Raw genomic sequence first — 55,840 nt, 5'->3', positions numbered from 1 at the left:
CCGACGTAGGTGCCGGCGTAGGGAAAACCTGCCGCTTCGGTCCAGCGCGCATCCGCAGCCAGGGCGGCGGCGGTGTTTTTCGCGTTCTCCTGGGAGTTGGCGCCTTCGTAGGTGCTTTTGATCAGTGCCAGGTTATCCATGGGCGACTCCGCAAATTAAGTGGGGGTTCAAAGGGCGCAACCGTTCAGGCCACAGGCCTGCAGGCTAGGTGAAAGCTCGACCTCTGGCGAACCGAAGGCTTCGCTCAGCCAGGCGGCGAACGCTTGCGGCTTGCCCAGCCAGGGGCTGATATCGAGCAGCCTGAACTGACCGTCCTGCTCCAGCACCAGGGTCGGAAAACCCTGGCCACCGACCCGGGCCAACAAGGCACGGCTGGCCTTGATGTGCTCGTTCAGGCTGTTCGCCGCGGCGTACTCGAAGGCTTCCTCGAACTCGCCGCGCTCAAAGCCCAGGCCTTCGGCGAGTTCCAACAGAACATCGACATCGGCGATGCGGCGCCCTTCAACGTAGTGGGCCGTCTGCAAGCGCCCGAGCAACTCCAGGCCGCGCCCGGCGAGCGCCTGCGCCGCCAGTACCGCGGCAATCGGCGGGGCCGAATCGAACAGCGCCGAATAGTCGCGCAGCAAACCTTCGAAGTAAGCCTCGCCGAACGGCTGCCCGGTGTATTCGGCAATGCGCCGGTCATGGGGCATGACGTAGTCGCGCAGTTGCGGCGAAACCTGCTGGCAGTTGCGCCCGGTCATCATGCCGCCGCCATGGGCCACCACCGGCAGCACTGCCTGGGCCGCCTGCACCAGCGGTTTGGCGCCGTAGCACCAGCCGCACAAAGGATCGTAGATGTAATGAAGGGTCGCTGCCGACATGCAAGGCTCCGGGACAAAGGCCGATAAATTCGATGGCGGCAGACTATGCCTGTGGCCCACGGCGAAAAACGCTGGAATGGCTTTTAGTCTGTTTCGGGAATCGGTCGAATCGGCCGTGTATCCACTGCATTTCAATCAAGACACAAATTGAAACAATCCACCCAGGGAACTTTTCAAGAATAATTAACGAAAGTAAATAGCAAGCATTACCATTCGCGCCGACTGTTTCTTTCCCCTTCTGGATGCGTTTTTCCATGCCTGCCCCCTTCCGCCTGACTCCCCTCACCCTTGGCTTTTGCGCCTCGCTGACGGCCGGCTTCACCTGCGCCGCCCCGACCACCCTGCCGGCTACCGCCATCAGCGCGCAAGTCGATGCCGACGACCCACGGGTCAAGGAAGTCAGCACCGCGACCCGCACCGCCACGCCGGTGCGCTACGTGCCGCAAGCCATCGACTCGGTGAAGACCAGCAACCTGCTGGACTACGGCATCAACGACCTGGGCACGGCCTTGAGCGGCATTCCCAACGTCAGCAGCGGCGCCGACACCCGCTTCGACAGCCTGCGTATTCGCGGTTTCGACGCCAGCAACGACTTCTACCTCGACGGCGTCCGTGACGACAGCCAGTACGTGCGCGACCTGCACAACATCGAGCGCATCGAGGTGCTCAAGGGCCCGGCGGCGGTGCTTTACGGCCGTGGCAGCCAGGGCGGGATCGTCAACCGGGTGAGCAAGCTGCCGCAGTTCGGCCGCCACTCCAGCGTCGAAGTCAAAGGCGGCAGCGAAGACCTGCGCAGCCTGTATGCCGACCTCAGCGCCGACCCCAGCGAGAACATCAGCCTGCGCCTGAACATGGGCAACCAGGACAACAACAGCTTCCGCGACGGCGTCAGTGGCAGTCGCCAGCTGTTCGCGCCGTCCATGAGCTGGCAGCTGACGCCGGACCTGAACTGGCTGGTGCAGTACGAGTACAGCCGCTACAACCGCACGCCGGACCGCGGCATCCCGGGGATCGACGGGCGCCCGGCGGACGTGAGTCGCGACACCACGTACGGCGACCCGCGCGACTACATCGACGACAAGTCCCAGTCGCTGCGCTCCAAGCTCAGCTACGAGCTGAACGACAACTGGCAACTGCGCCATACCCTGAGCCTGTTCAAGCTCAACAGCGATTTCGACAACACCTACCAGACCGGCTACGACAGCCGCACCAAGCGGGTGAACCGCCAGCGCTGGCAGCAGGACCTGAACACCCGCAACCTCTACAACAACCTCGAAGTCGAAGGCACCTTCGATACCTTCGGCCTCGAGCACCGGGTGCTGACGGGTGTCGAGCTGGGCAGCCAGCGACGCGATCCTAAGCTCTATACCGCAGCGGCGGTCAGCGCCGGTGGCCAGGCCGTGCCGTCCCTGGACCCGTTCAACCCGGATAAAAACATGCGGCATACCGGGAAAATGGTGGCGTCCAGCTACAACCACAGCGAGGTGGAAAGCCGCGCCGTGTATGTCCAGGACCAGTTGCGCCTGAACGATCAGTGGCAAGTGCTCGCGGGCCTGCGCTACGACAACTTCAACGTCGAGACCCACAACAAACTGCTGGATATCAAGGACGACCGCGACAGCCACAGCACCAGCCCGCGCCTGGGCGTGGTCTGGACCCCGCTGGAGAACCACTCCTTCTACGCCTCCTGGAGCAAGAGCTTCTCGCCGGTCGGCGGTGGCCTGATCGGCATCACCCCCAATGCCAACGGCAACAGCAACGACCTGAGCCCCGAGCGCACCCGGCAGAAGGAAATCGGGGTCAAGAGCGACTGGCTCGACGACCGCTTCAGCACCACGCTCGCGGTCTATGAGCTGGAACTCTACAACCGTCGCAGCCGCAGCGTGGAAGACCCGAACGTGATCCTGCTGACCGGCCTGCAGCGCTCCCGCGGCGTGGAACTGACCGCCGCCGGCAAGATCGTCGGCAACTGGTCGATCCGCGGCGGCATCGGCCTGCAGGACGCGACGGTGGTCAAGAGCAACAACGGTGACGAGGGCAACCGGGTGAACAACGTGGCCAAGCGCAATGGCAGCCTGTTCGTGACCTGGAAGCCGGAAATGGGCTGGTACGCCGAGACCGGCCTGACCCTGGTGGGCGATCGTTATGCCGATAACGCCAACACCGTGATGCTTCCGGGTTATGGCCGCTGGGACGCCCTGGCCGGCTTCCGGCAGAAGGACTGGGACCTGCGGGCCGCGCTGAACAACATCAGCGACCGCACGTATTACTCCTCGGCCACCAGCGCCGGGCAGATCCAGTTCGGCGATCCACGCAGCCTGGTGGTAACCGGCACCTACAGCTTCTAAAAAGCAGCCATGGATACGGCCGCCATCGCCTGAGCGCGGTGGCCGGCTTTGCGTCCGCTGCGCGGCCGATCGCAGCCTTCGGCAGCGGCTACAAAAACCTCGACCTTGTACCCTGCTCACTCCCTGTAGCCGCTGGCGCAGCCTGCGATCGACGGCGCAGCCGGCGCAAAACCCGGCTACACCCTTCCTGCTGACGGATCGCGGTGGCAGATTCGCGTCCGCTGCGCGGCCGATCGCAGCCTTCGGCAGCGGCTACATTCGCGCAAAAAAAAGCGCTGCCATCCGGGCAGCGCTTTTATCAATCCGTTGTTTGCCTATCCTTCCAACACATCCCACAACGCTTCGAGTTCCGCCTCGCTGAACAAACCAGCCGGGTAACGATCGAGGATCATCCGGCGCGGGTCGGTTTCCCGGACCTGTCGCGTTCCATTGCACTTCAACCATTGCGCCAGAACCTGAAGCGACTCGCTATTTATTGCGGAAGTCCGCTCGCTGACCCTATTCATTTCCAGCGTTCTCTCCCGGTTTGTGAGCGGCTAACTTATCCAAGGTTTATGACAGAACATCGCAGTTCCACCCGCCTCGGATTGACCTCGCGAGAGATACAAGAGCTATGCCAAGGTCTCGCAATTGCCAGCTTCCGGATCCAAAAAAACCCGCAGTCCATCAGGGCTGCGGGCTTGCCGGGCGACGCCGGATTGGATCCATATAACCGCCCGTCAATCAGGCGTCATGGGCTGTTACAACAACACTCAAACCTTGTGCGGCGCCGGTTGCTGTTGGGTAAGGCAATGGATATTTCCGCCCCCCAGTAACAACTCGCGACCCGGCACCATCACCACTTCGTGTTGCGGGAACAGGTTCTGCAGGATTTCCTTGGCCTGGGCATCCAGGGGATCGTCGAAACTCGGGGCAATGATGCCGCCGTTGACGATCAGGAAGTTCACATAGGAACCGGCCAGGCGCACCGACGGATTACGCTCCTGGGTGCCATCCACCGGGTCGACGCCCGCGCACTCTTCTTCGGTGGCGTACAGCGGTCCGGGAATCGGCATCTTGTGCACCGTGAACGGTCGACCCTTGGCGTCGGTGCTGTCTTGCAGCACTTTCAGCGCCGCCTGGCAGCGCGGGTAGTTCGGGTCCTGCGGGTCGTCGGTCCAGGCCAGCAGTACTTCGCCCGGACGCACGTAGCAGCAGAAGTTATCCACATGGCCATCGGTTTCGTCGTTGTACAGGCCATCCGGCAGCCAGATGACTTTATCCACAGCCAGGTTGGCGCTGAGCACCGCTTCGATCTCGGCACGGTTCATGTGCGGGTTGCGATTGCGGTTGAGCAGGCATTCCTCGGTGGTGATCACCGTGCCTTCGCCGTCGACGTGAATCGAGCCGCCTTCGAGCACGAAGCCCTCGGTACGGTAACGCGGACTGCGCTCGATCTCGAGGATCTTGCCGCCGACCTGCGAGTCACGGTTCCACGGCGAATACAGGCCGCCGTCGAAACCGCCCCAGGCGTTGAAATCCCAGTTCACGCCACGGACTTCGCCCTGGTCGTTGATGACGAAGGTCGGGCCGGTATCGCGGACCCAGGCGTCGTCGCTGGACATCTCCACCAGGCGGATATTCGGCACGTCCAGGCGGGCCCGGGCGTTTTCATACTGGCCCGCGGACACTGCCACGGTTACCGGTTCGAAGCGGGCGATGGCCTTGGCCACCGCTACGTGCGCGGCTTGCGCCGGCTTGCCGCCCAGGCGCCAGTTATCCGGGCGCTCGGGCCAGATCATCCAGGTCTGGGTCTGCGTCGCCCACTCGGCGGGCATGTAGAAGCCGTCGGCGCGAGGGGTGCTGTGCAAAGTGGTCATGGGTTCAGGACTCCAGGGAACCGTCGAGGGTTTTGATCGCGCTGTACAGGTTCGGCCGACGGTCGCGGAACGAACCCCAGGCGCTGCGAATGTGTTCCAGCTCGTCGAGGTCGAAACTGTGGACAAGAATACCTTCTTCAGTCTCGTTCAGTTCTTCAACCTTCTCGCCGAACTGGTTGGCGATGAACGACGAGCCGTAGAAGGTGATGTCGTAGCCGTCCTGCTCTTCGTTGCCGATGCGGTTGCTGGCGATCAGCGGCATCAGGTTGGCGCCGGCGTGGCCTTGTTGCACGCGCTGCCAGTGGTCGCGGGACGAGATGCTCTTGTCGTGGGGCTCGCTGCCGATGGCGGTCGGGTAGAACAGAATCTGTGCGCCTTGCAGCGCCATGCTGCGGGCGCACTCGGGGAACCACTGGTCCCAGCAGATGCCCACGCCGATTTTCGCGTAGCGGGTGTTCCACACCTTGAAGCCGGTGTCGCCCGGATTGAAGTAGTACTTTTCGTGATAGCCGGGGCCGTCCGGGATGTGGCTTTTACGATAAATCCCGAGGTTGCTGCCGTCGGCGTCGATGATCGCGATGCTGTTGAAACGCGCCCGCCCGGCCAGTTCATAGAAGCTGATCGGCAGCACCACCTGCAGCTCCTTGGCGACTTTCTGGAAATGTGCGATGGCCGCATTGCTTTCCACCGGAGTCGCCAGCTGCAGGTAGTCCGGGTTCGGCTTCTGGCAGAAGTACGGGGCCTCGAACAGTTCCTGGATCAGGATGATCTGCGCGCCTTTGGCGGCGGCCTCGCGGACCAGCTTTTCCGCGGTCTCGATATTGGCTTCGAGGTCCCAGGAACAGGCCATCTGGGTTGCGGCGACGGTAACGATACGGCTCATGGATCATCTCCTGGGCAGCAGCAAAGGACCGAGGGTGGCATCGGTCGATGACAGAAAAAGGGCAAGGCCGAGGCGGTTTGATCATGACCTGGGCTGAGGCAGTTTATATCCGATAAAAATCGACTTTAAAAGCGTAAAAATAAATTAGCCAAAAATAAACCCCTATAAACATCGATTATTATCGATATTTATAGGGGTTTAGGGGTATCAGTACCGACGCTATCGCGAGCAAGCTCGCTCCTGCAGGGCACACCTTTCTAGGTAGGAGCGGGCTTGCTCGCGATCCGAATGCTGGGCATTCGAGTGGGGCCTAGAGCCCCTCCTCCAGCACCTTGGCCAACATGTCGACAAAGAAGTCGACGCTCTGGCGCGTGGTGACCATCGGTGGCTTGATCTTGAGGATGTTCAGGTCATCGCCGGTGGGCTGCATGAAGATCCCCAGCTCGCGCAGGCGATCGCACAGCAGGGCGGTCTCCTGCGTGGCCGGCTCCAGGGTCTGGCGATCGCGGATCAGCTCAAGGCCTAGGTAGAACCCCGAGCCATGCACCGCGCCCACCAGCGGATAACGCTCGATCAGGGCTTCGAGGCGCTGCTTGAAGTGGCTGCCGACCACCTGGGCGTTTTCCCAGAGTTTTTCTTCCTGCATCACGTCCAGCACCGCCATGCCGATCCGGCAACTCACCGGGCTGCCGCCGGCCGAGGAGAAGAAATAACCCTCGGCCTCCAGCGCTTCGGCGATCTCCCGGCGGGTGATCACCGCCCCCAGCGGCTGGCCGTTGCCCATGCCTTTGGCCATGGTGATGATGTCCGGCACCACGCCCTGCTCTTCGAAGCCCCAGAAGAACGTGCCCATGCGCCCGTAACCGACCTGCACCTCGTCGGCGATGCACACCCCGCCCTGGGCGCGGACCAGCGCATAGACCTGCTTCAGGTAACCCGGCGGCAGGGCGATGCCGCCGGCGTTGCCATACACCGGCTCGCAGATGAAACCGGCCAATTGGCGATTCTGCTCCGCCAGTTTGGCCAGGTTGTGTTCGACGCTGCGCACGTAGTCCGCGGTGCTGTCCTGGCCGCGGAACTCGCCGCGATAGGTATTGGGCGCGGTCACCGGATGCACCCAGTCCGGGCGGCTGCTCAGGGCCTGGGGGTTGTCGGCGATCGAGGTGGACACCGCATCCGCGCCCACCGTCCAGCCGTGATAGGCCTCCAGCACGCTGAGCAGGTCGCGCCCGCCGCTGTAGGCCCAGGCCAGGCGGATCGCCAGGTCGTTGGCCTCGCTGCCGCTGTTGACCAGGAACACCCGGTCCATGGAGTCCGGCGCCAGCTCCAGCAAGCGCTCGGAGAACTCGGCAATCGCCGCGTAGTGGAAACGCGAGTTGGTGTTGAGCAGCGACCATTGGCGCGCGGCCTCGGCGGCCATCCGTGGATGGCCATGGCCGAGCACCGCGACGTTGTTGAGCATGTCCAGGTAGGAACGGCCCTGCATGTCGATCAGGTGGTTGCGCCAGCCGCGCTCGATGCGTGGCGGGTCGACGTAATAGTGCTTCTGCGAACGGGCGAAACTGGCATCGCGGCGCGCCAGCAAAGCGTGCGAGTCGAGCTCCGGCTCGGCGTCGCAGGCCAGGCCCAGCAGCGCCGCCGGCGACGGGCACAGCGCCTGCCATGCCGCGGCCCGCGAGGGCGTGCAGAACAGTGGTGGATCGAGCTGCGCGCCACGGCACAGCTGGACCTTGAGCCCGCCATCCACCGCCCCCAGCACCTGGCCTTTGACCAGCGCCGCGCCGGCATGCACCGAGGGCGTGACGCCCCACAGCCGCACACTCAATTGCGGGCCATCGAGGCGCAACACACCGTCGGTGGCGCGGTGCAGCACCCCGGCAAAAGGCGCTTCGACCGCCGTGCCCGACGGTACCTGCAACTGCACGTGCAATGGGAAGGTGTCCGGCTCGACGGCACTGTCCGGGCAGGTCCGGGACAGGCGGTACTGCCCGTAGCGACTGGCCGCCAATCCATGGGCCGCCGCGGCCTGTTGCAACAGCCGGGTATCGATCTCGGGCTGCTCCCAGTTGCCGGCCTCGAAATGCGGGCTGAGCACGCCCAGGTCGATCAGGGCGAACTCGCGCCCCACCAGGCCCGGCAGCAAGGGGGCGAAACCTTCGCCGGCGATGGCCGGCAGCGTCTGCCCTACCGCTCCGAGGATCGCCGCTTCCATCAATTCGAACGGCACCGAGGTGGCGACGCGGAAGATCTCCCATTCGTGGCTCAGGTTGTCGCGGCTGTACTGGTTGCCCGGGTCGATGCTCACCTGCTGTTCGCCACTGAGCACCAGCACCGCGGCACGGGCCACGATCAGCGGCCACAGCGCCAGCAACTCGGCCTGCTGCAGTGGATTGACCGCGTGATAGGCGCGGACCGCCGGCAGGATGCAGAACGGATCGCCCTCGGCATGGTGCAGCAGCGCCGCGCAGGTCACCGACAGGTCAGTGATGCGCCAGGTGCGAATCAGGTCGCCGAAATCGATCACCCCCTGTACCTGCCAGTGGCGCTGGGCGTCACGTTGCCAGACCACGTTGTCGTCGGTGATGTCCAGGTGGATCGCCTGCACCGGCAACTGCTCGGCCAGGCGCTGCACACGGCGCTCGGCTTGCTCGGCCACTTCGGCGATCAGGCGGCGTTGCTGTTCGTCGGCGATCACCGGCAACAGGTGATTGATCAGGCTATGGGCGTGGCGCGCGTCCCATTGCAGGGTGCGTTCCAGGCCCGGGTGCTGGAAGTCCGCCAGGGCCAGGTCCATCTGCCCGCACAACCGGCCGAAGCCGGCCGCCAGCTCGGGGCCCAGGTGCTTGAGGTGGGTCAGCGGCTGGCCTTCGATGTAGTCGAGCAGGCGCACATGCAGCGCCTGGCCGTCGACTTCCAGGGACAGCAGGTCGGTGCCGTTCTTCGCCGGGATTACCCGGGGTACGTGCAGCTCGGGGTGGCTGCCCAGGTGCTTGAGCGCCGCATGTTGCGCCTGCAGTTCCAGGGCGGCGTAGTCGCCACGGCAGATCTTCAGGACAAAACGCCCCCGGGGACTGTCGAGCCGGTAGTTGAGATCCTGCTGGCTGCCCAACGATTGCAGCGTGCCGCCAAGGCCGTAGTGCACTTCGAGCAGGTCCAGCGCCTGCTGCGGGGTGACTTGCGGACCGGGCAGACTGGCGCGGTGAATCAACGTGGCGAGCAACATGGAACGACCCCTGGAATTATTGTCAGATGCGTATATCGCCACTGCGCCAGGCGTTACGCAACCCCCTGGCCCGAGCAGCCGACAAGGGCTGCACCGCCGCCGGGAAGGCAAACAGGATGCCAATACCCGGGCCAGACATCGGCGGCCCTTGCAGCGGCCGCTGGCTGCCGACAAGCTATGCTCCATTCGCGACTCCATGTCTTAGGGAAGAAGGCCTACCCATATGCGCATTCTCGTTACCGGCGGTGCCGGTTTTATTGGATCGGCGCTGATTCGCCACCTGATCCGCAACACCGAACACGAGGTGCTCAACCTCGACAAGCTGACCTACGCAGGCAACCTGGAGTCGCTTTCGAGTATCGCCGCCGACACCCGCTACGAGTTCGTCCAGGCCGATATCGTCGACCAGGCCAGCGTCAGCGCCCTGCTCGCGCGTTTCCAGCCCCAGGCGATCATGCACCTGGCCGCCGAGTCCCACGTCGACCGCTCCATCGACGGTCCGTCGGACTTCATCCAGACCAACATCGTCGGCACCTACAGCCTGCTGGAAGCCACCCGCGCCTACTGGCAGGCCCTGCCGCCGACGGAAAAAAGCGCCTTGCGTTTCCACCACATTTCCACCGACGAGGTGTACGGCGACCTGCACGGCGTCGACGACCTGTTCACCGAAACCACGCCCTACGCCCCCAGCTCGCCCTACTCCGCCAGCAAGGCCGCGTCCGACCACCTGGTCCGCGCCTGGCAACGCACCTACGGCCTGCCGGTACTGGTCACCAACTGCTCGAACAACTACGGGCCGTTCCACTTCCCGGAAAAACTCATCCCGCTGGTGATCCTCAACGCCCTGGCCGGAAAACCGCTGCCGGTGTACGGCAACGGCCTGCAAGTGCGCGACTGGCTGTTCGTCGAAGACCACGCCCGCGCCCTGCTCAAGGTGGTGACCGAAGGCGTGGTCGGCGAGACCTACAACATCGGCGGCCACAACGAACAGACAAACATCGACGTGGTACGCGGCATCTGCCAACTGCTGGAAGAACTGGCGCCAGGCAAGCCCGAAGGCGTGCAGCACTACGCCGACCTGATCACCTTCGTCCAGGACCGCCCCGGCCACGACCTGCGCTACGCCATCGACGCCGGCAAGATCGAGCGCGAACTGGGCTGGGTACCTCAAGAAACCTTCGCCAGCGGCCTGCGCAAGACCGTGCAGTGGTACCTGGACAACCAGGAATGGTGCCAGCACGTGCAGGACGGCAGCTATCAAGGGCAACGGCTCGGTTTCACTGACTTCAAGGATCTGATCGCATGATGAAAGGTATCGTTCTGGCGGGTGGCTCGGGCACCCGCCTGCACCCGATCACCCTGGGGGTGTCCAAGCAACTGCTGCCGGTCTACGACAAACCGATGATCTATTACCCGATCTCGGTGCTGATGCTGGCCGGCATCAAGGACATCCTGCTGATTTCCACCCCCCAGGACCTGCCGCAGTACCGCAACCTGCTGGGCGACGGCAGCCAGTTCGGGGTGCGCTTCAGCTACGCCGAACAACCGTCGCCGGACGGCCTGGCGCAGGCGTTCCTGATCGGCGAGCAATTCATTGGCGACGACCCTGTGTGCCTGATCCTCGGCGACAACATCTTCCACGGCCAACACTTCACCGAGAAGCTGCAGAACGCCGCGGCGAAACCCTCCGGTGCGACGGTCTTCGGCTACTGGGTCAAGGACCCGCAGCGCTTTGGCGTAATCGACTTCGACGCACAGGGCAACGCTCTTTCGATCGAGGAAAAGCCTCTGCACCCCAAGTCCAGCTACGCCGTGACCGGGCTGTATTTCTACGACAACGCGGTGGTCGAGATCGCCAAGGCGGTCAAGCCTTCGGCGCGCGGTGAACTGGAAATCACCGACGTCAACAATGCCTACCTGCAACGCGGCGACCTCAGCGTCGAACGTTTCGGCCGTGGCTTCGCCTGGCTCGACACCGGCACCCACGACAGCCTGCTGGAAGCCTCGCAGTACGTGCAGACCATCGAGCACCGCCAGGGCCTGAAAGTCGCCTGCCTCGAGGAAATCGCCTACAACCAGGGCTGGATCGACCGCGAGCATCTGCTCGAACACGCCAAGTACTTCGGCAAGACCGGTTACGGCCAATACCTCTATAGCCTGGCGGGGGAAACCCAATGAAGGTCCTGGCCACCGAACTGCCCGGCGTGCTGATCATCGAGCCCAAGGTGTTTGGCGACGAGCGCGGTTTTTTCTACGAGAGCTTCAATGCCAAGGCGTTCGAAGAAGCAACCGGCGTGCGCACCCAGTTCGTCCAGGACAACCATTCGCGCTCGCAAAAGGGCGTGCTGCGTGGCCTGCACTACCAGATCGAAAACACCCAGGGAAAACTGGTGCGGGTGGTCGCCGGCGAAGTACTCGACGTGACGGTGGACATCCGTCGCAGCTCGCCGCACTTCGGTAAGTGGGTCGGGGTGCGGCTGTCCGCGGACAACCATCGCCAGCTGTGGGTACCGGAAGGCTTCGCCCATGGTTTCGTGGTGCTGAGCGAGTACGCCGAGTTCCTCTACAAGACCACCGACTACTACACCCCGGCGTCCGAACGCTGCATTCGCTGGGACGATCCGACCCTGGCCATCGACTGGCAACTCACAGGCCCGGCGCAACTCTCGGCCAAGGATCAGGCCGGCAAATTGCTCAGCGAAGCCGAGCTGTTCCCATGAGCGGCCGGTTGAAGATCCTCATCAGCGGCCAGCACGGCCAGGTCTCCCAGGCCCTGCAACAGCGCCTGGGAAACCAGCATGAATTGATCGTGCCCGGGCGCGGCCTGCTCGACCTGACACGCCCGGACGCCATTCGCCAGCAAATGCGCAGCCTGCGCCCGCAGCTGATCATCAACGCGGCCGCCCACACCGCCGTTGATCAGGCCCAGAGTGAGCCGGAGCTGGCCTTTGCGATCAATGCCAGCGCCCCCGGGGTGTTCGCCGAGGAAGCGCGGGAACTGGGCATCCCGCTGATTCACTACTCCACCGATTATGTCTTCGACGGCAGCAAGCAGGCCCCCTACACCGAAGACGATGAACCCCACCCGCTGAGCGTCTACGGCCAGAGCAAACTCGCCGGCGAACGGGCCATCGCCGCGGCAGGTGGCGAACACCTGATCCTGCGCACCAGCTGGGTGTATTCGAACACCGGCAAGAACTTCCTGCTGACCATGCAACGCCTGCTGCAGGAAAAACCGCACTTGCGCGTGGTCGCCGACCAGATCGGCGCGCCTACCTGGGCCGGTACCATCGCCGCCAGCACCGCCGCCCTGATCGAGCGCTGGCAGGCCGGCCAGCCAGGAGCCTGGGGGACCTACCACCTGACCGCGGCTGGCGAGACCTCCTGGTTCGGCTTCGCCCAGGCCATTGGCGAGCACCTGCTGGCCCAAGGCAAAACCTGCGCGACCCTGGAGGCGATCCCCTCCAGCGCCTATCCGACACCCGCGCCGCGGCCGCTGAACTCACGCCTCGATTGCCGCCGCCTGGAGCGCGAGTGGGACGTGCGCCAGCCTGAGTGGCGCAGCGCATTGCACGAGTGTCTTGCCGAGCAGGGGTAGGCATAATGCGCCTGTACCCACAGGCGCATGTCCCTCATGACCCCACCTCTCCCTCGACGCCCCCGCTGGCGTAGCCTGGCTTTGCTGGCCCTGTGCCTGGCGCCGCTGCTGTGGCCGCTGGAGCACCTGGCCGAGCGTTATTACCGCAGCGAACTGGCGGGCCAGAACCGCCAGACCCTCGACCTCTACGTCGCCAACCTGCTGGGCACCCTGCACCGCTATGAGGTGCTGCCGCAGATTCTCGGCGAGCTGCCGGCGTTGCGTGCGGTCCTCGGTGCGCCGGACGATGGTGTGACCCAGGGCAACGCCAACCGCCTGCTGAAAAACATCAGCGCCCAGACCGGGGCCGAAGTGATGTACCTGATGGACACCTCCGGCAACACCCTGGCGGCGTCCAACTGGGACAAGCACGACAGTTTCGTTGGCCGCAATTTCTCCTTCCGCCCCTATTTCAGCGAAGCCATGGCCGGACGCCTGGGGCGTTTCTTCGGCCTGGGCACCACCTCGGCCAAGCGCGGTTATTTCTTCGCCGCCGCCGTGCGCAACGGCGAGAAAATCATCGGCGTGCTGGTGGTCAAGGTCGACCTGGACCACACCGAAAGCCTCTGGGGCAAAACCCCCGAGCAACTGGTGGTCACCGATCACAATGGCGTGGTGATCCTCACTTCGCGCGCGGAATGGCGTTTCCGCTCGACCCGCCCGCTGACTGAAGACGAAAGCCAGGCCATCGTCGCCATCCAGCCCTACCCGACCCGCGATCCACGGCCGTTGAACCTCGACTCCAATGCCTGGCTGACCCAGACCCGGCAGATCGACGAAACCGGCTGGAGTGTGAGCATCCTCGCTCCGCGTACCCTGATCGATCGCCCGGTGCGCACCGTGGTGGCGGTGGGCGGCGCCACGCTGCTGGTCTTGATGCTGCTGCTCGGCTTGATGATGCAGCGCCGTCGCCACTACCTGGAACGCATCGCCTTCGAAGCCAAGGCCCGGCGCGAGCTGGAAATGCGCGTGGCCGAACGCACCAGCGACCTGGAAGGCCTGAACCGTCGCCTCAAGCAGGAAGTGCTGGAGCGCGAACACGCCCAGCAGGAACTGGTGCGCGCCCAGGACGACCTGGTGCAGGCCGGCAAGCTCTCGGCCCTGGGCACCATGTCGGCGAGCATCAGCCATGAGCTCAACCAGCCGCTGGCGGCGATCCGCAGCTACGCGGAAAACGCCGAGGTGCTGCTGGACCACCAGCGCACCGAGGACGCCCGCGGCAACCTCAAGCTGATCAGCGAACTGACCGGGCGTATGGCCTCGATCATCGCCCACCTGCGCGCCTTTGCCCGCCGCGACCGCCACGCGCCGGAAAGCGTCGCCCTGCAACCGGCGCTGGACGACGCCCTGGCGCTGCTGGCCAAGCGTCGACGGGCGATGGAAGTGGAGCTGATCCGCGACCTGCCGGCGGCCACCCTGTGGGTCGAGGCCGGGGAAACGCGGCTGCGCCAGGTGCTCGGCAACCTGCTGGCCAACGCCCTGGACGCGCTGACCGAAAAAGGCCCGCCGCGCAAACTCTGGCTGAGTGCCGAATCCACCGCCACGGGCGTCAATCTGTACATTCGCGACAACGGCCCGGGCTTCTGCATGGAGGCCCTGGGCCGCGCCGGCGAGCCTTTCTACACCACCAAGACCCGCACCCAGGGCCTTGGCCTGGGCCTGGCGATCTGCGACACCCTGATGCGTGCCTTTGGCGGTGAACTGTCGTTCTCCAACCACCGCGAAGGCGGCGCCCTGATTACCTTGCGACTGCGCGCCGGCGCGCCGGGAGTGAGCCTGCAACCGTCCGAGGACCGCAGCGTATGAGTACACCGATCACCAGTGACGTGCAGGTGGTGTTGATCGACGACGATCCGCACCTGCGCCAGGCCCTGAGCCAGACCCTGGACCTGGCCGGGCTGAAGATCCTGCCGCTGGGCGAAGCCCAGGGCCTGGCCGCGCGGCTGGAGCGCGACTGGCCGGGGGTGGTGGTCAGCGACATCCGCATGCCGGGCATGGACGGCCTCGAACTGCTCGGCGAACTGCACGGCCAGGACCCTGAGCTGCCGGTGCTGCTGATCACCGGCCACGGCGATGTGCCGCTGGCGGTGCAGGCAATGCGCGCCGGGGCCTATGACTTCCTGGAGAAACCCTTCGCCAGCGATGCCCTGCTCGACAGCGTGCGCCGCGCCCTGGCCCTGCGCCGCCTGGTGCTGGACAACCGCAGCCTGCGCCTGGCCCTGAGCGATCGCCAGGAGCTCAGCGCGCGGCTGGTCGGGCTGTCGGCGCCGATCCTGCGTCTGCGTGAACAGATCGGCGCCCTGGCGGCGACCAAGGCCGACGTGCTGATCCTCGGCGAGACCGGCGCCGGCAAGGAAGTGGTGGCGCGGGCGCTGCACGACCTGTCGAGCCGGCGCAACGGCCCGTTCGTGGCGATCAACGCCGGCGCCCTGGCCGAATCGGTGGTGGAAAGCGAACTGTTCGGCCACGAGCCGGGGGCCTTTACCGGCGCGCAGAAACGCCGCATCGGCAAGTTCGAATTCGCCAACGGCGGCACGCTGTTCCTCGATGAAATCGAAAGCATGAGCCTGGACGTGCAGGTCAAGCTGCTGCGCATGCTGCAGGAACGTGTGGTGGAACGCCTGGGCGGCAATCAACTGATCCCGCTGGACATCCGCATCATCGCCGCGACCAAGGAAGACCTGCGCCAGGCGGCCGACCAGGGGCGTTTCCGCGCCGACCTGTATTACCGCCTGAATGTCGCGCCGCTGCGTATTCCACCGTTGCGCGAGCGTGGCGAAGACGCCCTGCTGCTGTTCCAGCATTTCGCCGACGAGGCCAGCGCCCGCCACGGCCTGCCGCCCCACGAACTGCAACCTGGGCAGCGCGCCCTGCTGCTGCGCCACAGTTGGCCGGGCAATGTGCGCGAACTGCAGAACGCCGCCGAACGCTTCGCCCTCGGCCTGGAACTGGCCCTGGACAACAGCGCGGCGGATGGCGGCTCCTCGCAGCCGGCGCCGACGGTGGTCGAGGGCGGCCTGAGCGAACAGGTGGAGAACTTCGAAAAGAGCCTGATCGCCGCCGAGCTGGCCCGCTCCCACAACTCCCTGCGCAGCCTCGCCGAAGCCCTGGGTATTCCGCGCAAGACCCTGCATGACAAACTGCGCAAACACGGCCTGAGCTTCGGCGACAGCGGCGCCAGTTCGGGCGGCGACGATATCGAGTGAGCGATGCCGACTAATCTTGTTAATGCACCATTTCACCACCGAGGCCCTGCATGAACCGCGACAGTCGTCACCTGGAATCCATCCTCCATCACGACATTCCTCTGACGCGGGACATGGGCCTGAAAGTGCTCGACTGGCACGCGCATGAGCTGCGCCTGCAACTGCCGCTGGAAGCCAACGTCAATCACAAGAGCACCATGTTCGGCGGCAGCCTGTATTGCGGCGCGGTGCTGGCCGGCTGGGGCTGGCTGCACCTGCGGCTGAAAGAAGCGGGGATCGACGACGGGCACATCGTGATTCAGGAAGGGCAGATCAATTACCCGCTACCGGTGACCAGCGACGCCACGGCCATCTGCGCCGCGCCGAGCGAAGAGGTGTGGCACAGGTTCGTGACCATGTATGAGCGCTACGGCCGCGCGCGGCTGATCTTGCACACCCGGGTGGTGAATGCCGGCAGCGATGAAGATGCGGTGCGCTTCACCGGGCAGTACGTGTTGCAGCGATGAACCTGTAGCCGCTGGCGCAGCCTGCGATCGGCTGCGCAGCAGTCGTAAACGGCCAGCGCGGTGTGTCAGACGGAATATCGCCAGTCGATCCACGGCCGCTTCGACGGAGTACCGCCCAGCCCGATCATTGGCTAAGCCAGCGGCTACAAGGATCAGCCGCGCGCCAGCTCCAGCAAGCGCCCACGCCATGCGGCCTTGGCCGGCAGCGCCAGGAAGAAGCCATTGAGCAGCGACTCCCGCGCCGGGTAGAAGAACGGCGCGCCACTCAGATCCAGCACCTCGCCTCCGGCGCCCTCCAGCACGCCTTGGGCCGCCGCGGTGTCCCACTGCGAGGTCGGCGCCAGTCGCGGATAACAATCCGCCGCGCCTTCGGCCAGCAGGCAGAACTTCAACGAGCTGCCGATGTTCGCCAGTTGCAACTCGCCCAGGGTCGCGCTCAACCCGGCCAGCAGACGCTCCTGCTCGGGGCTGGTATGCCGACGGCTGGCGACCACGGTGAAGGCTTCGCCCGCCGTCAGGCTATCACGCACCTGGATCGCCACCGGCGCCTGGCCCTTGTCCGCGCGCCAGGCCCCAAGGCCGGCGCCGCCGAAATAGCAGCGACCGCTGGTCGGCATCGATACCACGCCGAACACCACCCGCCCGTCTTCGATCAGGGCGATATTGACGGTGAACTCTTCGCTGCCGGAGATGAACTCCTTGGTGCCGTCCAGCGGGTCCACCAGCCACCAGCGCTGCCAGCCGGCACGCACGTCCTGGGGAATGTCGGCATCTTCTTCGGAGAGCACCGGGATGCTCGGGTCCAGCGCGGTCAGGCCTTGCACGATCAGGTGGTGGGCCGCCAGGTCGGCGGCGGTCACCGGCGACTCGTCGGCCTTGCTGGTGACGGCGACGTTGGCGCGCCAGAACGGCAGGATCGCCTCGCCCGCCTGCAAGGCCAGGTCGATCACCGGCGCCAGCAACGGATGGGGAAAATTCATCGATGGTTCACTCATGCTTGGAAGGCGCCGCGCTGGGCCAGCAGATCGCGGGCCAGGTACAGCGCGGCCAGGGCGCGGCCCTCGGTGAATTGCGGGTTCTGCGCCAGGCTCGACAGCTCGCGCAGGTTGATCTTGTCCACGCGCATCGGCTCGGGCTCGTCGCCCTCCAGCCGTTCCTCGTAGAGGTCGGTGGCCAGCACCACCTGGATCTTCTGGCTCATGTAGCCGGGGGACAACGACAGCTCGGTCAGGTGTTCCAGTTGCCGCGCACCAAAACCGGCCTCCTCCTTGAGCTCACGCTCGGCGGCGGCCAGCACATCCTCGCCAGGCTCGATCAGGCCCTTGGGCAGCGACAGCTCGTAGGCGTCGGTGCCGCCGCAATATTCCTCGACCAGCACCGCGTGATCGGCATCGAGCATCGCCACAATCATCACCGCGCCATAGCCCGCGCCCTTGCCCACCAGGCGCTCGTAGGTGCGCTCCACACCGTTGGAAAAGCGCAACTGCACCGCTTCGACGCAAAACAGACGGCTGGTGGCGACGATCTCGCGGGCGAGTACGGTGGGTTTCTGGCGCATAAAAGGCTCCTTGGCGTGAACGCGCTACTATAACGCGGCTTTCCCGATTGTTTGTGTCGGATATCTTTCTACCGTTCGAGACGTTTTCCATGCCTTCACTGCCCTGGCGCGACATCGATACCGTTCTGCTGGATATGGACGGTACCTTGCTGGACCTGCACTACGACAACCACTTCTGGATGGAGCACCTGCCCCAGCGCTATGCCGAGCTGCATGGCGTCAGCCGCGCCATGGCGGAAATGGAATTGCAGCCGCTGTTCGAGCGTAACGCCGGACAGTTGCAGTGGTATTGCCTGGACTTCTGGAGCGCCGAACTGAAACTGCCGGTGCGCGAACTGAAGCTGGAGACCGCCCACCTGATCGCCCTGCGCCCGGACGCCGACACCTTTCTCACGGCGATCAAGCAGGCTGGCAAACGCGTGGTGCTGATCACCAATGCGCACCGTGATTCGTTGTCATTGAAGTTGGAAAAAGTCGAGCTGGCGCCCTATTTCGAACGTTTGATCAGTTCCCACGATTACGGCTTCGCCAAGGAGAACCCGCAGTTCTGGGATGCGTTGCAAGCGGATATCGGCTTCGATCCGGCACGCAGCCTGTTTATCGACGACACCCTGCCGATCCTGCGCAGCGCGCGGAATTTCGGCGTGGCCCATCTATTGGCGGTGAGTGAACCGGACAGCCGCAAGGGGCCGAAAGACACGGCGGAGTTTGCCGCGGTGGGGGATTATCGAGCATTGATCGAAGGGTTGTAGAGCAATCCTGTAGCCGCTGCCCCAGGCTGCGATCGACCGTGAAAGGGTCGTAGCGATGTTGATCGCCAAAGGTCCTTCGGACCTTATCGCAGCCTTCGGCAGCGGCTACAGACCGAGCATTACTCGGGAATGCGCAGTACCTGGCCCGGATAGATCTTGTCCGGGTGCGACAGCAGCGGCTTGTTGGCCTCGAAGATCTTGTTGTACTTGTTGGCGTCGCCGTACACGGCCTTGGAAATGGCGCTGAGGGTGTCGCCTTTTTTCACGGTGACGAAACGCGCGGCAGCCGCCACAGGACCGGTGACGGTGATCTGGTCGTCGACGCTGCCGACTCCTTCGATGTTGCCCACGGCCAGCAGAATCTTTTCCTTCTCTTCCTGACTGGCCACTTCGCCGGTCACGATGACCTTGTCGCCTTCCACGGTGGCCTGGACGTTGGGGTTACCCAGGCCGACCTTGGCGATGTGATCCTTCAGCTGTTCGCTCGCATTGGCGTTACCCGGCGTCAACAAATCGATAAGCTTTTCGCCCGCTTCTTTCACAAAGCTAAAAATACTCATGGTGCACACTCCTTGGGTTTAATAGGTCCAGACGCGAAAGACTAGACCAGCCTTGAGAGACGAGGTTCAAAATCGACCAATGACTCTCTGCCCGGCAAGCACGCTAGAATCGCCTCCCCCCAGCGCCCAGGAAGCGAAGATGGACATCAAGCAGCTGAAATTCCTCATCGCTCTCGACGAAACCCGCCACTTCGGCCAGGCCGCCGCGCGCTGCCACATCACCCAGCCGACCCTGTCCATGCGCCTGCGCAACCTCGAGGAAGAACTCGAGCTGCCGCTGGTCAACCGCGGCCAGCGTTTCGAGGGCTTCACCGCTCCGGGGGAACGGGTGCTGGCCTGGGCCCGCAGCGTGCTGGCCGCCTACGACGGGTTGCAGGCCGAGGCGGCCGCCTGTCGCGGCAATCTGGTCGGCACCCTGCGCCTGGGGGTGGTACCGCTGTCGAGTTTCGACCCGCTGCCACTGATGCAGCGCCTGCACCAGGCGCACCCGAATGTGCGCTTCGAGTTGTCGGCGCTCAGTTCCGAGCAGATCCTCGAACAGCTGGCGAGCAATCGCCTGGATATCGGCGTTTCCTATCTGGAGCGCCTGGACAGCGAACGCTTCGAATCCCTGGCCCTGGGCGAAACCCGCATGGGCCTGCTCTACGACCAACGCTTCTTCAGCTTCGGCGAACAGCCCCTGAGTTGGGAGGCGGTGATCGAACTGCCGCTGGGCATGCTGACCAGCGGCATGCATTTTCGCCAGTCCATCGACCATAACTTCCACAGTCGCGGCCTCACCCCTCAACCGCTGCTGCAGACCGATGCCGTGCATCAATTGCTGCAAGCCGTACATGGCGGCCTGTGCTGCGCGATCATGCCGCTGGACGGCGGCCTGGAAGCCCTCACCGAGCACCTGCGCCTGCAGCCCATAGCAGACGCCAACACCCTGGCGCACCTGGGCCTGATCATGCGCCGCAGCGCACCGCGCTCGGCCCTGGCCGAGGCGTGCTTCGCCCTGCAGCAGAAATCACCGAGCGAGTCTTGATCGACGGCATCTATCGGCACATCAGTACTAGCAATTAGACGCGACACTTTGACGCGCTTAGTCTTAGGGCTGGATATTCCGCCGGTGATGCCCCATGAAACCCCAGCGCCCGGCTTGCGCGACGCCCACTGCGAAAACACCCGCGCCCGCCGCCAGCCAGAACTACCGCTACAGCAACCTCGACCACACGGAATCGGCCAGCACCGCGCTCGCCGAGGAAGTCGCGCTGGCGATCGCCTATAACGGCATCAGCCAGGCCGTGATGCTGGTCACCCCCAGCGACCTCGAAGACTTCATCGTCGGCTTCAGCCTCGGCAGCGGCATCATCGGCGACGCCTCGGACATCTACGACCTGCAACTGAGCGGCAGCGGTTCGGCCCAGTACGCCCAGGTGCAGATATCCAGCCGCGCCTTCTGGAACCTCAAGCAGCAACGCCGGCAACTGGCCGGCACCAGCGGTTGCGGCCTGTGCGGCGTGGAAGCCGTGGAACAGGCCCTGCCGGACCTCAAGGTGCTGCCCGGCGCGCCATTGCCGCCCGCCCAATGGCTCGATGGCCTGCGCCAGCGCATCAGCGCCTTCCAGCCCCTGGGCCAGCACTCCGGCGCGGTGCATGCGGCGGTGTTCATGAACGCCCAGGGCGAGTTGCTGCTGGGCCGTGAAGATATCGGCCGGCACAACGCCCTGGACAAGCTGATCGGCGCGTTGATCCGCCAGAACATACCTACTGCCGGCGGCGTGGCCATCGTCACCAGCCGTTGCAGCCTGGAACTGATCCAGAAAGTCCTGCGTGCCGGCATCCAGACCCTGGTCAGTCTGTCGGCCCCCACCGGCCTGGCCCTGCAATGGGCACGCCGGCACAACCTCAACCTCATTCACCTGCCGCAAAAAAGTGCGCCACGGGTCTATAGCCCTGCGATGGAGAAACAAGCGTGACCACTCATCACCAAGCCGACCAGACACCCACCCCGCGCTACAAGCCCTACAAGGGCCCGGCCGGCGGCTGGGGCGCGCTCATCAGCGTCGCCCAGGCCTGGCTGACGAGTGACAACGCCCTGAAAAACCTGCGCATGATGCTCAAGACCAACCAGAACGGCGGTTTCGACTGCCCGGGCTGCGCCTGGGGCGACTCGCCGGAAAGCGGCATGGTCAAGTTCTGCGAGAACGGCGCCAAGGCGGTGAACTGGGAGGCCACCAAACGCCGCGTGGATGGCAAGTTCTTCGCCAAGCACAGCGTCAGCTCGCTGCTGGAGCAGAGCGACTACTGGCTCGAATACCAGGGCCGCCTGACCGAGCCCCTGAGCTACGACGCCGAAACCGACCGCTACAAGCCCATCAGTTGGGAAGCGGCCTTCGCCCTGATCGGCAAGCACCTGCGAGCACTGCCCAACCCGGACATGGCCGAGTTCTATACTTCGGGCCGCGCCAGCAACGAAGCGGCGTACCTGTACCAGCTGTTCGTGCGCGCCTATGGCACCAACAACTTCCCCGACTGCTCGAACATGTGCCACGAAGCCAGCGGCGTGGCCCTGGCGCAAAGCGTCGGCGTCGGCAAAGGCACCGTGACCTTCGACGACTTCGAGCATGCCGATGCAATTTTCGTCTGGGGCCAGAACCCCGGCACCAACCACCCACGGATGCTCGAGCCGCTGCGCGAAGCAGTGAAACGCGGGGCCCAGGTGGTGTGCATCAACCCGCTGAAAGAACGCGGCCTGGAACGCTTCCAGCATCCGCAGCACCCGATCGAAATGCTCACCAACGGCAACAAGCCGACCAACACCGCCTACTTCCGCCCGGCCCTGGGCGGCGACATGGCGGTGGTCCGCGGCATGGCCAAGTTCCTCCTGCAATGGGAACGCGACGCCCAGAAGACTGGCGCGCCGGCGGTGTTCGATCACGACTTCCTCAACGAACACACCGCCGCCGTACTGGATTACCTGGGCGTCATCGACGACACCCCATGGGACGACATCGTCGAGCAGTCCGGCCTGACCCTGATGGAGATCGAGCGCGCGGCACGCATGTACGCCAAGGGCAAGAACGTGATCATGTGCTGGGCCATGGGCATCACCCAGCATCGCCACTCGGTGCCGACCATCCAGGAAATCGCCAACCTGATGCTGCTGCGCGGCAATATCGGCCGTCCGGGCGCCGGCCTGTGCCCGGTGCGCGGCCACAGCAACGTGCAGGGCGACCGCACCATGGGCATCAACGAACAGCCGCCGGTGGCCTTCCTCGACGCCCTGGAGCGGCGCTTCCAGTTCAAGGTGCCGCGCGAGAACGGCCATAACGTGGTCGAGGCGATCCACGCCATGCTCGAAGGCCGTTCGACAGTCTTCATCGGCCTGGGCGGCAACTTCGCCCAAGCCACCCCGGACAGCCCGCGGACCTTCCAGGCCCTGCGCAACTGCGATCTGACCGTGCAGATCAGCACCAAGCTCAATCGCAGCCACCTGGCCCATGGCAAGGAAGCGCTGATCCTGCCGTGCCTGGGCCGTACCGACATCGACCTGCAGAGCGAAGGCCCGCAAGCGGTGACCGTGGAAGACTCCTTCAGCATGGTCCACGCCTCCAACGGCCAGTTGCAGCCGCTGTCGCCACAGATGCGCTCAGAACCGTCGATCCTCGCCGGCATCGCCGCCGCTACCCTGGGCAGCCGCCCGGTGGACTGGAACTGGCTGGTGGCCGACTACAGCCGTATCCGCGACCTGATCGCCGACACCATTCCCGGCTTCAAGGACTTCAACCAGCGGGTGAAAAACCCTGGTGGCTTCTACCTCGGCAACTCGGCCGGCGCGCGGCGCTGGAACACTCCATCGGGCCGCGCCAATTTCCGCCCGAACCTGCTGCCAAAGGATCTGGTGCACGAACGCACCCGCGCCACCGGGCAGTTGCCGGACCTGATCATGCAGTCGATGCGTTCCCACGATCAGTACAACACCACCATCTACGGCCTGGACGACCGCTACCGTGGCGTGAAGGGCCAGCGCGACGTGCTGTTCGTCAACGAAGCCGACATCATCCGCCTGGGCTTCAAGCCGGGGCAGAAAGCCGACATCGTGTCGTTGTGGGATGACGGCCGCGAGCGTCGGGTCAAGGGTTTCACCCTGCTGGCCTTCGATATTCCGGCTGGGCAGGCCGCGGCCTATTACCCCGAGGTGAACCCGCTGGTGCCGCTGGAAAGCATCGGGGACGGCAGCTACACCCCGACCTCGAAGTTTGTCGCGATCCGCCTGGAAGCGGCCAGCGACAGCGGCTTGATCATGGCCCGGTCGGCCTGATCGACGAAATCGCTGGCCCTGTAGCTGCTGCCGCAGGCTGCGATAAGGCGCGCAGCGCCTTCCAGGGCCCTCAAGAGCAACGTCTCCTACGGAGCCGATCGCAGCCTGCGGCAGCGGCTACAGTCAGGAGGTTCCAGCGGCGGCGAAATCGCAGGCACAAAAAAGGCCGCTTCCATCCAGAAGCGGCCTTTTCCAAGTAGCTACAGACTCGCAAAAACGGGATAAGTTCCCTACTAAAAACAATAAGTTACGAGATTGTGTACAACTCGTGCTATTCGTCGGATTTCGATTGTAAGCGCCTCAACACAGCCTCAGGATCGCGCCGTCATCCCTTTGAGGCTCCTCTATGAAGTTCTCCTCGATTCTCTTGTTGTCCCTTGGCCTGGTCAGCGGCGTCGCCTCTGCCGGCGGCACCACAGAAGCAGGTGTGGGCGGCGCATTGGGCGGGGTTCTAGGCTCGGTCGTCGGTCAGTCGATTGGTGGCAACACCGGTTCCACCATCGGTGCCGCACTGGGCGGCGCGGGCGGCAGTGCCGTGGGTGCCGACAGACGCAGCCGTGGCGAAGCCGCTATCGGTGGCGCGCTAGGCGCAGCCGGCGGTAACGTGGTCGGTCGCAGCGTGGGGGGCACCACTGGCAGCCTGATCGGCGCAGCCGCGGGCGGTGGCGTCGGCGGCGCACTGGGTAACCACATGGGCAACTCCAGCGATCGTGACGATCGCCGTTACCGCGATCGCGACTACGACGACCGTCGCTACTACCGCGACGGCCATCCGGGTCGTGGCCATGCCTACGGGCATCGCAAGCACAAACGTCACTGGCGCGACTAAGACCTGAAACGGTCGCAACCCGCTGGCACAAAGACCGCAGCCTGACGGCAGCTCCTGCCAGACAGGGTTCATCACCCCCGGGATGAACCCCAAGGAGCCGCCCGAGCTGCGGTCTTTTTTGTGCTTACACCAGCAAGCGCTCCAGCGCTCCACGCAGCCCGGCGGGAATCCCTACCGGCTGATTCGATGCCCGATCGACGAACACATGCACGAAGCGCCCCGCCGCGCAGGCATCGGTTTCCCCCGCCTTGAACACCGCCAGCTCGTACTGCACCGAACTGTTGCCCAGCTTGCCGACGCGCATGCCGATCTCGATGCGCTCGGGGAAAGCGATCGAGGCAAAGTAATCGCAGGCCGAACTCACCACAAAGCCCACCACCTCGCCGTCATGGATATCCAGGCCGCCCTCCTCGATCAGGTAGGTGTTCACCGCCGTGTCGAAGAAGCTGTAGTAGGTGACGTTATTCACATGACCGTACACATCGTTGTCGTGCCAGCGCGTGATGATGGGCTGGAAGTGGCGGTAGTCGGTGCGTTGCGGCATGCGGTCGGTCATTGGCGGGTTCTCGGAGGCAAGGTGTCTGGAAAGCGACCATGGTGTGGTCGATCAGGCGACGCCTATTTCAACCGATGGCCCGATGATCGGCAAACCCTTTGCCAGCCTGCACCAGCTCGTCAATCAACCGCGCCGGCTTCCAGTGCGCGCCCGACTCGGCTTGCAGCCGCAGCAGCCCTTGCTGGATGGACACCAGCCCCTGCTGGTCCGCCCAGCTCATCGGCCCGCCCTTGTCCGCCGCAAAGCCATAACCGTTGAGGTACACCAGGTCGATGTCGTGCGCCGAGCCGGCAATGCCTTCCTCGAGAATCTTCGCGCCTTCGTTGACCAGCGCCAGCAGGCAGCGTTCGAGGATTTCCTCGGGGCCGATGTCGCGACGACGGTAGCCCAGGCCTTCGCTGACCTCCTGAACCAGGGCATCGACCTGCACATCGTGCTCAGCCTGACGACTGCCGGGCTCGTACTGGTAATAACCCTTGCCACTCTTCTGGCCAAAACGACCCGCCTCGCACAGGCGATTATCCACCTGCACTTCGCGCGCCTCCTGGCCTTTGCCGGCCAGTTGCCGGGCACGCCATTCCAGGTCGATGCCGACCACGTCGTACATGCGGAACGGGCCCATGGCAAAACCGAAGCCCTGCAATGCGGCATCCACCTGATAAGGGAAAGCCCCTTCCAGCAACATCTTGCGCGCCTCCAGCACATAGGTGCGCAACATGCGGTTGCCGATGAATCCAGGGCAGTTGCCAGACACGACACTGACCTTGCCCATGCGCTCGCCCAGCGCCAGCGCGGCCTCGAGCACCTGCGGCGCAGTCGCGGCGCCCCGGACGATTTCCAGCAGCTTCATGATGTGGGCCGGGCTGAAGAAGTGCAGGCCCAGCACCTGTCTTGGGCGCCGGGTGACTGCGGCGATGGCGTCGATATCCAGCGCCGAGGTATTGCTGGCGAGGATCGCCCGCGGCTGGAGCAGGCCATCGAGTTCGCGGAAGATTTGCTGCTTCAGCTCGAGGTTCTCGTAGATTGCCTCGATCACCAGGTCCACATCGCGGATCGCCGGATAATCCGCCGCCGCGCTTATCCGGGCCCGGCGCGCATCGGCCTCTGCCTGATCGATCCGCCCCTGACGCACGTTGTGTGCATAAGTCTCGGTCACCGCTGTCAGCGCCTGTTCGAGCATCTGCGGGTTGTTGTCCACCCACTGCACCGCGACCCCGGCATTGGCCAGGCACATCACGATCCCGCGGCCCATGGTCCCGGCACCGATCACCGCGGCGCGCTGAACATCGATCTGGCTCATAGTGGCTCCCCTGTAGGTGGCTCAAAGACGCAAACCACCATAATCAGGCCCAGGACATTTTTGAAATTTATTCCTGTGATGAGCGGCATTCAGCAGATGGATCGGGCAGGTATCAATCCTGGAGATGATGTTCGGCCCAATCGCGCACTTCGGCGTAGGGATAATCCTCGAGCACCGCGAAACCCGGGATCGACCGCGCCTTGAGTTTGGTGAACAGCGGCACGCTGATCCCACAGAGGAAACGCGTCAGCCGTTCCGCCCCTGGAACCGTGCCGCTGTATTGGTGGTGCCTGTGGATAAATTCGCCACACAGCGCTTCGAAGTTTTTATCCACAAGCGCTGGCAAGGCTGGCGGCTCCGGCAGGCGGGCCACCTGGCCATGGCATACCGAGCAATGCCCGCACCGCTGCGGTGCCTGGTCGTCGCCGAAATACTGCGCCAGGCGATACCCCAGGCACTGCTCGGTGGCGAACAGTGCGAGCATCGCGTGGATCCGCGCGATCTCGCTGCTTTCGTGCTGTTTGAAGTAGGCATGCAGTTGCTGGCTCAGGGTCGCGGCATCGAAGCCCGTCTCCAGCAGGTTGTAGACCTCGGTCATCTGCTTGCTTTCCAGCTCGACCCAGCCCTTTTCCTGGAAGTAGTCCAGGGCCTTCACCACCCGGTTACGCTCGGCCTGATGCTGCTGATACAGCGCGTCGAAATTCACCGTGGCCCAGGTCCGGGCACGGCTGGAGGTCTCGATGATCGCCGCCACGAAGTCCCGGCGCTCACCTTCGAAACGCGCCAGCAGCGCCTGGGGTTCCTCAAGGAACTTGAAGCGGTATTCGGCGAAGTAGGCGTAACGCGGCGCGATCAGGCCGCGCAGTTCCAGCTGCACCAACAAGGTCTTGAGCGGCAGCTGGCGGATATTGCTCTGGTCCGCCAGCGGCCCCAACAGGAACTCCCACTGCCCGTCGGGCGCCGCGCCCTGCAGCTCGTCCAGCACACAACGAATGCCTTCCAGCTCCGGCGTGTCGCCGTAGACGAAGTTTTCCAGCACGTTGAGGCTGTCGCGGTTGGCCAGCACCAGGCAGTCCGAAGGCTGGCCATCACGCCCGGCACGACCGATTTCCTGGCTGTAGTTCTCGATGGATTTGGGCAGGTCGAAATGCACCACGTTGCGGATGTCGCTTTTGTCGATGCCCATGCCGAAGGCGATGGTGGCGACGATGCAATTGGACTGACCCGCCATGAACTGACGCTGGATGGCCTCGCGCTGCTCATGGGGCAGGCCGGCGTGATAGGCCTGGGCCTGGATGCCGTTGCGACTCAGATGCTCGGCGATGTGCTCGGCGGTTTTCTGCAAGGTGACATAGACGATGCTCGGCTGCCCGGGACGCTCGCCCATCCACTGCACCAGGCGCCGGCGCTTGTCCTGGCCACGCACCGGCTCCACCAGCAGGTTGAGGTTGGGCCGGTAGAAACCGGTGGTCACCACATCCTGCCCGGCGATGGCGAATTTCGCCTGCATATCGGCGATCACCTTGGGCGTGGCGGTAGCGGTCAACAGCAGTGCCTGGGGAATGTTGAACTGGCGCTGGTAGTCCGGCAGCTTGAGGTAGTCGGGGCGAAAGTTATGGCCCCATTCGGAGATGCAGTGCGCCTCGTCCACCACCAGCAGGGAGATCCGCACCTGCTGCAGGAAGTTGCGAAAACGCTCGTTCTTCAGGCGCTCCACCGAGATCATCAGGATCTTCAACTCACCGGAGCGCGCCCGCGCCATGACCTCGTTGGCGTCATCGCGGCTCTGCGCCGAATCGATGCTCGCCGCGGCGATGCCGTGCCGTTGCAGGAACGCCAGCTGATCCTGCATCAGCGCCAGCAACGGCGAGACCACCAGGGTCAGGTGTGGCAGCAACAAGGCCGGCAGCTGGTAGCACAGGGACTTGCCGGAGCCCGTGGGAAAGATCGCCGCCGCCGAGCGCCCGGCCAGTACCGCGCTGACCGCCGCCTCCTGGCCGGGACGGAACTGTGGATAACCGAAGACCTGTTCGAGGGTGTCGTGCATGAGCTGTCACTCCTTTGACCGCTGACATGCCTTGCAGACTGGCACAGGGTCGGGAAAAGGTCGGGGAAGAAAGGATACGGGATGATACAGGGAGGCGGAGAATACTGTCCGGCTGGGGTTATGCGGAGTTTTTCAGGGTGTATCGCGAACCACCAAGCACCCGATGGCTCGCGATAAAAGTCGTGCTCTTACCGCGTCGCGCGGCAATCCACCCACTTCACACCATTGCTTTTGTTCGCGGCGATCAGCGTCGGCACTGCGGCAGGCGCCTTGTTATGAATATCGTGGAACAAAATGATCCCCCGGCGCCACAGCAGCATCAGCGTCTGCACCCGCTGGCTCGCCGCACTGGCGCTGATGCTCTTGCTCCAGTCCTGGGAGTCGATGCCCCAGAGCATCACCTTGATGCCCTGGGCCTTGAAGAACGCCGGGCTGTCACTCGAACGCTGGCCATAAGGCGGGCGGAACAGCGGCTGGTAGTCATCCGGCAACGTGCCGCGCACCAGAGTCGCGGAACGGGTGATGGACTGCTGCCATTCGCTCCAGGCGCTGTGGGACTTGTGCGCCCAGCCATGCAGGGCAACGCACTGGCCGCTGTACAACTCGCGCATCTGCGCCGGCGACGACTTGCGCAGACGCGCCTGGAACGGCTCGCCCAGGACGAAGAACAATCCGTGCAGGTCGTTGGCCCGCAGCACATTGGCCAGCGTATCGGTGTGGCCGCCCGCGGCTGTCGGGCCGTCGTCGAAGGTCAGCAGAAACTGCCGGTCCGCCAATTCGTCGCCCATCAGCTCGGCGCTGTCGAAACGCTCGATCTCACTGCTGATCTTCGGAAACAACGCCGCCAGGCGCAGCTGTTCGTTCAGATACTGCTCATGAAACTGCCGGCTTGCCTGGGCCCAGGCGTCATAGGCCGGGCTGACCGTCCCGGTGAAACCCTGGGCCAGTTGCCGCAAGTCATCCAGGTTACGCACCGGCGGGCAGAAGGCGGCACCTTCACAGTCCTGGCTGGCGCTGTGGTAACTGCTGAGCAGGCGTATCCAGAAACGATCGCGCACTTGCTCGACCGAATGATGGTCCAGCGCCTTGACGCCCAGGCGCTGCTTGAGGCTGACATCGTCCAGCGCCTCGCTGGCCAGCAGGGCCTTGCCGAACATCAGGATTTCCGCGCGCGAGGCGGTATCGAAACCCGCTTGCGTGGCCAGCGAACCCGACCAGGTGCTGCGGTCGATAGTGGCGAACACCATCGGGCCGGCAGCCTGGGCAACGGCCGTCCACAGGGACAACATCAAAGCAACAACCAGAACCCGCATAACAACCTCCATAAATGCATAACGCGCCGTGGGACGGCGCGTTATGGGGGTCAGATCAACACCCGTGAATCAACGGTTTTGCACACGCTCGATGGCTTTGTCGTACACCGGGTTGGCCTTCTGCTGCTTGGCCAACTGATAGTGACGCAGGGCATCGGCGAACTGGCCGGCCGCTTCGTAGATCCGCGCGATGTTGTAGTAGGAACTGGCGCGCACGGTGGCCGCCGAGTTGCCGCTGGCCAGGGCGATGGCCTTGCGGTTGGCCCAGATCGACTCGGCAGTGTTGCCGGCTTTCTGATAGGCCAGGCCGAGGTTGCTGTAGGCCTGACCGTAGCCGTTGTTCAGCTCGATGGCCTGACGGTAGAAGTCGATGGCTTGCGGCAGGTTACCGGCGTGGTAAGCCTCTTCGCCCTTGCGGTTCAGGGTTTTCGCATCGGCTTGCGCGCTGCTGCTGACGGCGACAGCAGCCACTTCCACTTTGTCGTCGAGCAGCGGCGATACTTCGTTCAGCACGTCCTGCGCGTCGACGGTCACACCGCTGAGGGTATTGATGTCCTGGAAGTCGCCATTGCCGGTCATGCGGAACACGGTCCACAGGTTACCGCTGCGGTCCTGCGGCACGTAGTAGGTGCGCACCAGCGACTGGCCCATATACACGAACACCTTGGCCTGGCTGGCAGAGAGCTGGCGGGACGCCGGGCGGCTCTGGTTGCTGTAGTCATGCACCGCGTACACATAGCTTTCGCCGTAGTGTTTCTTTTCCAGGGTGATGGTTTCCGGGCCATAGCTGTCGACATCGTCGACGTCCAGGTGGGCGTCATCGCCTTGCTGGTTGCGGAAGTAGATGTTGTTGCCCGGGAAGATCATGTGCGAATCGAGATCGCTAGGGGTCGCGCCCCAGGTCAGCACCACGCGCAGACCGTCGAGGTTCTGCATCACCGGGCTGATGGCGTAGGTCATGCCGCTGCACGGGCACTTGACCACCAGGTTGGAATAGCCGGGTTTCTTGATGATCAGCAGGTTGCTGGGGTCATCGGCGAAGTCGGTGGTCAGGGTCACCTGGCCTTGAGCATTGGTACGACCGACCACACTCTGTGCGCCATTGCGCTGCACCAGCACTTCGGCGTCGGCGATCTTCTGGTCCTTGACCACCGCACTCAGCACCTCGACCGGCAGCTGCTGCGCCGTCACCGAAAACGCCAATGCCCACAACGAAAAAATCGAAGTCACGCGAAACAATCGCATACCTAATTCCCTTTAAGTGTATGAAGTCGGCACACAAGGGCGCCCGGCAGATTTGGCGGGCACGATACACAGGTTTTTCGGGGTTTGCTTGCGAATCCATCGGGAAAGGTGGGGGGCTGCGGAAATCCCTGAAGCTATCTGAGGGTGGGCAATGGAATCTGAAGCGTTCCAGAGGAAAAACTTATGTCTGTGCTGTTCAATTGCACTGACTCGACATCAGTTCCATCTATGCAGGAGCGCTGCTGTTGAGGATGTATTTAAGCAAATCAATGCACCATTCTTGGTGCAATCCGATGCTGCCTCACCAATATCGATTCAGCCTGACGAAGCTAGATAAAGGTCCAAACCTCTAGGTAAATCAACAAAGCACAACCGTTCTATTTCAACTATCTGACTGGCCGTGAGCAGAAACTCGGCACCGACATATTCATTGTCATTGGTCCAATTCATCACGTGGCTCAGATCGGCGCTCGATAAACTCACGCTTAGCTCAAAAGCCAATTTATCCTCGCCAGGGTGAAAGCCCATTATGGAAAAGATCATCAAGCGCTCTCGCTCCTTTCTCCGTGGCTCTAAACGTGGAACAAGTGCTGCATAAGCGTTGCCCCAGCCTTGATGATTACCACTGATTCCGATAATCAAAAGATACTTGGTAGTCATAGGCCGACAGATCAATGGCGTGGGAAAAATGGTGCTGGAGTACTGAAACCCAAGCGCCCTCCACATCAAACCCACCGTTATTCACATGGTTTTCTACCGGTAACCCGAGAACGCCGAGAATCGACGCATCATCACCCAGATCCTCTGAATACTCCTGTCCTTCGCCTAAATCAGTTTTCTTGTCGTACCAGTCCAACCTGATTTTTAGTCCCATCGTGTCCTCACAGATACTTTTTTATGTTCCGCCCAGGTTTAGGATCGTCTATCCGCTCACCCGTTACATGATCAAAAGAGCCAAGGTGCCTGCCATCGCTTGCACGATAAGCTTCTAGCTCACCATGCATAGAGTCCCACTCGTAAATAGTTCGACCTTTTGCATCCATCCAGCGATCCCGCAACCCTCCTCCACCCTGCGACGGCGTCCTTTTCTTTGCCACTCTCAAACCTGGAAATGCAGTGATTTCCTGAGTTTTAGGAGGATGGTGGTATGCATGGCCTGCTTCAGTAAGCCCTCTACGTGGCACATTCAAAACTATGTACAGGGGCCGTACACCCGACCCCACCGGAAACACCAAAATAAAATCCCGATACTCCGGCGGATAAATCGGGCTGACGATGATCCGTTCCGCCGCTTCCGTCGGCGGGAAAATCCAGATCGGTGGTGTCTGTGGCGCCGCTTCCAGCGGTGGTATCCCTGCGGTGCTCGAGGGGTCCACCGCTGGAGTCCAGATAAGGGTGATGTCATCACCCAGATCGGCCACTTGCTGCTCATCACGAGCCTCAAACTCAGCCACCGGAATCATTTCCCACTCGCGGCGACCCTGGGTGTTGAAACCGTAGCCCTTGAGGCTGCCGTCGGCCTGCTGTTCAACCCGCAGGCGCAAGCGGGTGCGGGCTTGCTTGAGGTTGCGTAGCTGCTCTTCGCTGTACAGCGCGCCGTCACCCAAACTCGATGGAGCGAGCAAGGCCACCAGCCCCAGCAACGCACCGGCCGCCACGCCCGAGGAGATCAGCCCCAAGCCACTGCCGGTGGTACCAGAACCCACGGAGACACCACCCAGGGTCAAGGCACCGAGATTGGCCGGCAGCGCGCCGCTGATACGCTTGAGGGGCACTCGCCCACCCGCCTCGACCTCGCGCCCACCCAGCAGCGTCAACGCGCCGTAATTCGCCACCGAATCAGTGGGTATGAAGCCCGTCGGGGTGACGTAGTCGATGATTGCGTTCGGCAGCTTGCAAGACTTGGCAAATACGCAACCGACGGACGTTGGTTGCGATTCCACCTGTATGGTCGGCAGCCGCTCTTCATAGACCTGCTGACGAGCGAGCATCTGCTCGTAACCCTGCTGCGCCTCATCACGCTCGGCCAATTCGCTCGCAGTCATATCGCGCAGGCGACGATAACCACCGCCGTCAGCGTCGTAGTGCTGCCATACCTGGGGCACATCCTTGTTGCGGGCCATAGTCCTTTGCTCGGTCGCCTGGGAAACCCCGGCCTTCAACCGGGGGATCTCACGTTAACCAGTGCGAGGGGACCTTGGCTGTCAGGCAAATCCGAGCTGGTCGAGCGACTTTTCTTTTTCGCTCATGCCCTGCGATTGGCCCTAAACGGTCTACGACAGGACACAAGGATTTACCTTACAAATCGCATCGAATCTGGCTTATTGAACCGCTCGGACAAGCCGCCTAGTGTTTGAACAGGACTGAATGACGCCCACAAAAAAGCCGCCCCGAAGGGCGGCTTCTTGAACCACTTGCCCGATGCTTACAGCTTCGGACCGGCAGCCTTGATGGCGTCGCTCACGTCGAACTTCTTGAAGTTCTCGATGAACAGGCCGGCCAGGGCCTTGGCGGCCTCGTCGTAGGCGGCTTTGTCAGCCCAGGTGTTGCGTGGGTTGAGCAAACCGGTTTCGACGCCTGGAACGGCCAGTGGCACGTCCAGGTTGATGGTGCCCAGGTGCTCGGTCTCGGCACCGACCAGCGCGCCGCTCTGGATGGCGGCGATCACGCCACGGGTGGTCGGGATGTTGAAGCGCTTGCCAACGCCATAGCCACCGCCGGTCCAGCCGGTGTTGACCAGGTAGACCTTGGAACCGAAGCCGCGGATGCGCTTGATCAGCAGCTCTGCGTATTCGCCTGCCGGACGCGGGAAGAACGGTGCGCCGAAGCAGGTGGAGAAGGTCGACTTGATGCCGGCGCCCGAGCCCATTTCGGTCGACCCCACCAGAGCGGTGTAGCCGGACAGGAAGTGGTAGGCAGCTTGTTCTTCGCTGAGGATCGAGACTGGCGGCAGTACGCCGGTCAGGTCGCAGGTCAGGAAGATCACGGCATTCGGCTCGCCACCGAGGTTTTTCTCGGAACGCTTCTCGACGTGCTCCAGCGGGTAGGCGGCGCGGCTGTTCTGGGTCAGGCTGCCATCGGCGTAGTCCGCCTTCTTGGCGTCGTCCAGCACAACGTTTTCCAGCACGGCGCCATGCTTGATGGCTTTCCAGATGACCGGCTCGTTCTTCTCGGACAGGTCGATGCACTTGGCATAGCAACCGCCTTCGATGTTGAACACCACGCCCTCGCCCCAGCCGTGCTCGTCGTCACCGATCAGGTAACGGCTTTCATCGGCGGACAGGGTGGTCTTGCCAGTGCCGGACAGACCGAAGAACAGGGTCACGTCGCCTTCTTCGCCAATGTTGGCGGCGCAGTGCATCGGCAGCACGTCGGCGGCCGGCAGCAGGAAGTTCTGTACCGAGAACATGGCTTTCTTCATTTCACCGGCGTAGCGCATGCCGGCGATCAGCACTTTTTTCTGAGCGAAGTTGAGGATCACGCAACCGTCGGAGTTGGTGCCGTCACGCTCAGGAACGCATTCGAAGTTGGCCACGTTGAGCACCTGCCACTCGTCACGGCCAGCCGGGTTGTACTGGGCCGGATTGATGAACAGGCAACGACCGAACAGGTTCTGCCAGGCAGTCTGGGTGGTCATCTTCACGGCCAGGTAGTGCTCGTCGGAAGCACCTACATGCACATGGGAAACAAAATGCTCTTGCGCGTTGTTGAACGCCTCGACGCGAGCCCACAGGGCATCGAACTTGTCGGCCGGGAACTTGCGGTTGATCGGGCCCCAGGCGATAGCGTCCTGGGTGCTCGGCTCTTCAACGATGAAACGATCGACTGGCGAACGGCCGGTACGGTGACCGGTACGAACAACCAGCGCGCCGGTATCGGCAAGCTCGCCTTCACCGCGCTTCAGGGCTTCTTTGACCAGATCATCAACACTCAGATCGGTGTACACGGCGTTATTGGCTTGCGTCATGAGGTTCCCCGTCGGCCAGTGGCCGAGTGCTCCAAACGTTTTGTAGTAGAAAGTCGTGCACTACTACCGCGAAAAAAGTGCGCCGGATTATGCCAGAAAAGCCCAAAAAGAGTAGGGCCCTCCCGTCAGAACGGCGTTAATCCGGCGCTTGCCAGGTGATTTACCTGCGCTGAACCGTTTTAGTGACGAGTATCTGACGGCGACTCGACACCCGCTCCGGCGAACAATTGGCTGATATCGGCCGCATCGAACAGGTAGCGCTCGTTGCAGAACTGGCAATCGATCTCGATGCTGCCGCCGTGTTCGACCACCAGCTTCTGCGCATCTTCCAGACCCAGACTGACCAGCGCATTGCCCGAGCGTTCCCGCGAGCAGCTGCAACGGAAGCGCAACGGCTGCACATCGAACAGGCGCACGGCTTCTTCATGGTAGAGGCGATGGAGCACGGTTTCGTTGTCCAGGCTCAGCAGTTCGTCGGCGGTCAGGGTGCTGCCCAGCGCGGTGATGTGCTGCCAGCTGGCGGCGCGCTCTTCTTCATCCTTGAGGCGGTCGGCCGGCAGTTGCTGCAGCAGCAGGCCACGGGCGCGACGACCGTCGGCGTGCAGCCAGAAACGGGTGCCGACCTGCTGGGACATGACGAAATAGTTGGTGAAGCATTCCGACAGGGTGGCGCCATCCAGGTCGACGATGCCCTGATAGCGCTGGCCGTGGGTCGGGTCGACGGTCAGGGCCAGCACGCCATTGGGCATCAGGTCGGCCAGGGTCGCATCCGGGGCGATCTGCTCCGCGTCGTAGCGGGCCAGACCACGGATCTCGCGCTCGCTGGAGCACTCGATCATCAGCAATGGCACCGGGCCTTCGGAACGGGCCTGGAGGATCAGCAAGCCATCGAACTTCAGCGTGCCGACCAGCAGCGCGGCCGCCGCCATCAGCTCGCCGAGCAGTTGCGCGACCGGCTCCGGGTAAGCGTGTTTGGCGAGCACTTCGGCATAGCTGCGCTCCAACGCCACCAGCTCGCCGCGGGCGTCGCTGTCATCGAAGATGAAGCGTTGGGTGAAGTCGGTATCCGGCAAATGAGTCATAGGTTTGGGTATCTGAAGTGATGACAAAATGGTTACAAGATATGAAAATTGCGTTTTTTGCACTGTTACGGTGCGCGATTTTCTGCCATTGGAGGCATTTTATGAACAATCCGGGTTTGTTCCAAGCAAGGTGGAACCTCGGCAAGCTGGTGTTGTGCAATTTGCTCCCTCTGGCACTGCTGGGTTTCTGGTTATGGCCAAGCGGGCACATGCTTTGTGTGATGTTCGACGAATGGCTGTTCCGCCTGCTGAATGCTCCCCTTGCGAGCAACTCCACCTGGCTGCATATCTGGGCCGTGGCCAGCCTGCGGCCTTTCGACGCGATAGTCGGGCTGATCCTGCTGACCCTTTTGATCCGCGGTGACTGGGTGTTCAAGGCCGTGGACATACGCCGGGCCTTTTTCGGCTTCCTGTCGATCCTGGTCTTGATGCTGATTATCCGCTTGTGGTTCTCCAGGCTCGCCGACGCCATGGACTGGCAGCACGACAGCCCGTCGATGATGCTCCAGGATGCCGTGCACATGAGCGACTATTTCCCGCACTGGGAAAAAACCTGGGAGCTCAAGGACCGTTCCAGCCAGAGCTTCCCCGGTGACCACGCCTCGGTGCTGCTGATCTGGGCGCTGTTCATGAGTGTGTTCAGCCGCGGCGTCGGCCAATTCCTGGTGATCTGGGGCCTGACCCTGCTGTTCATGATGCCGCGCCTGGTGGCCGGCGCGCACTGGGGCCAGGACGACTATATCGGTGGCGTGCTGCTGGCGGTCTGGGCACTCGGCTGGGGCTACTACACCCCGTACGCGGCCAAGGCCTCGGACTTCCTGCTGCGGGCGACCAACCCGCTGTTCAACCTGCTGGGCAAGCTACCGCTGCTGTCGCGCCTGAGCGTGGTGCGGGCGGCCTGACTCTTCGGATTTGCTGCTTGTCGCGGCTTTGCCGCGGATCGCGAGCAAGCTCGCTCCTACAGGGGGTTGAGCGGTGCGCCGGCTGTGTAGGAGCCAGCTTGCTGGCGATTGAACCCGCAGGGTTCAGAAGGCCAAGGGTCTATTCGCTGCTGCGGAATTTGAACAGGTCGCGCCGCTGTTTCTTGGTCGGCTTGCCATCGGTGCTCACACCCAGGGCGCCGGCCTTGCGCAGGGCCGCGGCGTTTTCCCGCTTGGCGATGCTGGCTGCGGTTTCCGTATAGAGAGCCTGCGCCTCCGGCGCCCCACGGCGCACGATCGACAGGGCCTGGACCACCACGGTGCGCTCGTCGAAGCCGGTGCGTATCTCATACTCGTCGCCGATCCTCGGCTCCTTGCCCGGTTTGCAGCGCTCGCCACGGTGGTGCACCTTGCCGCTTTCGATGGCGGCCTTGGCCAGCGCACGGGTCTTGTAGAAGCGCGCCGCCCACAGCCATTTGTCCAGACGGACCTTGTCGTCGTCTTCGGCTTTTTGTGCCATGGCATGTCCTCATTCTGAAATATTTTCGAACTGTACTACCGTTTCTCTCGTGCCATGAATTGCGATGGCTCGGTTTAGAATGCGAGGCTCTGCAGCAGCCCGTCCGGGCGCTGTGGATCCGGGCCTAGATATCTGTCGCCTTTTACCCATTATTCTGCGTGAATACCGCGAATTCGGCCGCTTGACGGTACGAGCGGGTTCCTCAGCGGTTGAGCACATTTGAAGACATTTGACCATTTGACCGTCGTGGGTCTGCGCGAGTGGGTGGCGCTTCCGGATTTGGGAGTCGCCGGCCTGCGCGCCAAGATCGATACCGGCGCCAGCACCTCCAGCCTGCATGCCACCGAGATCGAGCCGTTCGAGCGCGACGGTGAGCAGTGGGTGCGCTTCAACGCGCATCTGGGCAGCGTGGTGCAGTTGCGTCACCGGCGTTGCGAAGCACCGCTGGTGGCGATGAAAACCATCAAGAGCTCCAACGGCCAGGCACAGGTGCGCTACGTGATCAGCACCACCCTGGCGCTCGGCGATCGGGTCTGGCGGGTGGAGTTCACCCTCGCCTGCCGCAAGGCCATGCGCTATCGCCTGTTGCTCGGTTCCAAAGCCCTGATCGATGGCCAGTTGGTGGTCAATCCAGGGATCAAATACGTTCAAGACAAACCGGTGTTCCCGGTGTCCACTACCTCTGCCACAGGTGTTGCATGAAGATCGCTGTGCTGTCGCGTAACCCGCGTCTGTATTCCACTCGTCGCCTGGTCGAAGCCGGCACCGAGCGTGGCCATGAAATGGTGGTGGTCGACACCCTGCGCGCCTATATGAACATTGCCAGTCACAAACCGCAGATCCACTACCGCGGCAAGCCGCTGGAAGGTTTCGATGCGGTGATTCCACGGATCGGCGCCTCGGTGACCTTCTACGGCTGCGCGGTGCTGCGCCAGTTTGAAATGATGGGTGTGTTCCCGCTCAACGAGTCGGTGGCCATCGCCCGCTCGCGGGACAAGCTACGCTCGTTGCAACTGCTGTCCCGGCGCGGTATCGGCCTGCCGGTGACCGGCTTCGCCCACTCGCCGGACGACATTCCCGACCTGATCGAGATGGTCAACGGCGCCCCCCTGGTGATCAAGGTGCTGGAAGGCACCCAGGGCATAGGCGTGGTGCTGTGCGAAACCGCCACGGCGGCCGAGTCGGTGATCGAAGCCTTCATGGGCCTGAAGCAGAACATCATGGTCCAGGAGTACATCAAGGAAGCCGGCGGCGCCGACATCCGCTGCTTCGTGGTCGGCGACAAGGTGATTGCGGCGATGAAGCGCCAGGCCAAGCCCGGCGAGTTCCGCTCCAACCTGCACCGTGGCGGCAGCGCCAGCCTGATCAAGATCACCCCGGAAGAACGCATGACCGCCCTGCGCGCGGCCAAGGTCATGGGCCTGAGCGTGGCGGGCGTGGATATCCTGCGCTCGAACCACGGGCCACTGGTGATGGAGGTGAATTCCTCGCCAGGCCTGGAAGGCATCGAGACCACCACGGGCAAGAACGTGGCGGGGATCATCATCGAGCACATCGAGAAAAACGGTGGCCCGAACATGACCCGGACCAAGGGCAAGGGTTAAGGGCAGCGGCAAGCTTTTAGCTGCAAGCTGCAAGAGAAAAGCGACTCCTCACTTGCCGCTTGTAGCTTGCCGCTGCCTTCAAACCGCATCCCTGGGCAGCAACAACCCCAACGGCAACCGCACTCGCGCTTCCAGGCCGCCATCGGCGCGGTTGCGCAATTCGACATTGCCGCCGTGCATCGAGGCGATCCGCTTGACGATGGCCAGGCCCAGGCCGGTGCCCTTGCCGCCCCGGGCACGATCGCCTCGGGTGAAGGGGTTGAAGATCGCCTCCAGCTCCGACGGGTCGATGCCCGCGCCACGGTCCATCACACTCAGCACTACATAAGGCGCGCTGGTGTCGCCCGACACATAGGCCGCGACTTCGACTTCCGTCCCAGCGTGGTTCAGGGCGTTACCGATCAGGTTGTTCAACAGGCGCTTCATCGACACCCGACGCAGCGGGAACGGTGGGATCGGCTCCAGGCGCAAACGTACCTTTTCATCGTTCTGGTTGTAGGGCGCCGCCACTTCGCGCACCAGGTCGCTGAGATCGACCTCCTCCACCGATTCGTCGCGGCCGTCGCGGATAAAGGCCAGGAACTGGTCGAGAATCGCGTCCATGTCTTCGATGTCGCGAACCATGTCGTCGGTCAGGTCGTTGTGGCTGCCCATCAACTCCAGCGACAGGCGCAGGCGGGTCAGCGGCGTGCGCAGGTCGTGGGACACCCCCGCCAGCATCAGCTCGCGTTCGCGCCCGGCCTGTTCCACATCCTCGGCCATCTGGTTGAAGGCGCGGTACACCTCGGTCATCTCGCTCGGCGTATCGCTGATCGGCAGGCGCACGCTGCGCCCCTGCCCCAGTTGCCGGGCGGCATAGACCAGGCGCTTGAGCGGCTGGTTGAGCTGGCTGACGAAGATCCACGCCGACGCCGTGGACAACAGGCCGATCGCCAGGAACCAGCCGAGCACGCTCCAGATCTTCTGCCCCCGCAGCGGGTGCGGATACAGCGGCACTTTCAGCCAGCCGTCGCCCAGGCTCGGCGCGCGCACCCAGAGCGCAGGCGGCGCATGCATGCGCAGGCGCACTTCAGTGTCGGCGCCCAGTTCGGCCTGCATCTGCCGCTGATAGATCTCGCTGTAGGGCCAATGCTGCTCGCCCGCCGGCACACCGCTGCCGATCACCTTGATCAGCCCGGCGGCCTCGGCGATCTGGTCGCGGTTGGATTCGTCGGCGGCCCAGTAGGCGCGCAGGGTCAGGGCCACGCCGTGGCTGTACTGGCGGTCCACCAGCACGTCCTCGTTCATCAGCAGATAAACCAGGGTCAGCGCCTTGGAGAACAGCACCACGATCAGCACCAGCCAGAGGGTGCGGGAGAAGAAGCTTTGCGGGAACCACAGCGGGGTTTTCATAAACAGCCATTACACGCTTTGCAGGAGCGAGCCGCGCTCGCAGAGTTGCGGAATGCGAGCGCCCGGGTCGTGTGCCGGCCCGGGCGCTCGCTCCTACAAATCATCGGTCACTTGGTGGTGGTGCCATCCGGCACGAACACATAACCCACGCCCCAGACCGTCTGGATATAACGCGGCTTGGACGGATCGGGTTCGATCATCCGGCGCAGGCGGGAGATCTGCACGTCGATGGAGCGCTCCAGGGCATCCCATTCGCGGCCACGGGCCAGGTTCATCAATTTGTCGCGGGTCAGCGGCTGGCGAGCGTTCATCACCAGGGCCTTGAGCACCGCGAACTCACCGGTGGTGAGCATGTGCACTTCGGCGCCGCGCTTGAGTTCGCGGGTGGCCAGGGACAGCTCGTAGTCGCCGAAGGTGACGTTTTCGTCTTCGCTGCCCGGCGCGCCCGGCACCGGAGCCGACTGGCGACGCAGCACGGCCTTGACCCGCGCCATCAGCTCGTCGGGGTTGAACGGCTTGGCCAGGTAATCGTCGGCGCCCAGTTCCAGGCCCTTGATGCGGCTCAGCTCGTCGCCCTTGGCGGTGAGCATGATGATCGGGATCTGGTTGTTCGCACTGCGCAGGCGGCGGCATGCGGTCAGGCCGTCTTCGCCAGGCAGCATCAGGTCGAGGACGACCAGGTTGAAGACTTCGCGACCCAGCAGACGGTCCATCTGCTCGGTGTTGGGAACCGCGCGGGCACGGTAGCCCTTGCTGACGAAGAAGCGCTCCAGCAGGCTGCTCAGCCCGGGGTCGTCGTCAACGATAAGAATTTTTTCGCCTTCGGCAGTTTGTGCAGTGCTGCTCATCAGATGCTCCTTTTATCTCGGTGCGCATTATGGCGTAGCTGCCGTTATACGCACCGTGTGCATTGTTAGCAGATTTTTCCTCTACCGCCAGAAAACCCGCCGTCGGCCGCCAGTGGGCCGATACCCCCGAAGACTGGAACGCTGGTTATAATGCGCCGCCTTTTGTGTCAGGCAACGTCTGATCGTTACCGCCCGTGGCCACTTTTTATTTTTCCCGGCCAGGCAGTAATTGTTCGATTTCACGGGTCAACAGGCAGCCTTTTGATCCAGGCAGCGGCGCACGCCAGGCCGCTCAACCAGACTCGCCGAGGCCAATTTTCCGTGCCGGCGAGCCTGCTTCACAATTTGTCAGGTGGTTTTATGGACAGCATCAACAGCCGCATTGCCGAGGAACTCGGCGTACGCCCACAACAGGTCGAAGCGGCCGTCGCTCTATTGGATGAAGGCTCCACCGTGCCCTTCATCGCCCGCTACCGTAAGGAAGTGACCGGCAGCCTCGATGACACCCAGTTGCGTCATCTGGAAGAGCGCCTGCGCTACCTGCGAGAACTCGACGAACGGCGCATCAGCATCCTCGCCAGCATCGAGGAGCAAGGCAAACTGACCCCTACACTTGCCCGCGACATCAAGCTCGCCGACACCAAGACCCGCCTCGAAGACCTCTACCTGCCGTACAAGCAGAAGCGCCGCACCAAGGGCCAGATTGCCCTGGAAGCCGGCCTCGGCGAACTGGCGGACGGCCTGTTCAACGACCCGAGCCTGACCCCGGAAAGCGAAGCCGCGCGCTTCGTCGACGCGGAAAAAGGCGTGGCCGATGTGAAGGCCGCCCTCGAAGGCGCCAAGTACATCCTCATGGAGCGCTTCGCCGAAGACGCCAGCCTGCTGGACAAGCTGCGCAACTACCTCAAGCAGGAAGCCACCCTCAGTGCCCGCGTGATCGCCGGCAAGGAAGAGGAAGGCGCCAAGTTCCGCGATTACTTCGAACACGACGAACCGCTCAAGAGCATGCCGTCGCACCGCGCCCTGGCGATTTTCCGTGGCCGCAACGAAGGCATCCTCAGCTCCGCGCTGAAAGTCGGCGACGAACTGCCGGGCACCATGCACCCGTGCGAAGGCATGATCGGCCAGCAGGTCGGCATCCAGAACCAGAACCGCCCGGCCGACAAATGGCTCGGCGAAGTGGTGCGCTGGACCTGGAAGGTCAAGCTCTACACCCACCTGGAAACCGACCTGCTGGGCGAGCTGCGCGACAACGCCGAAACCGAGGCGATCAACGTCTTCGCCCACAACCTGCACGACCTGCTGCTGGCCGCTCCGGCCGGCCCGCGCGCGACCCTGGGCCTCGACCCTGGCCTGCGTACCGGCTGCAAGGTGGCGGTGGTGGACGCCACCGGCAAGCTGCTGGACCACGCCACCGTTTACCCGCACGTACCGCACAACAAGTGGGACCAGACCATCGCCGTGCTGGCCGCGCTGTGCGCCAAGCATTCGGTGGACCTGATCGCCATCGGCAACGGCACCGCCAGCCGTGAAACCGACAAGCTGGCCGCCGAGCTGATCAAGAAATACCCGGCCATGCGCATGACCAAGGTCATGGTCTCCGAGGCCGGCGCTTCGGTGTACTCGGCGTCGGAACTGGCCGCCAAGGAATTCCCCGACCTCGACGTGTCGATCCGTGGCGCGGTGTCCATCGCCCGTCGCCTGCAGGACCCACTGGCCGAGCTGGTGAAGATCGATCCGAAATCCATCGGCGTCGGCCAGTACCAGCACGACGTGTCGCAGCTGAAGCTGGCCCGCGGCCTGGATGCGGTGGTCGAGGACTGCGTGAACGCCGTCGGCGTGGACGTCAACACCGCGTCCGTGGCCCTGCTGGCGCGGATCTCCGGCCTCAACACCACCCTGGCGCAGAACATCGTCAGCCACCGCGATGAAAACGGTGCGTTCAAGACCCGCGCCGCGCTGAAGAAGGTTGCCCGCCTGGGTGAAAAGACCTTCGAACAGGCCGCCGGCTTCCTCCGTGTGATGAACGGCGACAACCCGCTGGACGCGTCCGCGGTACACCCGGAAGCCTACCCGCTGGTGCAGCGCATCGCCGCCGAGACCGACCGCGACATCCGCTCGCTGATCGGCGACAGCGGTTTCCTCAAGCGCCTGGATCCGAAGAAGTTCACCGACGAGACCTTCGGCCTGCCGACCGTCACCGACATCCTCCAGGAACTGGACAAGCCGGGCCGCGACCCGCGTCCCGAGTTCAAGACCGCCGAGTTCCAGGAAGGCGTCGAAGACCTCAAGGACCTGCAACTGGGGATGATCCTCGAAGGCGTGGTGACCAACGTCACCAACTTCGGTGCCTTCGTCGACATCGGCGTGCACCAGGACGGCCTGGTGCACATCTCGGCGCTGTCGGAGAAGTTCATCAAGGACCCGCGTGAGGCGGTGAAGGCCGGCGACGTGGTCAAGGTCAAGGTCATGGAAGTCGACATCCCGCGCAAACGCGTCGGTCTGTCGATGCGCATGAGCGACACCCCGGGCGAGAAGATCGACGGCGCTCGTGGTTCGCGCCCAGGCTCGGCGCCACGCTCGTCGGGCAATAGCGCCCCGCGCAAGGAAACCGTGACCGCGGCCCCGACCAACAACGCCATGGCGTCGCTGTTCGCCAACGCCAAGCAGTTGAAGAAACGCTGATGGAGATCCCGGCCGGCTTGACCGAAAGCGCGTTCAGCCAACTGCTCGGCTGCCGTCTGCAGCGCCTGGAGGTCGGGGCAGCCGACGTCGCCCTGACACTGACGCCGCAGCTGCGCAATCGCGGCCAGAAGCTGCACGGCGGGGCGATCTTCAGCCTGGTCGACATCGCCATGGGGCTGGCCTGTTCCAGCTCCCACGGCTTCGACCAGCAGAGCGCGACCATCGAGTGCAAGATCAACTACATCCGCGCCGTCGCCGAGGGCGACGTGGTCTGCCACGCCCGGGTGCTCCACCCGGGCCGCCGCACCCTGGTGGTCGAGGCCGATGTGATGCAAGGCGACAAACTGGTCGCTAAAGCACAAGGCACGTTCGCTGTTCTATAGCCCCTCAACCTCGATTTGAGTTAATTTCGGCGCTGCACACACGGCGCCGGAGTTTTTTTGCGCGTGCAAGAGCCAGATCAAGGATGAAGCAATGGCGTTGCAAAGCGGGCCGGCAAGGCTCAACGACCAGGCGAAAACGCCAGTTTCAACTTCACCCTTGTAGACCGTCCTGCCCACCCCCATATTGGGGCGACTGACGCGTGAAGGAATCCAACTTGAGCGAACTTCTCAACCGCCGCCTGGCTCTGCTCGGCGAGCGCGCTAACCTCTCTCTGCTCGAGCAGTGCCTGCACGGTATCGAGCGCGAATGCCTGCGCGTGACCGGCGAAGCGCGCCTGGCACAGACCCCGCACCCGGAAGAACTGGGTTCCGCGCTGACCAACGAACAGATCACCACCGATTATTCCGAGTCACTGCTGGAGTTCATCACTCCGGCCCTGGCCGACCCGGCCGACACCCTGGCCAGCCTCGACAAGATTCACCGTTTCGCCTACAGCAAGCTCGGCAACGAGTACCTGTGGAGTCCATCGATGCCGTGCCCGTTGCCGGCCGAGGAAGACATCCCGATCGCCTATTACGGCACCTCCAACATCGGCCAGCTCAAGTACGTGTACCGCAAGGGCCTGGCCCTGCGTTACGGCAAGACCATGCAGTGCATCGCCGGGATCCACTACAACTTCTCCCTGCCGGAGCAGCTCTGGCCGCTGCTCAAGCAGGCCGAAGGTTTCGTCGGCAGCGACCGCGACTATCAGTCGTCGGCGTACATCGCGCTGATCCGTAACTTCCGCCGCTACAGTTGGCTGCTGATGTACCTGTTCGGTGCCTCGCCGGCGCTGGACGCGGGTTTCTTGCGCGGGCGCTCGCACCAGCTGGAACAACTGGACGCCGAGACCCTGTACCTGCCGTATGCCACCAGCCTGCGCATGAGCGACCTGGGCTACCAGAGCAACGCCCAGGCCGGCCTGACCCCTTGCTACAACGACCTGAACAGCTACACCGACAGCCTGCGCAAGGCCGTCGCCACGCCGTACGCGCCTTATGTGGAGATCGGCACCCATCAGGACGGCGAGTGGGTCCAGCTCAACACCAACATCCTGCAGATCGAAAACGAGTACTACTCCAACATCCGCCCGAAACGCGTGACCTACACCGGCGAGCGGCCGATCCAGGCGTTGATGGCCCGCGGCATCCAGTACGTCGAAGTGCGCTGCCTGGACATCAACCCGTTCCTGCCGATGGGCATCGACGTGCAGGAAGCCCGCTTCCTCGACGCTTTCCTGCTGTATTGCGCGCTCAACGAGAGCCCGCTGCTGGAAAACAACGAGTGCGGCAACGCCACCTCGAACTTCCTCAAGGTGGTCAAGGAAGGTCGTCGTCCGGGCCTGCACCTGCTGCGCCAGGGACAACTGGTGGAGCTCAAGGAATGGGCCGGCGAGCTGCTGGAAAAGATCGCGCCGCTGGCCGCCCTGCTCGATCGCAGCCACGGCAGCGACGCCCACGGCAAGGCGCTGGACGCCCAGTTGGCCAAGGTCAAGGATTCATCCCTGACGCCTTCGGCCCAGGTCCTGGCCGCCATGCAGGAGCACAAGGAAAGCTTCAGCCAGTTCTCCCTGCGCCAGAGCCTGGCCCACGCCGAGTTCTTCCGCAGCGAGCCCCTGAGCAAGGAAGACCAGGCGCGTTTCGAAGAAGCCGCGCGCAGCTCCCTGCTGCAACAGGCCGAGCTGGAACGCAACGAGGTCGGTGATTTCGACGTGTTTGTCGGTTCGTACCAGGCGAGTATCCTGGCGATCAGTAACTGAGCTAAGCGCCTGCGGCGCTTTTCGCGGGCAAGCCTCGCTCCTACGGGAGCGAGCTTGCTTGACGCTCCCCTCCCCGAAAGTGCTCTCTTTAGAAGATTCCTCTTTTAAGCTAATTCTAAAAAGTTATTTATTTTTAGATTCTTAGATCATTTAGTCTCCTCCCACGTCCACACTTGGCCGCCTGTCGAGGAGCTTCATGATGAAAATGCACTTTCCCCTTCGCCTTCTGGCGGCCGTATCCCTGGCTACCGCGAGCTTGTTCGCCCAGGCAGCCGACGTCACCGTCGCCTACCAGACCACCGTCGATCCGGCGAAAGTCGCCCAGGCCGACGGCACCTACGAAAAGGCCACCCAGGCCAGGATCGACTGGCGCAAGTTCGACAACGGCGCCGACATCATCGCCGCCATCGCCTCGGGTGACGTGCAGATCGGCTACCTCGGCTCCAGCCCGCTGACCGCCGCGATCACCCGCAAGGTGCCGGTGGAAACCTTCCTCATCGCCACCCAGATCGGCGCCGCCGAGGCCCTGGTGGCCCGCGACGGATCCGGGATCAACACGCCCCAGGACCTGGTCGGCAAGAAAGTCGCCGTGCCCTTCGTTTCCACCGGTCACTACAGCCTGCTGGCCGCGCTCAAGCACTGGAAAATCGACCCGGCGAAAGTACAGATTCTCAACCTCGCGCCACCGGCGATCATCGCCGCCTGGAAGCGCGGCGACATCGACGCCACCTACGTCTGGGACCCGGCGCTGGGCGTGGCCAAGGAAAACGGCAAGGTGCTGATCACCTCCGGTGAACTGGCCCGGTTCGGCGCGCCGACCTTCGATGCCTGGATCGTGCGCAAGGACTTCGCCGAGAAGCACCCGCAAATCGTTACCGCCTTCGCCAAGGTGACCCTCGACGCCTACGCCGATTACCGCAAAGACCCAAAAGCCTGGCTGGCCGAGCAGAGCAACGTCGACAAGCTGGTGAAACTCTCCGGCGCCAAGGCCAGCGACATTCCGCTGCTGTTGCAGGGCAACGTCTACCCACTGGCGGCCGACCAGGTCATCAGCCTTGGCGCGCCGACCACCAAGGCCATCACCGACACCGCGGTGTTCCTCAAGGAACAGGGCAAGGTCGAGGCGGTTCTGCCGGACTACGCGCCATACGTCAGCGCCAAGTACATCACCCACTGAAGGTCAGCCGCAGAGGTCGCCGGGCCCAGGCCCGGCGCTTCTCGTACAGCGTCTCACCTCGACAAAGGCTGCATTTGAACAAGGAGCGCGCCGTCATGGCTTTGCTACAACTGGAGCGCATCAGCGCACAGTACCCCGGCGCCGCCGAACCGGTGCTGGCGGATATTTCCCTGACGCTCGGGCCCCAGCAGCTGCTGGTCGCCCTCGGCCCTTCCGGCAGTGGCAAGACTTCGCTGTTGAACCTGATCGCCGGTTTCGTCGAACCCAGCGCCGGGCGCATCACCCTGGACGGCGTGCCAGTCGCCGGTCCGAGCGCCGAACGCGGCGTGGTGTTCCAGGACGATGCCCTGCTGCCCTGGCAGGACGTGCTGGCCAATGTCGGCTTCGGCCTCGAACTGGCCGGCATTGCCCGCGACCCGCGCGAAGCCCGCGCCCGGGAAATGCTCGCGCTGGTGGACCTGGCCGGCTTCGACAAGCGGCGCATCTGGCAGCTCTCCGGCGGACAACGCCAGCGTGTGGGCCTGGCCCGCGCCCTGGCCGCCGACCCACGGCTGCTGCTGATGGACGAGCCCTTCGGCGCCCTCGATGCCTTCACCCGCGAGCAGATGCAGGAGCTGTTGCTGCAGGTCTGGCAACGCACCGCCAAGCCGGTGTTCCTGATTACCCACGACATCGAGGAAGCGGTGTTCCTCGCCACCGACCTGATCCTGCTGGCCCCCAACCCGGGACAAATCGTCGAGCGCTTGAGCCTGGACTTCGGCCAGCGTTACGCGGCCGGCGAATCGGCCCGGGCAATCAAGTCCGATCCACGCTTTATCGAAACCCGCGAACACGTGCTGGCCCGGGTGTTCTCCCAACGCAGTGCCGTCTTGCGGCAGGAGCGCGCATGAACAGCTACGACCTCCCGGCCACCACGACCAAAGCCGCTAACCCGCACACCGCGGTGCCCCTGCGCCGCAGCCTGAGCACTCGCTGGATCAGCGTGCTGACCCTGGTCGTGCTGCTCGCCCTATGGTGGGCGGTGACAGCCAGCGGCCTGATCGAACCGCTGTTCCTGCCGCCACCTTCCGCCGTGCTGCAAAAGGGCTGGCTGCTGGTGACCAGCGGCTATATGGATTCCACCCTGTGGCAGCACCTGGGCGCGAGCCTCGGACGCATCGGCCTGGCCCTGGGTTTTGCCGTGCTGACCGCGATCCCGGTGGGCATCGCCATCGGCCACAACCGTATCGCCCGTGGTGTGCTGGACCCGCTGATCGAGTTCTACCGGCCGATTCCGCCCCTGGCCTACCTGCCGCTGATCGTCATCTGGTGCGGCATCGGCGAGCTGTCCAAGGTGCTGCTGATCTACCTGGCGATCTTCGCCCCGATCGCCATCGCCACCGCCACCGGCGTACGCACCGTCGACCCGACCCGGCTGCGCGCCGCGCAGTCCCTGGGCGCGACCCGGGCCCAGCTGATTCGCCATGTGATCCTGCCCAGCGCCCTGCCGGACATCCTCACCGGCGTGCGCATCGGCCTCGGGGTGGGCTGGTCGACCCTGGTCGCCGCCGAACTGATCGCCGCCACCAGCGGCCTGGGGTTCATGGTGCAGTCCGCCGCGCAGTTCCTGGTCACCGATGTGGTGGTACTCGGGATCCTGGTCATCGCCCTGATCGCCTTCGCCATGGAAATGGGCCTGCGCGCCCTGCAGCGCAAGCTGGTGCCCTGGCATGGCCAGGCCCATTGAAACCCCGGTAACCCTGTAGCGGGCAAGACTTCTTACAGACAGAACTGACCACGCCGGCAATTCGGCGCTCCATTCGAGAACGACATGAGCCTGACCATCACCCCTTTAAGCTCCGCCCTGGGCGCCCAGATCAGCGGCGTCGATATCAGCCAACCGCTGGCCAGCGAACAGCGCGACATCATCGAGCAGGCGCTGCTCCAGCATCAGGTGCTGTTCTTCCGCGACCAGCCGATCGACCCGCAGCAACAGGCGTGCTTCGCGGCGAGCTTTGGCGACCTGCATATCCATCCGATCTACCCCAACGTGCCGGAACAGCCGCAAGTACTGATCCTCGACACCGCGCAAACCGACGTACGCGACAACGCCATCTGGCACACCGACGTGACCTTCCTGCCGACCCCGGCCCTGGGCGCGGTGCTCAGCGCCAAGCTGTTGCCGGCATACGGCGGCGATACCCTGTGGGCCAGCGGCATCGCGGCCTATGAGGCGCTCTCGGAGCCAATGAAAAACCTGCTGCAAGGCCTGACCGCGACTCACGAGTTCATCAAGTCCTTCCCCCTGGAACGCTTCGGCAATACTCCGCAGGACCTGGCGCGCTGGGAAGAAGCCAAGCGGAAAAACCCGCCGCTGTCGCACCCGGTGATCCGCACCCATCCGGTCAGCGGGCGCAAGTCGCTGTTCGTCAACGAAGGCTTCACCACCAGGATCAACGAGCTGTCGGACAGCGAAAGCGAAGTCATCCTGAAACTGCTGTTCGCCCACGCCACCCGCCCGGAATTCACCATCCGCTGGCGCTGGCAGGCCAACGACGTGGCCTTCTGGGACAACCGCGTGACCCAGCACTACGCGGTCGACGACTACCGCCCGCAACGCCGCGTGATGCACCGCGCGACGATTCTCGGGGATGTGCCGTTTTTCAGATAACCGATACTCATGACTACAGCAGGACTGGCGGGTGATTGTGGCGTCACCAAACGACAAGTGGTTGTCCACCCTCGATGATACACGGCTATGCTATCAATGATTGCATTGATTTCATTCGGAGGAACCCATGGCCAGCCTGACAATCCGAAACCTGGACGACCACATCAAAGAGCGCCTGCGCATCGAGGCCGCCCACAACGGCCACTCCATGGAAGAAGAAGCCCGCTTGATTTTGCGCCGCGCCCTGAGCAGAACAGCCGACAGCCAAGGCCTGGCCAGTCGTATCCGGGCACGCTTTGCCGAGGCCGGCGGAGTGAAGCTTGAGCTGCCCGAACGTACCGAGCCGGCACGCGTGGTGGATCTGGGCGAATGATCGTGCTCGACACCAATGTGCTGTCGGAACTGATGCGCCCCCAACCGGACGCATCGGTATTGCTGTGGATCGAAGCGCAACCTGTCGAAGACCTCTACATCAGCGCCATGACCATGGCCGAGATTCTTCACGGCATCGCGCGCCTGCCCCACGGCAAGCGCAAACAGATGCTCCATGCGTCGGCGCTGGCGATGTTCGAGGAAGATTTCATCGACCGCATCGTGCCCTTCGGGACCCAGGCGGCTCTTTACTACGCCCATCTGATTTCGCACCGGGAAAGCCTGGGGCGTCCGATCAGCCTGGTGGATGCGCAAATTGCGGCCATATGCCGCGTCCACGACGCGGCTATCGCCACCCGTAACGCCAAGGACTTCAGCGACACCGGGTTGATCGTTATCAACCCCTGGCTGCCACTCGAGGTGTGAACCCGGCTCTGTAGGAGCGCAGCTTGCTCGCGATAGCGGTATGCCTGACACAGCACACTGCCGCGATCGCCGGCAAGCCTGGCTCCTACAGAAGCCGCGGCAGCCTTGCAACATGACGGCAGGTTCTATTCCGCGGTTGAAGGCTTCTCCCACAGATTGATCCCGCCTTCACGGGCAAAACGATCGATCTCTGCCAGTTCTTCGGCGCTGAAGTTCAGGTTCTGCAATGCACCGACGTTCTCGACGATCTGCTCCGGCCGGCTGGCGCCGATCAGGGCCGAGGTCACCCGTGGGTCGCGCAGGGTCCAGGCCAGGGCCAGTTGCGCCAGGCTCTGGCCCCGACGCTGGGCGATTTCATTGAGGGCGCGCACATGGGCGAGGTTGGCCTCGGACAGGTGCGCGGCTTGCAACGAACCACCGCCCGGACGATTGACCCGCGCATCCTCGGGGATGCCATTGAGGTACTTGTCGGTCAGCAGGCCCTGGGCCAACGGTGTGAAGGCAATCACCCCGGCGCCGAGTTCTTCGGTGGTGTCCAACAGGTCCTTTTCCACCCAGCGGTTGAGCAGGTTATAGGCCGGCTGGTGGATCAGCAGCGGCACTTTCCATTCCTTGAGCAGGGCCGCGATCTCGCGGGTTTTCACCCCGGAATAGGACGAGATGCCGATGTACAGCGCCTTGCCCTGCTGCACCGCGGTGGCCAGGGCGCTGGCGGTTTCTTCCAGCGGGGTGTCCGGGTCGAAGCGGTGGGAATAGAAGATATCCACATAGTCGAGGCCCAGGCGCTGCAGGCTCTGGTCGAGGCTGGCCAGCACGTATTTGCGCGAGCCACCGCCCTGGCCATACGGACCGGGCCACATATCCCAACCGGCCTTGCTGGAGATGATCAGCTCGTCGCGATACCGCTTGAAGTCTTCACGCAACAAACGACCGAAATTGATCTCGGCGCTGCCATAGGGCGGGCCGTAGTTGTTGGCCAGGTCGAAGTGGTTGATGCCCAGGTCGAAGGCGGTGCGCAGCAACGAACGCTGGGTGTCGATCGGCGTGCTGTCGCCGAAGTTGTGCCACAGGCCCAGGGACAGCGCCGGCAGCACCAGGCCGCTGCGTCCGACGCGGCGGTAGGGGATGGAGTCGTAGCGGTTTTCGGCAGCAAGGTAAGTCATCGAATCCTCTCTTGGTCCTGAACGCCCAGGTTTAAGCGAATGCACATGGGTGTGGGGCAGCGCCCTTGCAACATATGAATCAGCCAAACGCCAGAAAGTTGCCCAGCATACGCCCAGGCGCGCTCGCGGCCACTGCAGGAGTGGTCAATGACAGAAACGATCTGACACCCGCTGGCGGAACGCTCGAACGTGGCATTGGCACCGCGCTATTGCCCAAATCGGATGTTCGAAAACAGGGAATAAATATTGCTGTCGAAATATTTAATTACGTACCACGTACCACAGTACGAAATCGTAGCTGGAGGGGAAGCTCAGCCGATGAAAACCCCGGCTAAGTGACGCCGTCGACCGGAAGCCGGATCAGCGGACAAAACCCAGGAAACACAGGGCCCTAGCGGTGCTGCACCGCCTGGAAAACCAGGAATGACGGCATCGAACAAGGCGCTGTACCCGTTGTTTATAGACGCTAAAACGCCACCCTGCCGGGCCGAAACAAAGGGTTCCAAAGCCTGAGTGGTAGAGGAAAATATCGAGGGACAGAGGCCAGGCATGCCCCCATGGGAACCATGGGGGCGGGCAATGCCTAGGCGGAGAGTTCGCGTAAAGCGGCAGCCGCGAGAAAGCCCGAACGCGAGCGGTAACGCTGGTCGCGCTTCACCGTCTGGTCGATGCGTTCCAGCAATTGCTCCGGCAGGGTGGCGTTGAAGCGCACCGCCTTGCCGAAGTAAGGCGTGATGTCGAACTCGATCATGCCCCACACGCCACCGGCGTAATCGGGGTTGTCGATATGCACGTCGACCTCATGCACCTGGGGCAGCGGTTCACCATCGGCGACCAAGCCTTCGTAATGCAGCGACAGGGCCTCTTTCACATTCTCGAAGGCTTCTGCCGCGGTATGGCCGGCGGAAAAACAGCCCGGCACATCGGGGACGATCACGCCATATCCGGAGTCGGCATCCTTGTGCAGCACGACCGGGAATTTCATCTCGTTGACCTCTTCGTTCAAGGCCGGCCTCATTTCAGGCCCGCCTGTTTCAAGATGCTGTGGATCGTGCCCTTGGGCAGATCCGCATCCGGGTGGGGAATAGTGACCCGCCCCGGCTTGTGCAGATGCTTGTATTGGTGATGACTGCCTTTGACCGCGATCAGATACCACCCGTCCTCCTCGATCATCCTGATCAGTTCCCGACTGCGCATTGCCGTGTCCTTTCGATACGTCCCGAAAAGCCACCGTACACAGTCAAAGGCGAACAATACACACTATACACATCCAGACAATCAATACAGAAAGCAGCGATGACCGGCGCTGCCCTGCTCAGACCGCCCTGGCGAAAACCTCCGCCAGCCAGTCGACGAACACCCGCACCCGTGGCGACATCTGACGGTTGTGCGGGTACAGCACGGAAACCGGCATGGGTGGTGGCGGCGTGTCGGTGAGGATTTCCTGCACCAGCCCCTGGGAAATCTGCTGTGCCATGCGGTAGCGCGGGCATTGGATGATGCCCAGCCCGGCCACGGCCGAAGCAGCATAGATTTCCGCGCCGAACACCGACAGCGCACCCTCGATGGCGACTTCCCGCAGCTCGCCATCGACCATGAATTCGAAGGGAAACAGCTTGGCGGTGGTGCGCGAGACATAGTTCACCGCCCGGTGCCGCGACAACTCGTCGAGGCTCTTCGGCTCGCCGTATTTGCGCAGGTACGCCGGGCTGGCGCAGGTGATCTGCTGCAGGCCGGCCACGCGCCGGCCGATCAGCGACGAATCGCCCAGGGTGCCGGCGCGCAACACGCAGTCCACCCCTTCGGCGATCAGGTCGACAAAACGATCGGCCTCGCTGATGGACAGCTCGATCTCCGGATAGCGCGCCATGAATTCGGGCAGGGCCGGAATCACGAAGTACTTGGCCAGGGTGCCATGCAGGTCGACCCGCAAACGCCCCTTCGGCGCCACCGTGCGAAACGCCAGTTCGGCCTCTTCCAGCTCCGCCAGCAGCTGTACGCAGCGCTGGTAATAGGCCTCGCCGTCGAGAGTCGGGCGCACGCGGCGGGTGCTGCGTTCCAGCAGGCGGGTACCGAGCCAGGCCTCGAACTGGTTGAGGGTATGGGTCAGGGTGGCGCGCGGCAGGTTCAGGTCCTCGGCGGCCAGGGTGAAGCTGCTGCGCTCGTAGATCCGCACGAACACCTTCATCGCTTTGACTTGATCCACGACGGGCTCCAGGGCTCATTGATTGTTGGCGATTATTGAACAGTCAAGCCAACTCTGGCGCATTTATCACCCTGGGTAAACATGTGAATCTGCTTCCACACCACAGCCAATCACTCGTTACCCAGAAGGAAATTCGCCATGACTACCCAGACTTCGAAAGTTGCCATCGTGACCGGCGCCTCCCGCGGCATCGGCGCGGTGATCGCCCGGCAACTGGCCAGCGAAGGCTTCGCCGTCGCCATCAACTACGCCAACAGCGCCAGCGAAGCCTCAGCCCTGGTGGTGGAGCTGCGCCAGGCCGGCCACCGGGCCATAGCGATCAAGGCCGACGTGGCCAACGCCGATGACGTGCGCCGCCTGTTCGACGAGACCGAAACCCAACTGGGCAAGGTCGACGTGTTGATCAACAACGCCGGCATCCTCAAGGTCCTGCCGCTGGCGCAACACACGGACGAACTGTTCGACCAGAACTTCAACATCCACGCTCGCGGCACCTTCAACACCCTGCGTGAAGCCGCGACTCGCCTGAACGCCGGCGGGCGCATCGTCAATTTCTCCAGCAGCACCGTCGGCATGAACCTGCCGGGTTACGCGGTGTACATCGCCAGCAAAGCGGCGGTGGAGTCCCTGACCCAGGTGTTCGCCAAGGAAATGCGCGGTCGCAATATCACCGTCAATGCAGTGGCACCTGGCCCGGTGGCCACCGACCTGTTCCTGCACGGCAAGAGCGAAGAGCAGATCCAGGGTTTCGCCAAGATGGCCCCGCTGGAGCGCCTGGCTCAACCCGAAGATATTTCCCGCGTCGTGTCCTTCCTGGTCAGCCCTGATTCGGCCTGGGTCAACGGGCAGGTCCTGCGCGCCAACGGCGGGCTCGTCTGAGCCACCTCACCCACGGTCGAAGGAGCCACGCTCATGAATCACTCCACCGCGACACCCGCCCGTGGCGGGCAGACGAAACCGATGTTCATCCTGTTCACCGCGGTGGCCGCCGCCACCGCCGCGCTGGCGGCGGGCTCCAGTCTGCTGCTGAGCCTGCCGGTCTGGGCCATGTTCGTTGGCTGGGTGGCGTTCTTCAGCCGCGGCCTGACCCTGCGCGACGGCCTGGTCAACCTGGGCTGCGTGCTGATGGGCCTCGCCGTCGGCATGGGCGCGGCGCTGAGCATTGGCGCACTGAGCCCAAGCCTCGGCCCCTGGGCCCTGCCGCTGGTGGTGTTCGTGGTGGCGATGCTCGTGGTGTCGCTGCGCAGCCTGCGGGTGATGAATAACATCGTCGCCTACTTCCTCGGCCTGATCGCCTGGTTCGCCGCGCACCTGGAACCCTCCCTGGAAAGCTTCGCCGAACTCGGCGGTGCTGGAACCCTGGGCACCTTCGCCGGCTGGCTGTCCCACGCCGTACAACAACGCCTGCCCCGGCGTGCCTGAAACCACCCTCACCTGAAGAGACCAATGCCATGCAATCCGTCATCCTGATTACCGGCGCCTCCAGTGGTTTTGGCGCCCTGACCGCCCGCGCCCTCGCCGACGCCGGCCACATTGTCTACGCCAGCATGCGTGAAACCCTGGGCCGCAATGCGCCGCAAGTGGCCGAGGTGCGGCGCTACGCCGACGAGCACCGGGTCGATTTGCGCAGCGTCGAACTGGACGTCGCCTCCAGC

At 63.5% G+C, this 55,840-nt stretch carries 55 protein-coding genes (2 of these 55 only partly in view); 28 read left to right on the top strand and 27 right to left on the bottom strand.

Translation table 11 applies throughout. The features are described 5' to 3' along the window. The 3 genes in view from AC3RCP_RS02795 to AC3RCP_RS02785 are tightly spaced (at most 43 nt apart) and all read right to left on the bottom strand, a layout consistent with a single transcriptional unit that may run on beyond the window. A protein-coding gene (locus tag AC3RCP_RS02795) for a nuclear transport factor 2 family protein (protein WP_007922537.1) crosses the window boundary here: on the bottom strand, positions 1-140 show its 5' end (the start). It extends 256 nt beyond the left edge of the window; the window shows 140 of its 396 coding nt (coding positions 1-140); the start codon lies at positions 138-140; its stop codon lies off the left edge, out of view. Positions 141-167: 27 nt separating this feature from the next. After that, complete coding sequence (locus tag AC3RCP_RS02790; protein WP_053259286.1) at positions 168-863, bottom strand: DsbA family protein; 696 nt, start codon at positions 861-863, stop codon at positions 168-170. A 43-nt stretch (positions 864-906) separates the two neighbouring features. Next, a complete protein-coding gene (locus AC3RCP_RS02785) occupies positions 907-1,119 on the bottom strand; it encodes a hypothetical protein (RefSeq protein ID WP_157832231.1) in 213 nt (70 codons plus the stop codon). Between AC3RCP_RS02785 and AC3RCP_RS02780 the strand changes: the two genes are divergently transcribed. Continuing rightward, positions 1,118-3,211, top strand: coding sequence for a TonB-dependent receptor (locus tag AC3RCP_RS02780; RefSeq protein WP_101336529.1), 2,094 nt, complete (start codon positions 1,118-1,120; stop codon positions 3,209-3,211). The genes AC3RCP_RS02785 and AC3RCP_RS02780 overlap by 2 nt on opposite strands. 314 nt (positions 3,212-3,525) lie before the next feature. On the opposite strand, the gene AC3RCP_RS02775 is transcribed toward AC3RCP_RS02780, so the two are convergent. The 4 genes from AC3RCP_RS02775 to AC3RCP_RS02760 form a co-directional block, all read right to left on the bottom strand. Then, positions 3,526-3,717: a hypothetical protein gene (locus AC3RCP_RS02775; protein ID WP_009041729.1), complete on the bottom strand. Its 192-nt coding sequence runs from the start codon at positions 3,715-3,717 to the stop codon at positions 3,526-3,528. A gap of 246 nt (positions 3,718-3,963) precedes the next feature. Beyond that, positions 3,964-5,070 carry an agmatine deiminase gene (gene aguA / locus AC3RCP_RS02770; RefSeq protein ID WP_150048480.1) on the bottom strand — a complete coding sequence of 369 codons (1,107 nt, stop codon included), beginning with the start codon at positions 5,068-5,070 and terminating at the stop codon, positions 3,964-3,966. A 4-nt stretch (positions 5,071-5,074) separates the two neighbouring features. Further along, positions 5,075-5,953 (bottom strand): N-carbamoylputrescine amidase, encoded by an 879-nt coding sequence (gene aguB / locus AC3RCP_RS02765; RefSeq protein WP_150048479.1) that lies wholly within the window; start codon positions 5,951-5,953, stop codon positions 5,075-5,077. A gap of 310 nt (positions 5,954-6,263) precedes the next feature. After that, positions 6,264-9,176: an aminotransferase gene (locus AC3RCP_RS02760; protein WP_492571691.1), complete on the bottom strand. Its 2,913-nt coding sequence runs from the start codon at positions 9,174-9,176 to the stop codon at positions 6,264-6,266. A gap of 223 nt (positions 9,177-9,399) precedes the next feature. Here AC3RCP_RS02760 and rfbB point away from each other — a divergent pair, with 223 nt between their 5' ends. From rfbB to AC3RCP_RS02725, 7 genes are read left to right on the top strand one after another with little or no spacing between them, the layout of a single operon-like run. After that, positions 9,400-10,482, top strand: coding sequence for a dTDP-glucose 4,6-dehydratase (gene rfbB, locus AC3RCP_RS02755; RefSeq protein ID WP_492571692.1), 1,083 nt, complete (start codon positions 9,400-9,402; stop codon positions 10,480-10,482). Then, a complete protein-coding gene (gene rfbA / locus AC3RCP_RS02750; protein ID WP_101336524.1) occupies positions 10,479-11,354 on the top strand; it encodes a glucose-1-phosphate thymidylyltransferase RfbA in 876 nt (291 codons plus the stop codon). The genes rfbB and rfbA overlap by 4 nt, the downstream gene beginning before the upstream one ends. Further along, positions 11,351-11,896, top strand: coding sequence for a dTDP-4-dehydrorhamnose 3,5-epimerase (rfbC, locus tag AC3RCP_RS02745; protein WP_009041723.1), 546 nt, complete (start codon positions 11,351-11,353; stop codon positions 11,894-11,896). Before rfbA ends, rfbC begins: the two co-directional genes overlap by 4 nt. Beyond that, positions 11,893-12,774 (top strand): dTDP-4-dehydrorhamnose reductase, encoded by an 882-nt coding sequence (gene rfbD / locus AC3RCP_RS02740; RefSeq protein WP_492571693.1) that lies wholly within the window; start codon positions 11,893-11,895, stop codon positions 12,772-12,774. Before rfbC ends, rfbD begins: the two co-directional genes overlap by 4 nt. A 36-nt stretch (positions 12,775-12,810) precedes the next feature. After that, a complete protein-coding gene (locus AC3RCP_RS02735) occupies positions 12,811-14,619 on the top strand; it encodes a sensor histidine kinase (protein ID WP_007931700.1) in 1,809 nt (602 codons plus the stop codon). Continuing rightward, the gene (locus AC3RCP_RS02730; RefSeq protein WP_087089617.1) at positions 14,616-16,019 is read left to right on the top strand and encodes a sigma-54-dependent transcriptional regulator; all 1,404 of its coding nucleotides are present in this window, start codon (positions 14,616-14,618) and stop codon (positions 16,017-16,019) included. Before AC3RCP_RS02735 ends, AC3RCP_RS02730 begins: the two co-directional genes overlap by 4 nt. A gap of 50 nt (positions 16,020-16,069) precedes the next feature. Continuing rightward, positions 16,070-16,525 carry a YiiD C-terminal domain-containing protein gene (locus AC3RCP_RS02725; RefSeq protein WP_492571694.1) on the top strand — a complete coding sequence of 152 codons (456 nt, stop codon included), beginning with the start codon at positions 16,070-16,072 and terminating at the stop codon, positions 16,523-16,525. A gap of 152 nt (positions 16,526-16,677) precedes the next feature. Here AC3RCP_RS02725 and cysQ read toward each other — a convergent pair whose 3' ends face one another. Continuing rightward, entirely contained in the window at positions 16,678-17,505 is an 828-nt protein-coding gene (cysQ, locus tag AC3RCP_RS02720; RefSeq protein WP_492571779.1) for a 3'(2'),5'-bisphosphate nucleotidase CysQ, read from the bottom strand. 11 nt (positions 17,506-17,516) lie between these two features. Next, the gene (nudE, locus tag AC3RCP_RS02715; RefSeq protein WP_492571695.1) at positions 17,517-18,083 is read right to left on the bottom strand and encodes an ADP compounds hydrolase NudE; all 567 of its coding nucleotides are present in this window, start codon (positions 18,081-18,083) and stop codon (positions 17,517-17,519) included. A gap of 89 nt (positions 18,084-18,172) precedes the next feature. Here nudE and yrfG point away from each other — a divergent pair, with 89 nt between their 5' ends. After that, complete coding sequence (yrfG, locus tag AC3RCP_RS02710; RefSeq protein WP_101336519.1) at positions 18,173-18,835, top strand: GMP/IMP nucleotidase; 663 nt, start codon at positions 18,173-18,175, stop codon at positions 18,833-18,835. Positions 18,836-18,954: 119 nt separating this feature from the next. On the opposite strand, the gene lysM is transcribed toward yrfG, so the two are convergent. Beyond that, a complete protein-coding gene (gene lysM / locus AC3RCP_RS02705) occupies positions 18,955-19,395 on the bottom strand; it encodes a peptidoglycan-binding protein LysM (RefSeq protein ID WP_007931719.1) in 441 nt (146 codons plus the stop codon). A gap of 139 nt (positions 19,396-19,534) precedes the next feature. On the opposite strand from lysM, the gene AC3RCP_RS02700 reads away from it, so the two are divergent. The 4 genes from AC3RCP_RS02700 to AC3RCP_RS02685 all read left to right on the top strand — a co-directional run bounded on the left by AC3RCP_RS02700 (position 19,535) and on the right by AC3RCP_RS02685 (position 24,530). Further along, positions 19,535-20,422, top strand: coding sequence for a LysR family transcriptional regulator (locus AC3RCP_RS02700; RefSeq protein ID WP_007931721.1), 888 nt, complete (start codon positions 19,535-19,537; stop codon positions 20,420-20,422). 94 nt (positions 20,423-20,516) lie between these two features. Further along, complete coding sequence (gene fdhD, locus AC3RCP_RS02695; RefSeq protein ID WP_009046475.1) at positions 20,517-21,356, top strand: formate dehydrogenase accessory sulfurtransferase FdhD; 840 nt, start codon at positions 20,517-20,519, stop codon at positions 21,354-21,356. Then, a complete protein-coding gene (locus AC3RCP_RS02690; protein WP_492571696.1) occupies positions 21,353-23,701 on the top strand; it encodes an FdhF/YdeP family oxidoreductase in 2,349 nt (782 codons plus the stop codon). Before fdhD ends, AC3RCP_RS02690 begins: the two co-directional genes overlap by 4 nt. A gap of 346 nt (positions 23,702-24,047) precedes the next feature. Continuing rightward, the gene (locus AC3RCP_RS02685; RefSeq protein ID WP_007931726.1) at positions 24,048-24,530 is read left to right on the top strand and encodes a glycine zipper domain-containing protein; all 483 of its coding nucleotides are present in this window, start codon (positions 24,048-24,050) and stop codon (positions 24,528-24,530) included. A 124-nt stretch (positions 24,531-24,654) separates the two neighbouring features. On the opposite strand, the gene AC3RCP_RS02680 is transcribed toward AC3RCP_RS02685, so the two are convergent. From AC3RCP_RS02680 to hslO, 10 genes are all read right to left on the bottom strand, one after another. Then, entirely contained in the window at positions 24,655-25,086 is a 432-nt protein-coding gene (locus AC3RCP_RS02680; RefSeq protein ID WP_101336517.1) for an acyl-CoA thioesterase, read from the bottom strand. Between the two features lie 67 nt (positions 25,087-25,153). Continuing rightward, positions 25,154-26,386: a 3-hydroxyacyl-CoA dehydrogenase gene (locus AC3RCP_RS02675; RefSeq protein ID WP_492571697.1), complete on the bottom strand. Its 1,233-nt coding sequence runs from the start codon at positions 26,384-26,386 to the stop codon at positions 25,154-25,156. Positions 26,387-26,498: 112 nt separating this feature from the next. Next, the gene (locus AC3RCP_RS02670; protein ID WP_492571698.1) at positions 26,499-28,433 is read right to left on the bottom strand and encodes a RecQ family ATP-dependent DNA helicase; all 1,935 of its coding nucleotides are present in this window, start codon (positions 28,431-28,433) and stop codon (positions 26,499-26,501) included. Positions 28,434-28,621: 188 nt separating this feature from the next. Next, the gene (locus AC3RCP_RS02665; RefSeq protein ID WP_492571699.1) at positions 28,622-29,746 is read right to left on the bottom strand and encodes a polysaccharide deacetylase family protein; all 1,125 of its coding nucleotides are present in this window, start codon (positions 29,744-29,746) and stop codon (positions 28,622-28,624) included. A 69-nt stretch (positions 29,747-29,815) separates the two neighbouring features. Next, entirely contained in the window at positions 29,816-30,991 is a 1,176-nt protein-coding gene (locus tag AC3RCP_RS02660) for a tetratricopeptide repeat protein (protein WP_492571700.1), read from the bottom strand. Positions 30,992-31,306: 315 nt separating this feature from the next. After that, positions 31,307-31,651 (bottom strand): pyocin S6 family toxin immunity protein, encoded by a 345-nt coding sequence (locus tag AC3RCP_RS02655; RefSeq protein WP_240317476.1) that lies wholly within the window; start codon positions 31,649-31,651, stop codon positions 31,307-31,309. Further along, positions 31,611-31,865: a colicin E3-like toxin immunity protein gene (locus AC3RCP_RS02650; RefSeq protein ID WP_114760191.1), complete on the bottom strand. Its 255-nt coding sequence runs from the start codon at positions 31,863-31,865 to the stop codon at positions 31,611-31,613. The genes AC3RCP_RS02655 and AC3RCP_RS02650 overlap by 41 nt, the downstream gene beginning before the upstream one ends. A gap of 7 nt (positions 31,866-31,872) precedes the next feature. Further along, on the bottom strand, positions 31,873-33,114 hold the full coding sequence (locus AC3RCP_RS02645) for a colicin E3/pyocin S6 family cytotoxin (protein ID WP_492571701.1): 1,242 nt from the start codon (positions 33,112-33,114) through the stop codon (positions 31,873-31,875). 302 nt (positions 33,115-33,416) lie between these two features. Then, on the bottom strand, positions 33,417-34,958 hold the full coding sequence (locus tag AC3RCP_RS02640) for a phosphoenolpyruvate carboxykinase (protein WP_087089600.1): 1,542 nt from the start codon (positions 34,956-34,958) through the stop codon (positions 33,417-33,419). A gap of 179 nt (positions 34,959-35,137) precedes the next feature. Then, on the bottom strand, positions 35,138-36,040 hold the full coding sequence (gene hslO / locus AC3RCP_RS02635; RefSeq protein WP_007931739.1) for an Hsp33 family molecular chaperone HslO: 903 nt from the start codon (positions 36,038-36,040) through the stop codon (positions 35,138-35,140). A gap of 101 nt (positions 36,041-36,141) precedes the next feature. Here hslO and AC3RCP_RS02630 point away from each other — a divergent pair, with 101 nt between their 5' ends. Further along, positions 36,142-36,942, top strand: coding sequence for a phosphatase PAP2 family protein (locus AC3RCP_RS02630; RefSeq protein ID WP_101336511.1), 801 nt, complete (start codon positions 36,142-36,144; stop codon positions 36,940-36,942). Positions 36,943-37,081: 139 nt separating this feature from the next. On the opposite strand, the gene AC3RCP_RS02625 is transcribed toward AC3RCP_RS02630, so the two are convergent. After that, positions 37,082-37,480 carry an RNA-binding S4 domain-containing protein gene (locus AC3RCP_RS02625; RefSeq protein ID WP_009041701.1) on the bottom strand — a complete coding sequence of 133 codons (399 nt, stop codon included), beginning with the start codon at positions 37,478-37,480 and terminating at the stop codon, positions 37,082-37,084. Positions 37,481-37,699: 219 nt separating this feature from the next. Between AC3RCP_RS02625 and rimB the strand changes: the two genes are divergently transcribed. Together rimB and rimK are read left to right on the top strand one after the other, a co-directional pair. Further along, entirely contained in the window at positions 37,700-38,182 is a 483-nt protein-coding gene (gene rimB / locus AC3RCP_RS02620; RefSeq protein ID WP_007931742.1) for a retropepsin-like aspartic endopeptidase RimB, read from the top strand. Continuing rightward, the gene (gene rimK, locus AC3RCP_RS02615) at positions 38,179-39,084 is read left to right on the top strand and encodes a 30S ribosomal protein S6--L-glutamate ligase (protein WP_007931744.1); all 906 of its coding nucleotides are present in this window, start codon (positions 38,179-38,181) and stop codon (positions 39,082-39,084) included. The genes rimB and rimK overlap by 4 nt, the downstream gene beginning before the upstream one ends. 78 nt (positions 39,085-39,162) lie before the next feature. On the opposite strand, the gene AC3RCP_RS02610 is transcribed toward rimK, so the two are convergent. Both AC3RCP_RS02610 and ompR read right to left on the bottom strand, forming a co-directional pair. Next, on the bottom strand, positions 39,163-40,476 hold the full coding sequence (locus AC3RCP_RS02610; RefSeq protein ID WP_101336510.1) for an ATP-binding protein: 1,314 nt from the start codon (positions 40,474-40,476) through the stop codon (positions 39,163-39,165). 107 nt (positions 40,477-40,583) lie between these two features. Further along, a complete protein-coding gene (gene ompR, locus AC3RCP_RS02605) occupies positions 40,584-41,324 on the bottom strand; it encodes an osmolarity response regulator transcription factor OmpR (protein ID WP_007925257.1) in 741 nt (246 codons plus the stop codon). A 360-nt stretch (positions 41,325-41,684) separates the two neighbouring features. Between ompR and AC3RCP_RS02600 the strand changes: the two genes are divergently transcribed. The 9 genes from AC3RCP_RS02600 (at position 41,685) to AC3RCP_RS02560 (ending at position 50,816) form a co-directional block, all read left to right on the top strand. Beyond that, the gene (locus tag AC3RCP_RS02600) at positions 41,685-44,009 is read left to right on the top strand and encodes a Tex family protein (protein ID WP_492571702.1); all 2,325 of its coding nucleotides are present in this window, start codon (positions 41,685-41,687) and stop codon (positions 44,007-44,009) included. Further along, on the top strand, positions 44,009-44,392 hold the full coding sequence (locus tag AC3RCP_RS02595) for a PaaI family thioesterase (protein ID WP_101336508.1): 384 nt from the start codon (positions 44,009-44,011) through the stop codon (positions 44,390-44,392). The genes AC3RCP_RS02600 and AC3RCP_RS02595 overlap by 1 nt, the downstream gene beginning before the upstream one ends. A gap of 215 nt (positions 44,393-44,607) precedes the next feature. Beyond that, the gene (gene gshA, locus AC3RCP_RS02590; RefSeq protein WP_092418925.1) at positions 44,608-46,191 is read left to right on the top strand and encodes a glutamate--cysteine ligase; all 1,584 of its coding nucleotides are present in this window, start codon (positions 44,608-44,610) and stop codon (positions 46,189-46,191) included. Between the two features lie 199 nt (positions 46,192-46,390). Next, positions 46,391-47,368 carry a taurine ABC transporter substrate-binding protein gene (tauA, locus tag AC3RCP_RS02585; protein ID WP_007925265.1) on the top strand — a complete coding sequence of 326 codons (978 nt, stop codon included), beginning with the start codon at positions 46,391-46,393 and terminating at the stop codon, positions 47,366-47,368. Between the two features lie 95 nt (positions 47,369-47,463). Then, complete coding sequence (gene tauB, locus AC3RCP_RS02580; RefSeq protein ID WP_085533376.1) at positions 47,464-48,258, top strand: taurine ABC transporter ATP-binding subunit; 795 nt, start codon at positions 47,464-47,466, stop codon at positions 48,256-48,258. Then, positions 48,255-49,094 (top strand): taurine ABC transporter permease TauC, encoded by an 840-nt coding sequence (tauC, locus tag AC3RCP_RS02575; protein WP_101336505.1) that lies wholly within the window; start codon positions 48,255-48,257, stop codon positions 49,092-49,094. Before tauB ends, tauC begins: the two co-directional genes overlap by 4 nt. A gap of 84 nt (positions 49,095-49,178) precedes the next feature. After that, entirely contained in the window at positions 49,179-50,018 is an 840-nt protein-coding gene (gene tauD, locus AC3RCP_RS02570; RefSeq protein WP_492571703.1) for a taurine dioxygenase, read from the top strand. Between the two features lie 127 nt (positions 50,019-50,145). Continuing rightward, positions 50,146-50,391 carry a FitA-like ribbon-helix-helix domain-containing protein gene (locus AC3RCP_RS02565; protein ID WP_007925278.1) on the top strand — a complete coding sequence of 82 codons (246 nt, stop codon included), beginning with the start codon at positions 50,146-50,148 and terminating at the stop codon, positions 50,389-50,391. After that, positions 50,388-50,816, top strand: a complete 429-nt coding sequence (locus tag AC3RCP_RS02560; protein WP_062824000.1) for a type II toxin-antitoxin system VapC family toxin — start codon at positions 50,388-50,390, stop codon at positions 50,814-50,816. The genes AC3RCP_RS02565 and AC3RCP_RS02560 overlap by 4 nt, the downstream gene beginning before the upstream one ends. 125 nt (positions 50,817-50,941) lie before the next feature. Here AC3RCP_RS02560 and mgrA read toward each other — a convergent pair whose 3' ends face one another. From mgrA to AC3RCP_RS02540, 4 genes are all read right to left on the bottom strand, one after another. Next, positions 50,942-51,979: an L-glyceraldehyde 3-phosphate reductase gene (gene mgrA, locus AC3RCP_RS02555; RefSeq protein ID WP_101336503.1), complete on the bottom strand. Its 1,038-nt coding sequence runs from the start codon at positions 51,977-51,979 to the stop codon at positions 50,942-50,944. Positions 51,980-52,562: 583 nt separating this feature from the next. Continuing rightward, complete coding sequence (locus AC3RCP_RS02550; protein WP_009041686.1) at positions 52,563-52,964, bottom strand: type II toxin-antitoxin system HicB family antitoxin; 402 nt, start codon at positions 52,962-52,964, stop codon at positions 52,563-52,565. A gap of 29 nt (positions 52,965-52,993) precedes the next feature. Continuing rightward, a complete protein-coding gene (locus tag AC3RCP_RS02545) occupies positions 52,994-53,176 on the bottom strand; it encodes a type II toxin-antitoxin system HicA family toxin (RefSeq protein ID WP_007925285.1) in 183 nt (60 codons plus the stop codon). 118 nt (positions 53,177-53,294) lie between these two features. After that, positions 53,295-54,185, bottom strand: a complete 891-nt coding sequence (locus tag AC3RCP_RS02540; protein WP_087089580.1) for a LysR family transcriptional regulator — start codon at positions 54,183-54,185, stop codon at positions 53,295-53,297. A 138-nt stretch (positions 54,186-54,323) separates the two neighbouring features. Here AC3RCP_RS02540 and AC3RCP_RS02535 point away from each other — a divergent pair, with 138 nt between their 5' ends. The 3 genes in view from AC3RCP_RS02535 to AC3RCP_RS02525 are tightly spaced (at most 33 nt apart) and all read left to right on the top strand, a layout consistent with a single transcriptional unit that may run on beyond the window. Next, the gene (locus tag AC3RCP_RS02535) at positions 54,324-55,064 is read left to right on the top strand and encodes an SDR family oxidoreductase (RefSeq protein ID WP_101336501.1); all 741 of its coding nucleotides are present in this window, start codon (positions 54,324-54,326) and stop codon (positions 55,062-55,064) included. A gap of 33 nt (positions 55,065-55,097) precedes the next feature. Then, complete coding sequence (locus tag AC3RCP_RS02530; RefSeq protein WP_101336500.1) at positions 55,098-55,607, top strand: DUF1097 domain-containing protein; 510 nt, start codon at positions 55,098-55,100, stop codon at positions 55,605-55,607. Positions 55,608-55,636: 29 nt separating this feature from the next. Continuing rightward, positions 55,637-55,840, top strand: the 5' portion of a protein-coding gene (locus AC3RCP_RS02525; protein ID WP_492571704.1) for an SDR family oxidoreductase. 693 nt of this gene lie beyond the right edge of the window; the window shows 204 of its 897 coding nt (coding positions 1-204); the start codon lies at positions 55,637-55,639; its stop codon lies beyond the right edge, outside the window.

It is taken from the genome of Pseudomonas sp. GW822-FHT05A08 (genome assembly GCF_058800485.1).
This window is presented reverse-complemented; position numbering and strand designations above follow the sequence as displayed.

Excerpts from the sequence above, each read along its gene's own strand:
- AC3RCP_RS02790 (WP_053259286.1), bottom strand. The coding sequence starts at position 863 with ATGTCGGCAGCGACCCTTCATTACATCTACGATCCTTTGTGCGGCTGG.
- AC3RCP_RS02780 (WP_101336529.1), top strand. The coding sequence starts at position 1,118 with ATGCCTGCCCCCTTCCGCCTGACTCCCCTCACCCTTGGCTTTTGCGCC.
- AC3RCP_RS02785 (WP_157832231.1), bottom strand. The coding sequence starts at position 1,119 with ATGGAAAAACGCATCCAGAAGGGGAAAGAAACAGTCGGCGCGAATGGT.
- AC3RCP_RS02775 (WP_009041729.1), bottom strand. The coding sequence starts at position 3,717 with ATGAATAGGGTCAGCGAGCGGACTTCCGCAATAAATAGCGAGTCGCTT.
- aguA (WP_150048480.1), bottom strand. The coding sequence starts at position 5,070 with ATGACCACTTTGCACAGCACCCCTCGCGCCGACGGCTTCTACATGCCC.
- aguB (WP_150048479.1), bottom strand. The coding sequence starts at position 5,953 with ATGAGCCGTATCGTTACCGTCGCCGCAACCCAGATGGCCTGTTCCTGG.
- AC3RCP_RS02760 (WP_492571691.1), bottom strand. The coding sequence starts at position 9,176 with ATGTTGCTCGCCACGTTGATTCACCGCGCCAGTCTGCCCGGTCCGCAA.
- rfbB (WP_492571692.1), top strand. The coding sequence starts at position 9,400 with ATGCGCATTCTCGTTACCGGCGGTGCCGGTTTTATTGGATCGGCGCTG.
- rfbA (WP_101336524.1), top strand. The coding sequence starts at position 10,479 with ATGATGAAAGGTATCGTTCTGGCGGGTGGCTCGGGCACCCGCCTGCAC.
- rfbC (WP_009041723.1), top strand. The coding sequence starts at position 11,351 with ATGAAGGTCCTGGCCACCGAACTGCCCGGCGTGCTGATCATCGAGCCC.
- rfbD (WP_492571693.1), top strand. The coding sequence starts at position 11,893 with ATGAGCGGCCGGTTGAAGATCCTCATCAGCGGCCAGCACGGCCAGGTC.
- AC3RCP_RS02735 (WP_007931700.1), top strand. The coding sequence starts at position 12,811 with ATGACCCCACCTCTCCCTCGACGCCCCCGCTGGCGTAGCCTGGCTTTG.
- AC3RCP_RS02730 (WP_087089617.1), top strand. The coding sequence starts at position 14,616 with ATGAGTACACCGATCACCAGTGACGTGCAGGTGGTGTTGATCGACGAC.
- AC3RCP_RS02725 (WP_492571694.1), top strand. The coding sequence starts at position 16,070 with ATGAACCGCGACAGTCGTCACCTGGAATCCATCCTCCATCACGACATT.
- cysQ (WP_492571779.1), bottom strand. The coding sequence starts at position 17,505 with ATGAATTTTCCCCATCCGTTGCTGGCGCCGGTGATCGACCTGGCCTTG.
- nudE (WP_492571695.1), bottom strand. The coding sequence starts at position 18,083 with ATGCGCCAGAAACCCACCGTACTCGCCCGCGAGATCGTCGCCACCAGC.
- yrfG (WP_101336519.1), top strand. The coding sequence starts at position 18,173 with ATGCCTTCACTGCCCTGGCGCGACATCGATACCGTTCTGCTGGATATG.
- lysM (WP_007931719.1), bottom strand. The coding sequence starts at position 19,395 with ATGAGTATTTTTAGCTTTGTGAAAGAAGCGGGCGAAAAGCTTATCGAT.
- AC3RCP_RS02700 (WP_007931721.1), top strand. The coding sequence starts at position 19,535 with ATGGACATCAAGCAGCTGAAATTCCTCATCGCTCTCGACGAAACCCGC.
- fdhD (WP_009046475.1), top strand. The coding sequence starts at position 20,517 with ATGAAACCCCAGCGCCCGGCTTGCGCGACGCCCACTGCGAAAACACCC.
- AC3RCP_RS02685 (WP_007931726.1), top strand. The coding sequence starts at position 24,048 with ATGAAGTTCTCCTCGATTCTCTTGTTGTCCCTTGGCCTGGTCAGCGGC.
- AC3RCP_RS02680 (WP_101336517.1), bottom strand. The coding sequence starts at position 25,086 with ATGACCGACCGCATGCCGCAACGCACCGACTACCGCCACTTCCAGCCC.
- AC3RCP_RS02675 (WP_492571697.1), bottom strand. The coding sequence starts at position 26,386 with ATGAGCCAGATCGATGTTCAGCGCGCCGCGGTGATCGGTGCCGGGACC.
- AC3RCP_RS02670 (WP_492571698.1), bottom strand. The coding sequence starts at position 28,433 with ATGCACGACACCCTCGAACAGGTCTTCGGTTATCCACAGTTCCGTCCC.
- AC3RCP_RS02665 (WP_492571699.1), bottom strand. The coding sequence starts at position 29,746 with ATGCGGGTTCTGGTTGTTGCTTTGATGTTGTCCCTGTGGACGGCCGTT.
- AC3RCP_RS02660 (WP_492571700.1), bottom strand. The coding sequence starts at position 30,991 with ATGCGATTGTTTCGCGTGACTTCGATTTTTTCGTTGTGGGCATTGGCG.
- AC3RCP_RS02655 (WP_240317476.1), bottom strand. The coding sequence starts at position 31,651 with ATGACTACCAAGTATCTTTTGATTATCGGAATCAGTGGTAATCATCAA.
- AC3RCP_RS02650 (WP_114760191.1), bottom strand. The coding sequence starts at position 31,865 with ATGGGACTAAAAATCAGGTTGGACTGGTACGACAAGAAAACTGATTTA.
- AC3RCP_RS02645 (WP_492571701.1), bottom strand. The coding sequence starts at position 33,114 with ATGGCCCGCAACAAGGATGTGCCCCAGGTATGGCAGCACTACGACGCT.
- AC3RCP_RS02640 (WP_087089600.1), bottom strand. The coding sequence starts at position 34,958 with ATGACGCAAGCCAATAACGCCGTGTACACCGATCTGAGTGTTGATGAT.
- hslO (WP_007931739.1), bottom strand. The coding sequence starts at position 36,040 with ATGACTCATTTGCCGGATACCGACTTCACCCAACGCTTCATCTTCGAT.
- AC3RCP_RS02630 (WP_101336511.1), top strand. The coding sequence starts at position 36,142 with ATGAACAATCCGGGTTTGTTCCAAGCAAGGTGGAACCTCGGCAAGCTG.
- AC3RCP_RS02625 (WP_009041701.1), bottom strand. The coding sequence starts at position 37,480 with ATGGCACAAAAAGCCGAAGACGACGACAAGGTCCGTCTGGACAAATGG.
- rimK (WP_007931744.1), top strand. The coding sequence starts at position 38,179 with ATGAAGATCGCTGTGCTGTCGCGTAACCCGCGTCTGTATTCCACTCGT.
- AC3RCP_RS02610 (WP_101336510.1), bottom strand. The coding sequence starts at position 40,476 with ATGAAAACCCCGCTGTGGTTCCCGCAAAGCTTCTTCTCCCGCACCCTC.
- ompR (WP_007925257.1), bottom strand. The coding sequence starts at position 41,324 with ATGAGCAGCACTGCACAAACTGCCGAAGGCGAAAAAATTCTTATCGTT.
- AC3RCP_RS02600 (WP_492571702.1), top strand. The coding sequence starts at position 41,685 with ATGGACAGCATCAACAGCCGCATTGCCGAGGAACTCGGCGTACGCCCA.
- AC3RCP_RS02595 (WP_101336508.1), top strand. The coding sequence starts at position 44,009 with ATGGAGATCCCGGCCGGCTTGACCGAAAGCGCGTTCAGCCAACTGCTC.
- tauA (WP_007925265.1), top strand. The coding sequence starts at position 46,391 with ATGAAAATGCACTTTCCCCTTCGCCTTCTGGCGGCCGTATCCCTGGCT.
- tauB (WP_085533376.1), top strand. The coding sequence starts at position 47,464 with ATGGCTTTGCTACAACTGGAGCGCATCAGCGCACAGTACCCCGGCGCC.
- tauC (WP_101336505.1), top strand. The coding sequence starts at position 48,255 with ATGAACAGCTACGACCTCCCGGCCACCACGACCAAAGCCGCTAACCCG.
- tauD (WP_492571703.1), top strand. The coding sequence starts at position 49,179 with ATGAGCCTGACCATCACCCCTTTAAGCTCCGCCCTGGGCGCCCAGATC.
- AC3RCP_RS02565 (WP_007925278.1), top strand. The coding sequence starts at position 50,146 with ATGGCCAGCCTGACAATCCGAAACCTGGACGACCACATCAAAGAGCGC.
- AC3RCP_RS02560 (WP_062824000.1), top strand. The coding sequence starts at position 50,388 with ATGATCGTGCTCGACACCAATGTGCTGTCGGAACTGATGCGCCCCCAA.
- mgrA (WP_101336503.1), bottom strand. The coding sequence starts at position 51,979 with ATGACTTACCTTGCTGCCGAAAACCGCTACGACTCCATCCCCTACCGC.
- AC3RCP_RS02550 (WP_009041686.1), bottom strand. The coding sequence starts at position 52,964 with ATGAAATTCCCGGTCGTGCTGCACAAGGATGCCGACTCCGGATATGGC.
- AC3RCP_RS02545 (WP_007925285.1), bottom strand. The coding sequence starts at position 53,176 with ATGCGCAGTCGGGAACTGATCAGGATGATCGAGGAGGACGGGTGGTAT.
- AC3RCP_RS02535 (WP_101336501.1), top strand. The coding sequence starts at position 54,324 with ATGACTACCCAGACTTCGAAAGTTGCCATCGTGACCGGCGCCTCCCGC.
- AC3RCP_RS02530 (WP_101336500.1), top strand. The coding sequence starts at position 55,098 with ATGAATCACTCCACCGCGACACCCGCCCGTGGCGGGCAGACGAAACCG.